Source organism: Pedobacter sp. MR2016-19 (assembly GCF_014947265.1).
In the GTDB taxonomy this organism is placed as follows: Bacteria; Bacteroidota; Bacteroidia; order Sphingobacteriales; family Sphingobacteriaceae; genus Pedobacter.
Map to the genome: position 1 here is coordinate 115,344 of NZ_JADCNK010000003.1, position 57,671 is coordinate 173,014.

At 37.4% G+C, this 57,671-nt stretch carries 57 protein-coding genes (1 of these 57 only partly in view); 21 read left to right on the forward strand and 36 right to left on the reverse strand.

Annotation, left to right across the window (positions count from 1 at the left end; genetic code table 11):
* Positions 1–444 carry the 5' portion of a hypothetical protein gene (locus IM793_RS05215; protein WP_193420051.1) on the reverse strand. The gene continues 423 nt to the left of window position 1, outside the view, so the window shows 444 of its 867 coding nt (coding positions 1–444); the start codon lies at positions 442–444; the stop codon falls past the left edge of the window.
* 406 nt (positions 445–850) lie between these two features.
* Here IM793_RS05215 and IM793_RS05220 point away from each other — a divergent pair, with 406 nt between their 5' ends.
* Positions 851–1,462 carry an NUDIX domain-containing protein gene (locus IM793_RS05220; protein WP_193420052.1) on the forward strand — a complete coding sequence of 204 codons (612 nt, stop codon included), beginning with the start codon at positions 851–853 and terminating at the stop codon, positions 1,460–1,462.
* 191 nt (positions 1,463–1,653) lie between these two features.
* On the opposite strand, the gene IM793_RS05225 is transcribed toward IM793_RS05220, so the two are convergent.
* The 5 genes from IM793_RS05225 to IM793_RS05245 form a co-directional block, all read right to left on the reverse strand.
* Entirely contained in the window at positions 1,654–2,259 is a 606-nt protein-coding gene (locus IM793_RS05225; RefSeq protein ID WP_193420053.1) for a hypothetical protein, read from the reverse strand.
* Positions 2,249–2,752, reverse strand: coding sequence for an RNA polymerase sigma factor (locus tag IM793_RS05230; protein WP_193420054.1), 504 nt, complete (start codon positions 2,750–2,752; stop codon positions 2,249–2,251). Before IM793_RS05230 ends, IM793_RS05225 begins: the two co-directional genes overlap by 11 nt.
* A gap of 317 nt (positions 2,753–3,069) precedes the next feature.
* Entirely contained in the window at positions 3,070–3,531 is a 462-nt protein-coding gene (coaD, locus tag IM793_RS05235; RefSeq protein ID WP_193420055.1) for a pantetheine-phosphate adenylyltransferase, read from the reverse strand.
* Positions 3,532–3,641: 110 nt separating this feature from the next.
* Positions 3,642–4,178, reverse strand: coding sequence for a 16S rRNA (guanine(966)-N(2))-methyltransferase RsmD (rsmD, locus tag IM793_RS05240; protein WP_193420056.1), 537 nt, complete (start codon positions 4,176–4,178; stop codon positions 3,642–3,644).
* Complete coding sequence (locus tag IM793_RS05245; RefSeq protein ID WP_193420057.1) at positions 4,169–4,975, reverse strand: DUF3822 family protein; 807 nt, start codon at positions 4,973–4,975, stop codon at positions 4,169–4,171. The genes rsmD and IM793_RS05245 overlap by 10 nt, the downstream gene beginning before the upstream one ends.
* 644 nt (positions 4,976–5,619) lie before the next feature.
* Here IM793_RS05245 and IM793_RS05250 point away from each other — a divergent pair.
* From IM793_RS05250 to IM793_RS05260, 3 genes are all read left to right on the forward strand, one after another.
* The gene (locus IM793_RS05250) at positions 5,620–6,759 is read left to right on the forward strand and encodes a putative sensor domain DACNV-containing protein (RefSeq protein ID WP_193420058.1); all 1,140 of its coding nucleotides are present in this window, start codon (positions 5,620–5,622) and stop codon (positions 6,757–6,759) included.
* 205 nt (positions 6,760–6,964) lie between these two features.
* Positions 6,965–8,398 carry an ATP-dependent RecD-like DNA helicase gene (locus IM793_RS05255; protein WP_193420059.1) on the forward strand — a complete coding sequence of 478 codons (1,434 nt, stop codon included), beginning with the start codon at positions 6,965–6,967 and terminating at the stop codon, positions 8,396–8,398.
* A gap of 183 nt (positions 8,399–8,581) precedes the next feature.
* On the forward strand, positions 8,582–9,256 hold the full coding sequence (locus tag IM793_RS05260; protein WP_227256139.1) for an MCP four helix bundle domain-containing protein: 675 nt from the start codon (positions 8,582–8,584) through the stop codon (positions 9,254–9,256).
* Positions 9,257–9,524: 268 nt separating this feature from the next.
* Here the strand turns inward: IM793_RS05260 and IM793_RS05265 are convergent, their stop codons facing one another.
* Positions 9,525–10,370: a S1 RNA-binding domain-containing protein gene (locus tag IM793_RS05265; protein ID WP_193420060.1), complete on the reverse strand. Its 846-nt coding sequence runs from the start codon at positions 10,368–10,370 to the stop codon at positions 9,525–9,527.
* 406 nt (positions 10,371–10,776) lie between these two features.
* On the opposite strand from IM793_RS05265, the gene IM793_RS05270 reads away from it, so the two are divergent.
* From IM793_RS05270 to IM793_RS05300, 7 genes are all read left to right on the forward strand, one after another.
* Complete coding sequence (locus tag IM793_RS05270; protein ID WP_193420061.1) at positions 10,777–11,379, forward strand: LURP-one-related/scramblase family protein; 603 nt, start codon at positions 10,777–10,779, stop codon at positions 11,377–11,379.
* Between the two features lie 220 nt (positions 11,380–11,599).
* Positions 11,600–13,336, forward strand: coding sequence for an ABC transporter ATP-binding protein (locus tag IM793_RS05275; RefSeq protein ID WP_193420062.1), 1,737 nt, complete (start codon positions 11,600–11,602; stop codon positions 13,334–13,336).
* Complete coding sequence (locus IM793_RS05280) at positions 13,320–15,080, forward strand: ABC transporter ATP-binding protein (protein ID WP_193420063.1); 1,761 nt, start codon at positions 13,320–13,322, stop codon at positions 15,078–15,080. Before IM793_RS05275 ends, IM793_RS05280 begins: the two co-directional genes overlap by 17 nt.
* 64 nt (positions 15,081–15,144) lie before the next feature.
* Complete coding sequence (locus tag IM793_RS05285; protein WP_193420064.1) at positions 15,145–16,035, forward strand: SMP-30/gluconolactonase/LRE family protein; 891 nt, start codon at positions 15,145–15,147, stop codon at positions 16,033–16,035.
* Positions 16,036–16,329: 294 nt separating this feature from the next.
* The gene (locus tag IM793_RS05290; protein WP_193420065.1) at positions 16,330–16,620 is read left to right on the forward strand and encodes a hypothetical protein; all 291 of its coding nucleotides are present in this window, start codon (positions 16,330–16,332) and stop codon (positions 16,618–16,620) included.
* A 162-nt stretch (positions 16,621–16,782) separates the two neighbouring features.
* Positions 16,783–16,971, forward strand: coding sequence for a cold-shock protein (locus tag IM793_RS05295; RefSeq protein ID WP_090503206.1), 189 nt, complete (start codon positions 16,783–16,785; stop codon positions 16,969–16,971).
* A gap of 313 nt (positions 16,972–17,284) precedes the next feature.
* On the forward strand, positions 17,285–17,887 hold the full coding sequence (locus IM793_RS05300) for a hypothetical protein (protein WP_193420066.1): 603 nt from the start codon (positions 17,285–17,287) through the stop codon (positions 17,885–17,887).
* Between the two features lies 1 nt (position 17,888).
* On the opposite strand, the gene IM793_RS05305 is transcribed toward IM793_RS05300, so the two are convergent.
* The 10 genes from IM793_RS05305 to IM793_RS05350 form a co-directional block, all read right to left on the reverse strand.
* The gene (locus IM793_RS05305; protein WP_121283006.1) at positions 17,889–18,230 is read right to left on the reverse strand and encodes a hypothetical protein; all 342 of its coding nucleotides are present in this window, start codon (positions 18,228–18,230) and stop codon (positions 17,889–17,891) included.
* A 273-nt stretch (positions 18,231–18,503) separates the two neighbouring features.
* Positions 18,504–19,412 carry a bifunctional molybdenum cofactor biosynthesis protein MoaC/MoaB gene (gene moaCB / locus IM793_RS05310; RefSeq protein WP_193420067.1) on the reverse strand — a complete coding sequence of 303 codons (909 nt, stop codon included), beginning with the start codon at positions 19,410–19,412 and terminating at the stop codon, positions 18,504–18,506.
* A 1-nt stretch (position 19,413) separates the two neighbouring features.
* Entirely contained in the window at positions 19,414–19,842 is a 429-nt protein-coding gene (locus IM793_RS05315; protein WP_227256140.1) for a molybdenum cofactor biosynthesis protein MoaE, read from the reverse strand.
* A 16-nt stretch (positions 19,843–19,858) separates the two neighbouring features.
* Positions 19,859–20,965, reverse strand: a complete 1,107-nt coding sequence (locus tag IM793_RS05320; RefSeq protein ID WP_193420069.1) for a ThiF family adenylyltransferase — start codon at positions 20,963–20,965, stop codon at positions 19,859–19,861.
* A gap of 5 nt (positions 20,966–20,970) precedes the next feature.
* Positions 20,971–21,204 (reverse strand): MoaD/ThiS family protein, encoded by a 234-nt coding sequence (locus IM793_RS05325; protein ID WP_193420070.1) that lies wholly within the window; start codon positions 21,202–21,204, stop codon positions 20,971–20,973.
* Between the two features lie 4 nt (positions 21,205–21,208).
* On the reverse strand, positions 21,209–21,706 hold the full coding sequence (locus tag IM793_RS24960) for a molybdopterin-binding protein (protein ID WP_255511883.1): 498 nt from the start codon (positions 21,704–21,706) through the stop codon (positions 21,209–21,211).
* Between the two features lies 1 nt (position 21,707).
* Positions 21,708–22,448, reverse strand: a complete 741-nt coding sequence (locus tag IM793_RS05335; RefSeq protein ID WP_193420071.1) for a sulfite exporter TauE/SafE family protein — start codon at positions 22,446–22,448, stop codon at positions 21,708–21,710.
* A gap of 3 nt (positions 22,449–22,451) precedes the next feature.
* Positions 22,452–23,630 (reverse strand): gephyrin-like molybdotransferase Glp, encoded by a 1,179-nt coding sequence (gene glp, locus IM793_RS05340; RefSeq protein ID WP_193420072.1) that lies wholly within the window; start codon positions 23,628–23,630, stop codon positions 22,452–22,454.
* A 7-nt stretch (positions 23,631–23,637) separates the two neighbouring features.
* Entirely contained in the window at positions 23,638–24,618 is a 981-nt protein-coding gene (moaA, locus tag IM793_RS05345) for a GTP 3',8-cyclase MoaA (protein WP_193420073.1), read from the reverse strand.
* A 359-nt stretch (positions 24,619–24,977) separates the two neighbouring features.
* Positions 24,978–25,208 carry a hypothetical protein gene (locus tag IM793_RS05350; protein WP_193420074.1) on the reverse strand — a complete coding sequence of 77 codons (231 nt, stop codon included), beginning with the start codon at positions 25,206–25,208 and terminating at the stop codon, positions 24,978–24,980.
* 199 nt (positions 25,209–25,407) lie between these two features.
* Here IM793_RS05350 and IM793_RS05355 point away from each other — a divergent pair, with 199 nt between their 5' ends.
* Genes IM793_RS05355 through IM793_RS05365 form a run of 3 tightly spaced genes read left to right on the forward strand, consistent with a single transcriptional unit; the run spans position 25,408 to position 26,907 of the window.
* The gene (locus IM793_RS05355) at positions 25,408–25,998 is read left to right on the forward strand and encodes a sigma-70 family RNA polymerase sigma factor (RefSeq protein ID WP_193420075.1); all 591 of its coding nucleotides are present in this window, start codon (positions 25,408–25,410) and stop codon (positions 25,996–25,998) included.
* A 1-nt stretch (position 25,999) separates the two neighbouring features.
* Positions 26,000–26,266, forward strand: coding sequence for a zf-HC2 domain-containing protein (locus tag IM793_RS05360; RefSeq protein ID WP_193420076.1), 267 nt, complete (start codon positions 26,000–26,002; stop codon positions 26,264–26,266).
* Positions 26,267–26,325: 59 nt separating this feature from the next.
* Positions 26,326–26,907, forward strand: coding sequence for a peroxiredoxin family protein (locus IM793_RS05365; RefSeq protein ID WP_193420077.1), 582 nt, complete (start codon positions 26,326–26,328; stop codon positions 26,905–26,907).
* Between the two features lie 656 nt (positions 26,908–27,563).
* On the opposite strand, the gene IM793_RS05370 is transcribed toward IM793_RS05365, so the two are convergent.
* Both IM793_RS05370 and IM793_RS05375 read right to left on the reverse strand, forming a co-directional pair.
* On the reverse strand, positions 27,564–27,710 hold the full coding sequence (locus IM793_RS05370) for a hypothetical protein (protein WP_193420078.1): 147 nt from the start codon (positions 27,708–27,710) through the stop codon (positions 27,564–27,566).
* A 4-nt stretch (positions 27,711–27,714) separates the two neighbouring features.
* Positions 27,715–29,457 carry an ABC transporter ATP-binding protein gene (locus tag IM793_RS05375; protein ID WP_193420079.1) on the reverse strand — a complete coding sequence of 581 codons (1,743 nt, stop codon included), beginning with the start codon at positions 29,455–29,457 and terminating at the stop codon, positions 27,715–27,717.
* Positions 29,458–29,586: 129 nt separating this feature from the next.
* Between IM793_RS05375 and IM793_RS05380 the strand changes: the two genes are divergently transcribed.
* Together IM793_RS05380 and IM793_RS05385 are read left to right on the forward strand one after the other, a co-directional pair.
* Positions 29,587–30,168 carry a Crp/Fnr family transcriptional regulator gene (locus IM793_RS05380; RefSeq protein ID WP_193420080.1) on the forward strand — a complete coding sequence of 194 codons (582 nt, stop codon included), beginning with the start codon at positions 29,587–29,589 and terminating at the stop codon, positions 30,166–30,168.
* A 61-nt stretch (positions 30,169–30,229) separates the two neighbouring features.
* Positions 30,230–31,201 carry a zinc-binding alcohol dehydrogenase family protein gene (locus tag IM793_RS05385; protein ID WP_193420081.1) on the forward strand — a complete coding sequence of 324 codons (972 nt, stop codon included), beginning with the start codon at positions 30,230–30,232 and terminating at the stop codon, positions 31,199–31,201.
* 140 nt (positions 31,202–31,341) lie between these two features.
* Here IM793_RS05385 and IM793_RS05390 read toward each other — a convergent pair whose 3' ends face one another.
* A complete protein-coding gene (locus IM793_RS05390; protein ID WP_193420082.1) occupies positions 31,342–32,316 on the reverse strand; it encodes a Gfo/Idh/MocA family protein in 975 nt (324 codons plus the stop codon).
* A 274-nt stretch (positions 32,317–32,590) separates the two neighbouring features.
* On the opposite strand from IM793_RS05390, the gene IM793_RS05395 reads away from it, so the two are divergent.
* The gene (locus IM793_RS05395) at positions 32,591–32,788 is read left to right on the forward strand and encodes a hypothetical protein (protein ID WP_193420083.1); all 198 of its coding nucleotides are present in this window, start codon (positions 32,591–32,593) and stop codon (positions 32,786–32,788) included.
* A gap of 148 nt (positions 32,789–32,936) precedes the next feature.
* Here IM793_RS05395 and IM793_RS05400 read toward each other — a convergent pair whose 3' ends face one another.
* The 3 genes from IM793_RS05400 to IM793_RS05410 all read right to left on the reverse strand — a co-directional run bounded on the left by IM793_RS05400 (position 32,937) and on the right by IM793_RS05410 (position 36,243).
* Positions 32,937–33,887 (reverse strand): alpha/beta hydrolase, encoded by a 951-nt coding sequence (locus tag IM793_RS05400; RefSeq protein ID WP_193420084.1) that lies wholly within the window; start codon positions 33,885–33,887, stop codon positions 32,937–32,939.
* A gap of 142 nt (positions 33,888–34,029) precedes the next feature.
* Positions 34,030–35,559: a glycosyltransferase family 39 protein gene (locus IM793_RS05405; RefSeq protein WP_193420085.1), complete on the reverse strand. Its 1,530-nt coding sequence runs from the start codon at positions 35,557–35,559 to the stop codon at positions 34,030–34,032.
* A complete protein-coding gene (locus IM793_RS05410) occupies positions 35,560–36,243 on the reverse strand; it encodes a phosphatase PAP2 family protein (RefSeq protein ID WP_193420086.1) in 684 nt (227 codons plus the stop codon).
* A gap of 254 nt (positions 36,244–36,497) precedes the next feature.
* Here IM793_RS05410 and IM793_RS05415 point away from each other — a divergent pair, with 254 nt between their 5' ends.
* Positions 36,498–36,728, forward strand: a complete 231-nt coding sequence (locus tag IM793_RS05415) for a hypothetical protein (protein WP_132401341.1) — start codon at positions 36,498–36,500, stop codon at positions 36,726–36,728.
* A 115-nt stretch (positions 36,729–36,843) separates the two neighbouring features.
* Here IM793_RS05415 and IM793_RS05420 read toward each other — a convergent pair whose 3' ends face one another.
* The 3 genes from IM793_RS05420 to IM793_RS05430 form a co-directional block, all read right to left on the reverse strand.
* Positions 36,844–37,914, reverse strand: coding sequence for a sensor histidine kinase (locus IM793_RS05420; RefSeq protein ID WP_193420087.1), 1,071 nt, complete (start codon positions 37,912–37,914; stop codon positions 36,844–36,846).
* A gap of 247 nt (positions 37,915–38,161) precedes the next feature.
* On the reverse strand, positions 38,162–38,908 hold the full coding sequence (locus tag IM793_RS05425) for a LytTR family DNA-binding domain-containing protein (RefSeq protein ID WP_193420088.1): 747 nt from the start codon (positions 38,906–38,908) through the stop codon (positions 38,162–38,164).
* Between the two features lie 717 nt (positions 38,909–39,625).
* Positions 39,626–39,883, reverse strand: coding sequence for a helix-turn-helix domain-containing protein (locus tag IM793_RS05430; protein WP_193420089.1), 258 nt, complete (start codon positions 39,881–39,883; stop codon positions 39,626–39,628).
* A gap of 919 nt (positions 39,884–40,802) precedes the next feature.
* Here IM793_RS05430 and IM793_RS05435 point away from each other — a divergent pair.
* Positions 40,803–41,033, forward strand: coding sequence for a hypothetical protein (locus IM793_RS05435; protein ID WP_193420090.1), 231 nt, complete (start codon positions 40,803–40,805; stop codon positions 41,031–41,033).
* On the opposite strand, the gene IM793_RS05440 is transcribed toward IM793_RS05435, so the two are convergent.
* The 4 genes from IM793_RS05440 to IM793_RS05455 all read right to left on the reverse strand — a co-directional run bounded on the left by IM793_RS05440 (position 41,030) and on the right by IM793_RS05455 (position 44,770).
* On the reverse strand, positions 41,030–42,235 hold the full coding sequence (locus tag IM793_RS05440) for a hypothetical protein (protein WP_193420091.1): 1,206 nt from the start codon (positions 42,233–42,235) through the stop codon (positions 41,030–41,032). The two genes, IM793_RS05435 and IM793_RS05440, sit on opposite strands and share 4 nt — an antisense overlap.
* Positions 42,236–42,594: 359 nt before the next feature.
* Positions 42,595–42,864: a hypothetical protein gene (locus IM793_RS05445; protein ID WP_193420092.1), complete on the reverse strand. Its 270-nt coding sequence runs from the start codon at positions 42,862–42,864 to the stop codon at positions 42,595–42,597.
* 251 nt (positions 42,865–43,115) lie between these two features.
* Positions 43,116–44,315 (reverse strand): pyridoxal phosphate-dependent aminotransferase, encoded by a 1,200-nt coding sequence (locus IM793_RS05450; protein WP_193420093.1) that lies wholly within the window; start codon positions 44,313–44,315, stop codon positions 43,116–43,118.
* 62 nt (positions 44,316–44,377) lie between these two features.
* Positions 44,378–44,770: a DUF1573 domain-containing protein gene (locus tag IM793_RS05455; protein WP_121286611.1), complete on the reverse strand. Its 393-nt coding sequence runs from the start codon at positions 44,768–44,770 to the stop codon at positions 44,378–44,380.
* Between the two features lie 171 nt (positions 44,771–44,941).
* Here IM793_RS05455 and IM793_RS05460 point away from each other — a divergent pair, with 171 nt between their 5' ends.
* The gene (locus tag IM793_RS05460; protein WP_193420094.1) at positions 44,942–47,362 is read left to right on the forward strand and encodes a thiamine pyrophosphate-dependent enzyme; all 2,421 of its coding nucleotides are present in this window, start codon (positions 44,942–44,944) and stop codon (positions 47,360–47,362) included.
* 303 nt (positions 47,363–47,665) lie between these two features.
* Positions 47,666–49,921, forward strand: a complete 2,256-nt coding sequence (locus IM793_RS05465) for a tetratricopeptide repeat protein (RefSeq protein ID WP_193420095.1) — start codon at positions 47,666–47,668, stop codon at positions 49,919–49,921.
* Position 49,922: 1 nt separating this feature from the next.
* Here the strand turns inward: IM793_RS05465 and IM793_RS05470 are convergent, their stop codons facing one another.
* From IM793_RS05470 to IM793_RS05495, 6 genes are all read right to left on the reverse strand, one after another.
* Positions 49,923–50,678, reverse strand: a complete 756-nt coding sequence (locus IM793_RS05470; RefSeq protein WP_193420096.1) for a LytTR family DNA-binding domain-containing protein — start codon at positions 50,676–50,678, stop codon at positions 49,923–49,925.
* Between the two features lie 107 nt (positions 50,679–50,785).
* Positions 50,786–51,388 (reverse strand): DUF1684 domain-containing protein, encoded by a 603-nt coding sequence (locus IM793_RS05475; RefSeq protein ID WP_193420097.1) that lies wholly within the window; start codon positions 51,386–51,388, stop codon positions 50,786–50,788.
* 9 nt (positions 51,389–51,397) lie between these two features.
* Entirely contained in the window at positions 51,398–52,495 is a 1,098-nt protein-coding gene (aroC, locus tag IM793_RS05480) for a chorismate synthase (RefSeq protein ID WP_193420098.1), read from the reverse strand.
* An 85-nt stretch (positions 52,496–52,580) separates the two neighbouring features.
* On the reverse strand, positions 52,581–53,849 hold the full coding sequence (gene aroA / locus IM793_RS05485) for a 3-phosphoshikimate 1-carboxyvinyltransferase (protein WP_193420099.1): 1,269 nt from the start codon (positions 53,847–53,849) through the stop codon (positions 52,581–52,583).
* A 177-nt stretch (positions 53,850–54,026) separates the two neighbouring features.
* Entirely contained in the window at positions 54,027–55,166 is a 1,140-nt protein-coding gene (locus tag IM793_RS05490) for a chorismate mutase (RefSeq protein WP_055907066.1), read from the reverse strand.
* A 120-nt stretch (positions 55,167–55,286) separates the two neighbouring features.
* A complete protein-coding gene (locus IM793_RS05495) occupies positions 55,287–56,120 on the reverse strand; it encodes a prephenate dehydratase (protein ID WP_132401299.1) in 834 nt (277 codons plus the stop codon).
* Between the last annotated feature and the right edge of the window lie 1,551 nt (positions 56,121–57,671).

The following is a 57,671-nucleotide window of genomic DNA, read 5'->3' on the forward strand; positions in this document are numbered from 1 at the left end:
TTCCAGCTTCTGGAGGTCTTTTCCATGTGCTATGTCTATCTTTCTAACCTGCTCTATGATAGATGATTCGGCATTGTTAAGCTTTTCCTGATCCTCAACGATAGATTCTTGCTCAGCTATAATTTTATCCATTACCATCAAATCGTCGGGGATACCATGACGAAGCTTTTGTTCTGCTGCAACAATACGGTTATCTAATTGTTTAAACTGCCTTTTAAGTTCAGTAATTTCTTTATTATAATGATCTTTTTTCGAAGCGTAACTATTTTCCAGACTTTGCAGTTCAGCTGCGTACTCGAAACTAGCCAACAGCTGTTCATTGTTGGCAAAGCGGTGGTAAAGCCCTGTTAATGTGATAAAGAGTTCTCCCGTTGATTTTTCCGGGTTAGAAAGATCAATTCGGTATGCTTCCAGATCTGTTTCTGATAATGAAGGTATGGGCATGGCAGATTAAAAGGTTAAAATTATGAAAAATATTATCGTTGTGGGAATTATTCACCGTTGTTTTCTAACTGAATGTTCGAATATATGTTACTAACCATTTTTTTTACATTCTAGTGTGTATGGCCTTAGCTGTTTAGGCTTATTATCGAATTAAATATTTATTTTTTTTAACTCTTTAATAAATTGTTCTATATTTGTAGCAAGCAAGGGGTGAGAGCCTTGCATCAATCTTTGATTGAGAGCGTTAATTTAGATAAGGTTACAACATTAATTGTTGTAACCTTTTTTTATATCCTATAAATAACCCAACAATTTTTCTACTTTTAGCGCATTGCAAAATATATAGGTTTCGCAAAAAGAAATCTTAAAAAAGGAACTTCGCTATTTTAAAGTGTGTTAAAAATATATGCCAAGAAATTATAGAATTTACATCAACGATAACACTTTGTTTATCTCAGATTTTTTGCCTGAGCAAAAAGAAAAAATTCAACAACTGGAATTTCAGGATTTTAATCTCGAAACATTCTACAAAAAACTAAAAAATGGTTCCAGAAAGAGTTATATTTTTTTAACGAAAAATCCTCAGGAAACCTTTAAAAAGTTAAAGAAAGATTGTACGATTATAAAGGCTGCCGGTGGTTTGGTAGAGAGTGCAAACGGTAATTTTTTGTTTATTTTTAGAAATAAAAAATGGGATCTTCCAAAAGGAAAGCTTGAAGAAGGCGAAAAAATGAAGGAAGCGGCTGTTCGTGAGGTAGAAGAGGAATGTGGAATCAGGATTTTTAAACGCGAGGAAAAGCTTTGTAAAACCTATCATGTTTATCCGATCGGCAATAAAATGGTGATCAAGAAAACCAACTGGTACAAAATGAAAGTTAAAGGCGAACCAAAATTGGTCCCTCAAAAAGAAGAAGGCATTGATGAAGCAGTTTGGCTGGATAAAAACCATATTTCTCCAGTAGTTAAAAATACATTTCCATCTATTATGGATGTGTTGAGGTTCGGAGGAATATTGTAGTGTGGATCAGAAATTTTAACCGCAGATCGTTTTTTTTGCCGCGGTGTCAGATATTACTATCTGACACAGATTAAAATAAAAAATCGGCGGATTAATATAGCTGGCTGTCAGATGGTAACACCTGACAGCACCAAGGCCATCTAAATTTTAACCACAGATAAGAAGGGTTAACACATATCTAATTGCACAAATTATTCGTTATCCAGTTCATCAACTACTTTTTTAACCTGTTTTAGGTATTTTCCGTAATAAAACCATGCCCATAGTTCGGTAATGGCACCGATAATCAGGATGGTAATGAAACAGTTAAGCAGGATATATACTGGCGACAGCTTGCCTAAAATGCTTGTAAAAAACCAAGCTTTTTCTATAAATAAGTAGGCAGCAAGAAACCCTACTGAAATAAAGGCAACAATGTAAGTTAAAGCTTTGTACAGCTCAATGTTCAGTTTCATTTCGTAATAAAACCAGAGGATGTTTTTGCGGGTGTCTATACTCATATCGTAAGAGTTTTTATAGAATACATAAAATTTAAAGAAATAGTAAGCCGTAAAACCACAGGTAATGGCATAAGTGATTAGGTATACCCGATTAACAGTAGTTGAAAAACCAAAAAAATAAGGTATTAAGGCCATAAACCCCAAAAAAAACAGTTGATAGAAAAATTCATGTTTCATTTTTGCCCTGATTTTATCGATAGGGGTGTGCGCCTGTTTTATTTTAAGCATATCGGTAGAAATGTTGCTTCCCTCAGGATTTTCAGCATTCCATTCGTTTTTTAAATCGTCAAAATTCATAACCGTTTTTCTTTATGATGAATTGTAATTTTTCTTTGGTTCTGTTGAGTTTAACCCGTGCATTTACCTCGCTGATTCCCAGGTTTTCGGCGATATCGCGATGGGATTGGTTTTCGAGAAAAAGGAAGATCAATGCTTTTTCAATTGCGTTTAATTCTTGAACGGCAGCGTATAAATAGACCAGCTTTTCTTCTTTTCCTTCATTTTCGTTTACATCTATTATATCGATGTTCTCATCCAATGGTGCTTTATCGACTTTTCTATTGTCTTTTTTAAAATAGATTAAGGCTGTATTGAGGCACACCCGGTACATCCATGTGGTAAACTTGCTGTTTCCTTTAAAAGTAGGATAGGCTTTCCATAGTTGCAGTACAATTTCCTGAAACAGATCACGTTGTTCTTCGGCATCTTTCATATACATTTTGGAAATCTTATGTATAATCCCTTTATGCTGATTGATCAGGTTGAGAAATATGTTTTCTGTTTCTTTCATTGTATACCCAATAGGTAACCGATTTTTGAAAACGTTACAGGTTAAGTTAAAAATAATATTTAACTACAGATAAAGGGGATACAGATAAGATTCCATTAGATTGGTCGTCTTTCTCTAGCATGCGGGAATCTTAATACAAATAGCTTTACGTATAAAAAATCGTATTCTAGCGAGACACTAAGACTAGTTGCTGCTAAGACCAGTTGTTAAAACACCCCGTCCTGCGGATACCCCCTCTGAAAGAGGGAATAATGTATCTAAGATAAACCTGGATTTAAATCTGTGTTTATCTGTGCGTATCAGTGATTTAACAAAAGCTATAGAAAGTCAAGTGCTTCTTTGGGTACAAATGGGCTCACATCGCCGTGGTTTCTCAAAATATCGCGGACAATGGTTGAACTGATGGCTGAGTATTCTGGTTTGCTTAAAAGCAGGATGGTTTCTACTTCAGGCATCATGGTCTGATTGATCTGTGCAATAGCCCGTTCATATTCAAAATCAGCAGCTGAACGGATGCCCCGGACCATGTATTTGGCGTTTATTTTTCGGCAGAAATCTACGGTTAAGCCTTCGTAAGTTTGGATTTCGATGTTTTGATAGCCTTTAAAAACAGTCTGTAAAATCTGAAGGCGCTGCTCGGCACTTAAGAAATTCTGTTTAGAACTGTTTAGCCCGATACCCACTACAATTTTATCGAAAAGTGGGGTAGCACGTTGTAATATGTTTACGTGCGCAATAGTGATCGGATCAAATGAGCCTGGAAATAGCGCTATCTTCATGATTCAAATATAGATTATTCTAGTTAAAACAGGAATAGTTTGTGGCCGAGCGTTTGGCGTATAGCGTGGATCAATCTAATGAACAGACGAGTCAATCACCAATGAACAATTTAACTAAATTCGAAAAAACTAAAAGAAGAATTTCCATATTTCCTTGTTTCGGTATAACCCGGCTGACTGTTTAGTTTCATGTTACTTTGGTGTTCTACAATTAACAAGCCATCGGGTTTAAGTAGTTGTTGTTCTTTAACCATCACCGGTATCTGCGGAATGTTAGGCATATTGTAGGGCGGATCCGCAAAGATTAGATCGTATGCGCCGGTCATTTGTTTTAATAACTTGAAAACATCGCCTTTACGCACATCGATCTGATCGAACTGATGTTGCTTAGCGGTATTTTTCACCCAGTTTACACAACCATAATCCATGTCAACCGCTAAAATACTTTCTGCACCGCGTGAGGCAAATTCGAAAGTTAAATTTCCGGTACCACAAAATAAATCTAATACGGTGCAGGTTTCGAAATCATATTTGTTATTCAGGATATTAAAGAGGGCTTCTTTGGCCATATCCGTTGTTGGGCGTACCGGTAAATTTGCAGGGGGCTGCAAACGGATGCCCTTTAATTTGCCACCAATTATTCGCATAAATCTAAAGCAAGGAGACCGCTGAAATAGTGTTTAGGCATATCGGCCAGTAATTCGCTATTTTGTTTTCCAGCAGGGAAGAAGAAATAAAGTTGGTTAAAGTATTTTAATAAGCAATTATAATGCTCATCATCTTCGTTTATAATGCCTTGTAAATAAACAGGGATGGTATCAGTTAAACCCAGTTGTTCAATCATTAACAAAAGGAAGTAATTAAACTCTTCCCCATTTTCTGATTCGTAATGGTTCTGAAAAACAACCTTTTTATCTTTGGTATACAATACGTTGAATGATACTGCAGTAAAATCGATCAGTAAAGATTCGTCTGCTAAATGGCTAAATAAAGCTACCAGCGGTTCTGATTGTGGAAATAAATCGGTTTCTTGTGGTAAATTTGCTTTTACTTCATCATTTAAACAAAAAACGGTGTTAAAACCAAGTTCTTTGTTGTGTTTGGTATAAACTTTAGTATCCGAACCGAGGTATTGGGCATAAACAGCTAAATTTTCATCATCAAACCACTCATCAGGAATAAAAATGAAATTGGAGGTATGTATTGCTGCTTTAACCGTTTTGTAATTTAAAGAAAGGTAGTGATCTGTTTCAAAAGCCAATTTGAGGTCTTTCTCAACATCTTCACAGCCCTGTTTATCAAAAATGAGGTTAATCTCCTCAGTATCCTTATTTACTACGGCATAAGAAAAGCTGTCATTCGTTATTTTTAACAATAAATGGCAGTTTGCAGATGCATTTGTGTTAAAGTTTGGGTCGACCAATAAGAGACTATTGTTACTCATTGAAACAAAAATAGAGTTTTTTAAGGATTAACGGTAAGATGAGGTTAAATTTTTGATTTTGCCCCTTAACGCTTTAGTTTTTTGCCACGGAAACACGGAGTTCACGGAAACAGTTCCTAGCCATTTGCTTTCTAATTGCCCAATGAACCTTTTTACCACCTGAGACACCTTAGTTCACTTTAGTGAATTCATATTCTCCAAAAAATATACAATTAACTTTATGTGCTTTGTGCCTTTGTGGTTAAAAGAACATCAAAAATATCTGTGAAAATCTGTGGTGAAAATGTCTGTGGTTTTTAAGGATTAACGGTAAGATGAGGTTAAATTTTTGATTTTGCCCCTTAACGCTTTAGTTTTTTGCCACGGAAACACGGAGTTCACGGAAACAGTTCCTAGCCATTTGCTTTCTAATTGCCCAATGAACCTTTTTACCACCTGAGACACCTTAGTTCACTTTAGTGAATTCATATTCTCCAAAAAATATACAATTAACTTTATGTGCTTTGTGCCTTTGTGGTTAAAAGAACATCAAAAATATCTGTGTTTATCTGTGAAGATATGTGGTGAAAATGTCTGTGGTTTTTTTACCAAAATCAAACCTTTCAACTATTCAAAAATCAAAATATTCGGCTTAAATTCGGAACATGAGTTATAAGCCTACCTATAAAGCGGCAAACACGATTGCAGCAACGATAGAACAACATTTTGTTAAACTGCATAAAAATGCAATTGCACAGGGTGAGATAGATTTGGCTACTCAACCAGATCAAAAAATAATTGAAGCGATAATTGATGTTGCTTTTTGGAGTAGTCTGCGTAAGGAGGAGGGGCATTCACCGCGGATTTCGATTGCTTTTTTACCACCGGAGCAAACCTCGAAACCATTACGGTTTGCGAAAAAACTAGCGTTAAATGCAAATACCTTAACCAAAATAGCACCTGGGATTGAACGTTCCGGGATCCACTTAGGAGTATGGGAAGAGGATGGAGAACTTTATATCTGGGGTACAACCCTTAATATTCCGAACTTTTGCTTTGTAGTTGATGTTTCCGAACCCGGATTAATCGTGATTAAACACCGTCGTATTTATGGCATTGGCAAGTTTACCAACGTTGCTGTGCTAAAAGGGGAGCAGATCCGTATTGTTGACGATAGAAGCTGTACAAATAGAGATTGTCCACCTATTTTGCAGGCTTTATTAGATCTGACTGTTCTGGCCAGCTGGAATGATCCGATTAATATTTTGATCCAGTTTTCGGTTTCCATGCGTGCACATGGCAGGGGTGGGGCATTATTGATTATACCTAAAGGAGATACAAAATGGGAGGAATCCATTATCCACCCGATACAGTATTTGGTAGAACCTCCATTCTGTGGCCTGTCTAACCTGGCAAAACAGAACGGAAATCAGAGTGAAATTTTCTCGCAGGGCGCTGTTCGCCGTGAGGTTGAGCATTTGGCGGGTTTAACCGCGGTTGATGGTGCAACGATCATCAACGAAGAATTTGATCTGATTGCATTTGGTGCCAAAATCGGTCGCGCAAAGGGGAAACCTACGGTAGAGCAGATTGCTTTTTCAGAGCCGATTGTTGGTGGAGAAGACAAAATTCTTTATCCCGGACAACTTGGTGGTACCCGCCATTTTTCTGTTGCCCAGTTTGTGAACGATCAGCCTCAATCTATTGGTTTGGTAGCTTCTCAGGATGGCCATTTTACCATTTTCAGCTACAGTAAAAAGCAAAATATGGTAATGGCACATCGCATTGAAACACTACTTCTATAATTTAAATTGCTTAATTGTTACATTGTTTTATTGTTGGGGTAAGGAGCACTTAGAAAAGAGCATTACCTTTGCCACCTAAACCGTATTGCAGCGGCATCCCCCGATTTTTTCATCGGGGATATAGCGGAAAGACGGACTGCCGGAACAAATTAGCATAGCAACTGCTTTTCAAAAACAATTTATCAATAAAACCATTTAACAATACATGTTAACCGATAAAAGCCAGCTCATTGCCTCAGCATATGAACATACACCTACCAAAGAACAATTGCTTTTTTGCGAGCGGATGTCGGTGTTTTTGCAACAGGAGGATGAGTACCGCTGTTTTGTGCTAAAAGGTTATGCCGGTACGGGTAAAACTACTTCCGTAGCAGCTTTGGTAAAGGTTTTGAAACAATTTAACCTGCGCAGTGAGTTGCTGGCACCAACAGGAAGGGCAGCGAAAGTTATGAGCCAGTATTCGTACCGGAAAGCTTTAACCATACATAAACGGATTTACCGGAAGCGTTCTGCCGCATCGCCAGAAATGCAATTTCAGCTGGCACCTAATCTCTCCGAGAATACGCTTTTTATCATTGATGAGGCCTCGATGATTGCCGATGAATTTAATGAAACAGGTTCTTCCATATTGAGAGATTTGCTGGAGTTTGTGTACAATACCAAAAACTGCTTTTTACTTTTTGTGGGCGATACCGCACAGTTGCCTCCTGTGGGGAGCTTAGATAGTCCGGCGTTGAACGAACAATACCTTAAAGATAAATTTGCCTTAACAATTTCGTCGGTTGAATTAAAAGAAGTGGTTAGGCAGGGAAAAAAATCGGGTATTTTGGCCAATGCCACGATGCTACGGAATCAGATTGCCAAAAATCCTGAAAATCCGATGCCTAAATTCCTGACTAAAAACTACACCGATATTTACAACATGGCCGGGGCACGTTTGGTAGAAGGACTGGAGTATGCTTACCGAAAATTCGGTATGGAAAATACCCTGGTGGTTTGCCGTTCCAATAAATCGGCCAATGTGTATAACCAGCAGATTAGAGCAAGGTTGCTGTACCGCGAGGAAGAGTTAACGGGCGGAGATCAGATTATGGTGGTGCGGAATAATTATTTCTGGCTGCCTGAGAACGAGGATACTGCTTTTATTGCCAATGGAGATATGGCGAAAGTAATTCGTGTGAGGGGAGAAGAAGAACGTTATGGGTTCCGTTTTGCCGATGCTACTTTAGAGTTTATGGATTTCCCTGCTGCCGGGCAGATTAGCTGTAAAGTAATGCTGGATACACTCAATTTAGAAAGTGCAAATCTGCCTTACGAACAAAATAAGAAACTTTTTGACGGGCTTAATGAAGATTATGAGCACATTGCCAATAAACGGCAACGGATGCTGGCCATCAAAGCGGATCCTTTTTATAACGCCCTGCAAATTAAGTTTGCTTATGCAGTAACCTGCCATAAAGCACAGGGTGGGCAGTGGGATGCTGTTTTTGCTGACCAGGGTTACCTGACTGAAGAAATGATTGATCTTGATTTTCTCCGCTGGTTATACACTGCTGTAACGCGAGCAAAAAAAGAGTTATATTTAGTCAATTTTGCACCTCAACTTTTCGCGAAGACGGCGCAAGAGGATTACTTTTAGAGAAGATGATTACACAGATTTATTAATAGATAACTACGAAGACATTAAGGCACAATTTTTTTTGTCCTCGTGCTTTACAAATTAAATAAGTTAGCCATAAAGTTATTTCTTTGTGTTTTCGTGCCTTTGTGGTGCATAAGCAAAATGAGATAATCATTATGATCGAACATACTAACCAATTATATGATGAAATTTGCCTTTAGTCTTAAAAATAAGTTAAAAATTGCCTTCTTGCTTTTCTGCATCATGTGCTGTACTTTGCTGATCCGTTTTTTAGAGGATAAAAGTGTAGAGAAGATTAATGAATCTTTTATTTCAATGTACAATGACCGGCTTGTACCGGCAACAGACTTATATTTTATTGCGGAAAATCTGCATTATAAAAATGAGATCCTTCAAGAAATATTATTGGACAACGGTGCTGTTCATCCTGCGACTGGTATGGTGAAAATGAATAAGCACAACCGTAAAATAGATTCGGTAATTAATAAATACGAACTTACTTTATTGGTAAAGCAGGAGAAAAGTTTTCTAAACGACCTTAAAAAGGCATTAACTGTTCAGCAAGGATTGGAGGCTAAAATTTTGAACATGGCTAGCACAGAGGGTAAGGTAGTTTATGAGTCGATGGGTAGGAATGCAGCAAAACAGACTTTAGCTAAACTTTCCGCGCTCATTAAAATACAATCTAAAGTTGGGAACGAGCTGATTAAAGGATCAGAAATTTTTGTTTCAGGAACCAAGGTTTACTCTACTTTACAGGTTATTTTGGCGATAGTAATCGGAATTATGATCGTGGCCATTGTTTCGGCCTCTAATGCAGTGAAAATTCAGAGTGAGAAGTTCAATTTGAATTAAATTTTACCACAAAGGCACGAAGACACAAAGCAACTCTTTTTATCTCAACTGGAACGCGTAGGTCCTTCGACTCCGTTCAGGATGACAAAGCGAGTAAAGTAACTGATTGGAGATCTATCCAGTGTTAATCTGTGTTTCCGTGGCTATAAACAAGTTTCGTCATCTCGACCATAGTGGAGAGATGTATGAGCAGATTTCTCTATTCCGTTTTACTTCATCCGATAGCTATCGGGTCGAAATGACGATTTATGTAGGGTTGATTTTATTACTATTCAGCGTCTTCGTCTGTTAGTAACCTGATCGAATCGTCAGAAAGTATGATTAAACGTTCTTTATACAATGAGCCAATGGTTTTTTTGAAAGCACTTTTACTGATCTGAAAACGGTGATAAATATCTTCAGGAGAACTTTTATCGCCCAGTTCAATTACACCACCACTCTTTTTTAGCTCTCTTAACATCATCTCTTTGGAATCAAGGATATGTCCATAACCACTTGGCTGCAAGGTTAAATCAATCTTGCCTTCTACACGGATTTTCTTAATCCAGCCCTTGCGCATTTCGCCTGGTTGAATGTTGTCGAAAACCTCGTTATTGTAAAGCAAACCGATATAAGTATTATTGATAATGGCGTTGAAACCAAGATCGGTTTCTTCGGTAATCAATAAGCTTACTTCATCGCCCTCTTCAAAATCGAAGCCGTCTTCCTCAACAAAATCATATAGTTTTGAAGAAGCCAACAAGCGGTCGTTGCTTTCGTCTAAATACAGGTAAACCACATATTTATAGCCTTTTTGCATTGGCCTTTTTTGCTCGCGATCCGGAACATATACATCTTTATCAATACCAAGGTCCATAAAAACGCCATCATCACCATCGGAAACCACTTTTAAAAAGGCAAAATCGCCTACTTCAGCATAAGCTTTCTGGGTAGTTCCGGTTAAGCGGCCATCTTTCTGTACAAATACAAAAACATTAATGTTATCGCCAATTTCTACACCATTCGGAACGTATTGGTAAGGCAGGATGACCAGTTTATCGCCGTCAGTTAAGTTTAATCCGGCTTCTGTTTTGCTTAAAATCCTTAACTCGTTGTATTTTCCTATTTCAATCATTTGTTTTGGGTTTAACCATTTTCTTCAATGGCTTTTATTGCAAAGGTAGCAATGTTTAGGCGCAAATTGATATTTTAAATCTGTTGGAGTAATCTTAACCATAGATAAAAAGGATGCACACAGATATTAATATCTATGCATTTGTGATGAAAAAACTAACCTAATATTTGTTCTTCGCCAGGCTTACCATCGATAGATTCCAAAAGGATTGTCGTCATTGCGAGAAGGAACGACGAAGCAATCTATCATGCTAGTGATCTTTGGTATAAAGATTGCTTCGTCGGCTGAAGAAGCCTTCTCGCAATGACGATCCTTCGTGACCCATGCGCTATGGAGTGCAGCTACTTCAAATAGGAATGAAAAAAAATATATATTTTAGCAAATTATCTAACATTAAATCTACAACATGAACAAGCAGATTCCTCCATTTTTTTTGAGCGACGAATATTTTATTGATGAGAAAGTAAACTTTTTAAAGTTTGCGAACGAGTATAAAGTTTATAACGATCAGGGCACTCAGATCGGGATTATTAAACAGCGTATTTCTGGCTGGCACAAGGTTCTAACCTTATTGGTTGACAAACGAATGATGCCTTTTAAATTAGAAATTACTGATATAAACGATCAGTTACAGGCTACCATTACCAGAGGCTGGACATTCTGGATGTCGAAAATTATCGTTACTGATCCGATTGGTGTTGAAGTGGGGATTATTAAACAAAAATTTAAATTATTTAAACCAACTTTTACCATTTCAAGCCCAACTTCGGGAGATGAGATTGCAAAAATATCTGGCGATTGGAAAGCCTGGAATTTTACCATCACTAACAATGCAGGTGTCGAAATGGGCAAAATAAGCAAAAAATGGGCTGGTGCTTTGAAAGAGGTTTTTACAACAGCCGATAAATACAATGTTTCTATCGATCCCAGTTATGCAGAAAGTAATCAAAAAGTTGCGATTGTGGCCACTGCCATTACCATCGATATGGTTTTGAAGGAGAGTAAATAAATGGGATAATTGTTTAAACGGTTAACCGTTGAATGATAAAATGAGAGAATGATTGAATGATAAAATGAGTGGATGATTGAATGTTAGGAAGAATGATTTAATAAAAATCACCAAACATTCACTCACTCAAAATTCAATCATTCTCCAATTAATTATTTTCTCATTTAATCATTTCTTTGGGCTAAATTTGGAACCTACAATTTAAGGTATCTTCATTGATATGGAAAAAACCAAAGAAGCCAAAAAGCCGAGTATTTTCAGTTTACTTGGAAACTACAAGGGCTTAATTTTTATGTTAATCCTATTTGCGCTGCTCAGTAACGGTATCAACTTACTTTTACCAAAGATTATTGCCAGTGGTATCGATTCGTACACCAATAAAACTTTCAATCTTCAATCCATACTGCTTCAGTTTTCGCTGGCCATTGTTCTGGTTTTTATTTTTACTTATTTGCAGAGTATTGTGCAAACCTATGCTTCTGAACGTGTAGCAAGAGATTTAAGAACCAGGCTATCTGATCAGATTTCGAGACAAAGCCATGCCTACATTATTCAGGCTAATCCCTCAAAACTGCTAACCAACCTTACTGCCGATGCCGATTCGATTAAAATGTTTGTTTCGCAGGCTATCGTTTCTATCTGTTCGTCTATATTTTTAATTGTTGGCGCAAGCATCCTGCTCTTAATGATTAACTGGAAACTGGCACTTTGCGTAATTGCGATTGTGCCAATTATTGGCGGCGCGTTTTTTTATGTGTTAAGTAAGGTAAAAGTACTTTTCAAAAAGAGCAGAGAAGTGATCGATTGGTTAAACAAAGTAATCAGCGAAAGTATTTTAGGTTCGGCTCTGATACGGGTAATAAATTCTCAAACTTTAGAATACCATAAATTTTTAGATGCAAATGCCAAAGCGAGAGATTTAGGGATATCCATCCTGCGAATGTTTGCGGCCCTGATCCCGGTTATCGTTTTTATAGCCAATTTATCTGGTTTGTGCATTTTAGTGCTGGGGGGGCATTTTGTAATTACCAATTCTATGACTCTGGGAGAGTTTACCGCTTTTAGCAGTTACCTCACACTCATTATATTTCCCATTTTGGTAATCGGTTTTATGAGCAATGTTATTGCACAGGCTACTGCATCTTATCAAAGAATAGAAAGTGTGCTCAATGCGGCGGAGATCAATCATCCCGGTACATTAACTTCACAGTTAAAGGGCGATGTGGAAGTGAAGAACATTAACATGAATTTTGGCCAGAAACCAATTTTAAAATCAGTTTCATTTTCTGCCAAAGCGGGTTCTAAAACGGCCATTATTGGGCCTACAGCTGCAGGAAAAACGCAATTGCTTTATATTTTAACAGGTTTGATTGATGCTGATTCGGGAGTGGTATTGTTTGATGGAGAAGAGATTAAACAGTACAAGCAAGAGAATTTTCATCAACAGGTTGGTTTTGTATTTCAGGATAGCATCATGTTTAACATGAGCATTCGGGAAAATATTGCCTTTAGCGATACTGTTACAGACGAATCGTTGGCGAAAGCCATTGCTACTGCCGAACTTAAGGATTTTGTTGATGCTTTGCCTGACCAATTAAATACGATTGTTTCAGAACGGGGGAACAGTCTTTCGGGTGGACAAAAACAGCGGATTATGTTAGCAAGAGCCCTGGCTGTAAATCCGAAGATTTTATTACTGGATGATTTTACTGCCCGTGTTGATACCAATACCGAGAAAAGGATTTTAGCGAATATCCAGCAGAATTATCCGGGTTTAACTTTACTTTCTATTACCCAAAAAATAGCTTCTGTTGAACATTACGACAAAGTGATCTTGCTGATGCAGGGCGAAATCATTGCAGAAGGAACCCATCAGGAATTGTTGAAAAGCAGTCCTGAGTATGTTCAGATTTACAATTCACAACAGAGCACCAGTAATTATGAACTACAATCTTAACCAGCTTAGTGCCAGGCAGGAAAAGCAATCGACTTATAAAGCGCTGAAAAGCCTGCTTAAACTCATTTCAGCCGAACGTAAAAACCTGTGGTTGGCGCTGATTGCCATTTTAGTAAATTCAGGCTTATTGCTTTTAGGACCGTTATTGGTTGGACATACAGTTGATACCTATATTCGCACCAAACAATTTCATGGTGTGCTTATTTTTGGCGGCATCTTGTTGGTGATGTACATGATGGCCATGGTTACCGGTTACACCCAAACCAGGTTAATGGGCGGAATAGGCCAGCGGATGTTATACACTTTACGCAATTCCATTTTTAATAAATTACAGGAATTACCCGTTTCGTTTTTTAACGAGAACAAAGCGGGTGATCTGATTTCAAGGGTAAATAATGATACAGATAAGCTGAACCAGTTTTTCTCGCAATCGCTAATGCAGTTTATCAGTAGTATCGTAACTATGATCGGTGCCGGTATTTTCCTGCTTTCGATTAACCCGGAGCTTGGCGCGGCAACACTTTCACCAGCGGTTATCATTGTTCTTTTTACAGCCGTTTTATCGCCTTTGGTGAAGAGAAAAAATGCTAAAAATTTAAAAAGTGTTGGCGGAATGAGCGCTGAAATACAGGAAAGCCTGAACAACTTTAAAGTCATTATCGCCTTTAACCGCAGGGATTATTTTAGGAAACGTTTTAACGAAGTTAATACCGAAAACTATAAAACAGCGATCGGGGCGGGTTTAGCCAACAATATTTTTGTCCCTGTTTACGGGCTATTATCCAGTATTGCGCAATTAATTACCTTACTATTTGGTATTTATTTAATTTCTACGGGCAATTTCACCTTTGGTTTATTGGTGAGTTATATTGCTTATACGACCAATTTTTATAATCCGCTGAGGCAGTTGGCGGCTCTTTGGACTAGTTTCCAGGTCGCTATGGCTGGTTGGGACAGGATATCGCAAATCCTTTCGTTAGAGAGCGACTTACAACAGGTTAAAACCGACGAAAATATTACTTCTGATGCTTTGCTTGAGTTTAAAAATGTTCATTTTTCTTATGATGATAGCAAAGAAATCCTGCATAATATCAATTTAAGATTCGAAAAGGGTAAAACTTATGCTTTAATTGGACCAACAGGAGGTGGAAAAACCACAACTGCTTCATTAATTTCACGATTATACGATGCTACAAAAGGTACGATTTTATTAAATGGTAAGGATATCAGGTCATTTTCTGCAGAAGAACGAACACAAAAAATTGGTTTTATATTGCAAGAGCCATTTTTATTTACCGGAACCGTAAAAGAGAATATTTTATATGGTAATAGTCAATATAAAGGGGTTAGTGATGAAAAGCTGGAGAAAATAATTGAAGAAGCAAACCTGAATGCACTTTTAGCCATATTTGATGAAGGGCTAAATACGCAGATTACTTCAGGATCAGACAGTATCAGTTTGGGCCAGAAACAGCTGATTGCTTTTATGCGTGCGGTGCTAAGAAATCCTGAATTATTGATTCTTGATGAAGCTACAGCAAATATCGATACGATAACCGAACAACTTTTGGGCAGTATTTTAAATAAACTTTCGAAAGGAACAACATTGGTAATTATAGCCCACCGTTTAAATACCATCGAAAATGCTGATGAAATTTATTTTGTAAATGAAGGTGAAGTGCAAAAAGCGGGAACGCTGAACGATGCGTTGAATATGTTACTTAAAGGGAAAAGGGTAAGTTAATATCTTTACTGTATAAACCTATCAGGTTTTTGAAACCTGATAGGTTTTTTAAAAAAAAATACAAATGAAAAAATATTTCTTCTCACTGGTCTTTTCGGCCCTAAGCTTAGCTTCTTTTGCACAAAGTGCAGAACAAAACATTTTTGTGCAGGACAGTTTAAAATTGATTTCTGCACAGTTTAAGTTTACCGAGGGTGCTTCGGTTGATAAACAAGGAAACGTTTTTTTTACTGATCAGCCCAATGATAAAATCTGGAAATATGATATTGAAGGCAAACTGAGCCTATATATGGATAAATCAGGGAGGGCAAATGGAACTTATTTTGATAAGAAAGGGAACTTAATTGTATGTGCTGACGAAAATAACCAGATCTGGTCTATTGATAAAAACAAGAAAATAAAAGTGCTCTTCAGTGATTATGAAGGCAAAAAAGTAAATGGTCCAAACGATATCTGGTTAGATGCTAAAGGCGGGATATATTTTACCGACCCTTATTACCAACGTGATTACTGGACAAGGAAATCGCCCGAAATTCAGGGTCAAAAGGTCTATTATCTGCCGAAAGGAAAAAAAGAAGCAATCATTGTCGCTGATGATGTAATTAAGCCAAACGGTATTGTGGGTACGCCAGATGGTAAATTTCTGTACATTGCTGATATGGGGAACAATAAGACCTACCGTTATGCCATTGGCGCAGATGCCAAATTATCTGACAGACAGCTGATCGTTAACCAGCATTCTGACGGGATGACTTTAGATAACAAAGGAAATATCTATTTAACTGGAAAAGGAGTGGATATTTACAAACCTACAGGCGAAAAAATTGCTCATATTAATGTACCTGAAGAGTGGTGTGGTAATATATGTTTCGGTGGAAAAGATAAAAACCTGCTATTTATTACGGCCTCAAAATCATTGTATGTTATTCCGACTAGTGTAAGAGGAGTGGAGTAATATTTTATTAAGGCCGTTTAACTTGTATAAAGCCCAAATAATAACGATGAACTGAACTGAAAAAAAAATCTGTTCAGTTTATTCAACCCCTAAAAATATAAATCGCATTAATTAGTTTTGAAATTCCTACTTATAGGGATAGACGACTATGAAAAAGCCCTCTCAGGATTGAAGGGCTTTTCTACTTTTTTATCTATATCATTTTCATTTCTAAATTGTATAGGTCCTGTTACAATCAATCTAACATGAAATAATTTTTTAAATTAGCATATATTAAAAAAACCTGATAAGCTTATGGAAAATCTAAAAGAAGAAACCAAAATCAAAGCTTTCCTCACCAGGATAAAAACAGAGTGGCCAGGAGTGGTAGAACGCTTTGAGTTTAAAACAGGCAGTGTAATTTATGTCCATTTAAAGGAGGGTATATCGAGCATGGATTTTCTTGGCAAACTTTCCAGAAAGATAGAACGTTTTGTAGATTTCAGCATGCCTATTATCTTGTATCATATTGAAAGTGATGGCATGAATTTAAGGTCGCATCCGATAAATTGGTACTCTTCCATTACACAGAGAAAAACTTTTTAATGCGTTAAAACATGTTTTGTTAATACCTTAAACTGTAAAATGGCAAACATAATCTTTGCCATTTTAATCTTTTTTTGCATAATTAACAATTTTGTTGGTCAGTAATTTTGGTTTTTGGGTTTTAATCCTATTTTTGGTTTTTAATTTAAAACATCCAGTATAATGAAAAACGGAACAGTAAAATTTTTTAACTCAGAAAAAGGCTTTGGTTTTATCAAAGAAGAAAACGGATCTGAGATTTTTGTGCATGCATCAGGCCTGATTGACGAAATCAGAGAAAATGATACAGTTGAATATGAAGTTCAAGAAGGCAAAAAAGGCCTTAATGCAGTGAAAGTAAGAGTTGTTTAATTCTTCCCCAAAAGATTTTGAGCAGGATTTAGTCCTGCTTTTTTTTTGGTTCAAAATTCGGTATCCAACTATTTAATTCAGTGATTTATTTATTGAACAAAATGTCTAAAAAATTTCTTTCTCATTTCTAGCCAATTACCTTTTTAAAATATTTTAACCACACTTTACATAGTTGTTTTGTGGATTGGATTTTTATTTTTGCTATGGTCGATCTATCCGGCCCGAACCAAACAAATTAAATTTTTTGCAACTCTCTATTTTTTCAATTCAGGAACCTGTTAGCAGCAACAAAACTCTAGACCGGGGCACATTTATGGCCGCAGCACAATTTGTAACGGCACTTAACTTTGCTGACGAATTTGAGCTTTTAAGTTTATCGGCTATAAACACTCAGTCGCGTAATGCCAAAAAAGGCGGGTTGGTATTTGTACGTAATGGCAAACTGAGAATGCATCCCGAAATTTATGATCATTTAGCACTGATATCGATATCTTCTATCTGTGCAGGAAGTATTTATTTCCATGGCCGTGATAAAATTGCGGAAGAAATTATAAACCTCCCTTATAGTGATGGCCTTTTAAATGTGGAGGGTGCAGAAGAGGATTATATGGCTTTTAAACGTTTGTGCAGCCCTGTATCGCGGTTTTTTTTGCTACAGGCTAAGAAAGTGCAATGGTCTGCAATCCTATCTGCCTTTCGGTTTTTTATGATGGAAGGCATTTGGGATGTGGTTAGTTTTATTGCTCATGCGCTCCACCAGTCTGATGCCGATGTACTTGCCTGTGCACAATTATTAGAAAATATGCAAAAAGAAAAATGGTATCCAGGTTTTTATCAGTCGCTTCAGAATTTTAGAGCCTCACGTTATCCTTTAAGTAAAGCTGGTTTAGCATCGGAACTGCCGGAGAAGTTTTAAATTATTTCAGATAATTTTCTAATAAAGCACCTATGTCTTCTCCAAGAGCTCTATTGCCCATGTTATTGAGTTTTTGTTGAGAAGAATTGTGCTTTTCAATATAGGTAGCCTCTGTTTTATTAAATTTAAGATAACCCTGTTCAAAATAACGTTCTTCAATTTCGGTAGAAGAATCCATCGATCTGAACCATAATTTAATTAACGATCCTGTAATTTTATCAAAGTATAGCCAGTGGTAAATCGCCTCTGCATCTGCACCATCAGGCAGGCCAAGACGCTGAATTTCCACGATAGCAGTATCAGAATTTTGGAAAAAGTATAAAATCTTGTATTTAGACGACATGCGGCAAAAATAGAACTTAATTTTTTATCGCAAAAAAGATTTTGCTGTTTAGATTTAATATTATTGAATTTGTGCTGGTCAGGTTCTGTGACCGATCGTTGGTCAGGATCTATGATCTTGACCTTTGACCTCCGGATTTGTAATCCGGTGTATAGGTTCAAGGCATTGCTGCAAGAATTTGAAATCCTGTTTAGCTTAAAGATTCTTCACTGCGTTCAGAATGACAGATCAGTAGAGGATTGCAAATCCAGATTAACTCATCCGCCAATTTATTTAATGTTTTTCGCCTTTAATCACCTTAAATAAATGCAAAACCTGTGGGAATAGGGCATCCATACTTTCTTCTACACCACTTTTTGAGCCTGGGAAGGTAAGTACCAATGTTTCTCCTATAAAGCCTGCCACACCACGCGAAAGCATGGCATAAGGCATGCGCTCCTGTCCGTAACGACGAGCTGTTTCCATGATCCCTTGGATATTCCTATCGATTAAAGGTGCAATGGCTTCCGGAGTTACATCACGTGGCGAAAGTCCGGTACCTCCGGTAAAAATGATCAGATGATAGCCACTTTTACTTAATTTACTGGCTTTATCGCGGATAATATTGATTTCATCGGGAATGATTTCATATTTCTCCGTATTGATATCCCATTGAGTGAGTCTCGAAATAATTGCTTTGCCAGAGCTATCCTGCGCTTTATTTTCGAAAACAGAATCCGAACAAACTACAACAGCAGCTTTTAGTTCAGGGAATCTGGCATTTTTAAGGTCAGATTTCCCTCCCGATTTTTTTAATAACCTGATGTTTTCTATTTCAACCCCTTTGTCAATTGGTTTTAACATATCGTACATGGTTAAAGCCGTAACCGATGCGCCATGCATGGCTTCAACTTCTACACCTGTTTTGTAAATGGTATGTACTTCAACATTAATGATGATAGTTAAACCCACAATTTCGTAAGTAATGGCCGTATATTCAATCGGAAGCGGGTGGCAATCCGGAATTACATCACTCGTTTTCTTTACGCCGAATAAGCCGGCTGCACGGGCGAATTCAAATACATCGCCTTTGGGGATTTTGCGCTGTTCAATGGCATCAATGGTTTCCTGCTTCGATACTTTTACCGTAGCGGTCGCAATAGCAATCCTTAAAGTGTTGGACTTTTTTGTGATGTTTACCATGTTAAATATTTTCTTTCCACTGATGGGTTTCGTCTTCGAATATTTCTTTTCCCCAGATCGGTAATTCTGCTTTTAACCGGTCTACAACTTCGCTACAGGCGGCCATTGCCGGTTTACGGTGCGCAGACGAGGTAAAAACAAAAAGGCAGATTTCGCCTGTTTTAACTCTGCCTAAGCTGTGGTAAATATGCATGCAATGGAGTGGGTATTTTTCGAAAATTTCTTCTCTGATCTGATGCATTTTTTCCAGGACTAGGTCCTCGTATGCGGTATATGCTATCGCGGCAACACATTTGCCATTAATTTCATCTTTTCTCACCTGGCCCATAAAAATACTATGGCCACCAATAGCTATTTTGCTGTTGTGCCTGGCAATGCTATCTGCTATAAAAGCGGGTGCTATCGGGCCATTAACAAATATGTTCTTCATTATTTTTTCGCTCATGTCAGGGTTTGAGAAAATGATCTCTCCATTTTACAATACCACCTTTTAAACTGTAAATCTTTTTGGTATGACCATATTTTTCCTGCATGGCCTCTGCTGCGGCTACACTTCTAATTCCATGCTGGCAGATTAAAATCACATGTTTTTGGTAAAACTCTTTACTCATAAAAGCGCCAAACTCCGACATTGGTACTTGTGTAAAAATCTGTTTGTCCAATATCGGTACTTCGTGTCTTTCGCGTACATCAATTAAAATTGTCGAGTCTAACTGCTGAAGTTTCACCAGTTCGCTGGCATCAATTTCTATATATCCCTGTGGTCCTTCGCTGGTATCCTGATAATCCATATTTAAAAATTCATCAACAGTTTTGGGAAGGATATAATCGCCTCCGTGGCTAATGTTGATGGTATATTGTTCTTGTGTAAGTAAGTTGTAACTTAAAATTTTATTGGTTAATGGCTGTCCGATTTTCGCAATCAATTTAATGGTTTCTGCGGCTGCCATAGTACCCAATATGCCGGGTAATACACCTAAAACCCCATTTTCAGCACAATTGGTTACTTCTCCTTTATCGGGTGGAATAGGGAAAAGATCACGGTAATTGGTACTGGCTGCTAAATGATCGGGCGTGTTAAATATGGCCAGTTGACCTTCAAAGCCGGAAACTGCCGCAAATATAAGTGGTTTGTTCAATAGCGCACAGGCATCATTAATCAGGTATCTGGATTCAAAATTGTCTGTACCATCCAATATGTAATCGTATCTGGATAGAATATCAAGGATATTATTTTTCTGTAAACGGATGGGGTGACGGATGATCCCGATCTGAGTATTCATTTCCTGCAGGCGTTTTGCCGCAACCTCTACTTTCAGCTTTCCAATATCAGCCGTAGTGAAAAGAATCTGTCTATGTAAATTAGATAATGAAATGGTATCATCATCAACAATTCCAATGTGGCCAATGCCGGCAGCAGCCAGGTATTGCAACGCAGGACAGCCCAAGCCACCTACGCCAATAACAAGGATTTTAGCCCTTAAAAGCTTTTGTTGTGCTTCCTCCCCAAATCCTTTAAGGATAATCTGTCTGTTGTATCGCTCTGCACTCATATTGCTTAACCACCAGAAAAAGGCGGCATTATGGCTATTGTAGCCTGGTTTGTAATTTGGGTATTCTGTTGAACAATATTTTTGTTTAGTGCAAGTTTGTATTTTGTGCCTTTCAAGGCCGGAAATCGATCTTCGAGGTATTGTTTCAAGGTATCGGTATCAGCAATGCCATCAATTTCAATTTTTTGATGATTGATGAATTCGGTAATTTGTCCAAAACTGATGATTTCAATTTCCATGCTGCTAATTTACCTGTAAGATGCTGATTTTACTTAATCCTTTTACAAATCTTCTTCCTGTTGCGAAATCACTGGGTGTAATAACGGCTATATCTCCTTTTTTAGCCTTTGCAGGATTAGCTTCATAACCTGTTAAAACCATCAGTTGATTTCCTGTAGGTGAATTAAAAATTTCGTTCCAGGAGTAGACCACTTTATAGTTATCAGTTGCGGTAAAAACGAGATAATATTCGCTCAATGTTTTTGGTGAAGCAGCATCTATTTCTACTTTGGCCAAAATATCTTTCAAAAGTACACCTTTAATGTTTTTTATACTACTTTTTCGCTGCATCAAGTGGTTAAAAATCGTCATACTATCCAGATTAACGGATTTATAAGTACTTAAATTGTCTAAAGTAACTGTTAATTGAGCTTTAATCTTTCCTTCGATTGTAAATTGCTTGCTCTCTTGTGCATTTACAGCAAAACTTAAAAATAATAAGCCGATGATCAGGAATTTCATATTATGCATGTGTAAAGAGTAATTTATAGGCGGCCAGTGCCAATACACAGGCCAGCACGTTTTTTAAAACAGTTTGCGGGAATTTTAGCGCACCAAAATAAGCCCCACAAAGGCCACCAACGAAAGCCACGCCAACATAAGTGAGCATGTGGCTATTAAATTCGAAGCCTTTAATGAGTTGACCACCTAAGCCAGCAACTGAATTAACAAAGATGAATGCTGCGCTAATGGCTGCGGTCTGTTTTTGATCTGTCCATTTTAAAAGCAATAGGATAGGAGAAAGGATAATCCCTCCGCCGATACCGATCATTCCCGAAAGTAAGCCAATAATACCACCAATGGCAAGCGATAGTGGAATATTTGATGATTTGAAATCTTTTGAATCGGTATTTTTAAAGAAGAAAAAACGGATGACCGGGATGAGTAAAAGCAGTCCTAAAATCCTTTTATAAATGGAACTTTCGATCATCATCATACCACCCGCAAAAGAGAGTGGGATAGAAGCAAGTGCAAAAGGCCAAAAGGTTTTCCACTTAAAATGACCTCCACGGTAAAACTGGATAAATGAAGTGGAAGAAACAAACAGATTTAATAATAATGCTGTTGGCTTCATAATGGCTGGCGAAATGGCAAAAATAGCCATCAGAGCAAGGTAGCCGCTTGCCCCGCCATGCCCAACCGAAGCATATAAAAAAGCAACAATAAAAAGTAAACAGTAAAAGAGGATGAAGCTTTCTTGCATGGTTTAGTTTGGTAAAATCATTACGGTTAGGATGTCACCTTGTTTAAAATGTTCTTTTGTTTCATCCAGGCAGATCAGGCAATTGGCCTGTGCAAAGGAGCTTAACCGGTAAGATTCCTGTGCGCGGAGTGGAGTAACTTTTCCATTTTCATATTTGCCTTTCAGGAAATGTGTAAGCTCTGCAGCTTTGGAATACGCATGGGTGAGTTTTGCCTGGACCTCAATTACACTATTATTTTTATGAGATAATGCTTTAATAGCTGGCAGCACATAATTATAGTAACAACTCAATACAGAGGAAGGGTTACCTGGAAGCCCGAATATTAATTTTTGATCTTTTGTGCCAAAAAATAAAGGTTTACCCGGTTTCTGTTTCACCTTATGGAAAACCTGTCTGATGCCACAATGTAAGGCTGCTTCAATTACGAAATCATAATCACCTACACTTACACCTCCCGTTAGCAGGACAACATCACTGTTTTCTACTGCATTTTGTAATACGTTTTTAAGGATTTCCAGATCATCATCTGCTTCGTAAACAACAATCTGTTCAATGCCTTCATGTTTTAAAGCAGCAGATAGAGAATAGGAATTCGATTCATATACCTGTCCAAATTCGAGGGCTTTTCCCGGTTGCTGTAATTCTTTCCCCGTTACAATAACCGAAATCTTTGGCATGGGGTAAACACTAACTTCGTTAACACCAATCCCGGCCAGAAAGCCAATAGCAGCAGGACTAAGCAGATTTCCACGTTCCATCGCCAATGCGCCAGCCGTAATTTCTGAACCTTTATCCCGTACGTTTAAGCCAATTTTTAAATTGGGATCTTGCAAAGTGATTTTCCCATCTGTACGTGTGATTTTTTCCTGCATCACCACAGTATCGGCACCTTTAGGTAGCGGAGCTCCTGTAAATATTCTACTGGTTTCGCCGTTTTGGATGGCAATCTTATTTGCCGTTCCAGCCGCCATTTCGCCGATTAAGGCGAGCTCTTGTTCGTGATCTGCAAACTTGATCGCATAACCATCCATGGATGACTGGCTAAATGCAGGAATATCGTATTTCGCATAAATATCGACTGCAAGAATGTGTCCTGATGCCTTAGCCAAATCAATTGAAATGGGGTTTAATGCTGTGATGTGTTGAGAAATGAGATCTTTTGCTTCTTTAACGCTGATCATGAAAATTTTATCCTCCAATGGTAATCATACTTCTGTTTTGAATCGTCGTGGCATCAATTTTTTCAAAATCGCTTACCAATTGCCCACCCAACGCTTTCTTTTTGCTCCATATCGCCGATTGAATTAGTGGAAGCACGTTTTCATTTTTCCGCAATGCGGTAAGCAGATCGGTTTCACTATCCGAAAAAAGGCAGTTTTTGAGTTTGCCATCTGCAGTTAAACGCATGCGGTTACAGGTATCGCAAAAAGGACTGGTCATGGTGCTGATAATGGCAAAGGAACCTTCGTGACCAGGGATCATAAAACTTTTAGCCGTATCGTGTGGTTCTCCTTTAACAGGTAATATTGTGAAATCTTTTTCGACCACCGATAGGATTTCATCTAAAGAAAACATCTTATTGCTCGTCCATCTGTTACCACTGAAAGGCATGAATTCAATAAACCTGATCTGAATGGGATTGTGTATGGTCCAACTGATGAAATCGCAGATCTCATCGTCGTTAAGCCCCTTCATCACCACCATATTTAATTTCACTTTTATTTTATGCTGCAAAAGCAATTCGATATTACTTCGTACCTGATGGAAAACATCCCTTCGGGTAATCATAAAGAATTTCTCAGGTTGCAAGGTATCCAGACTGATGTTAATGGTTTTAATACCTGCCTCTTGTAATACAGGCAACATTTCTGCAATGCGGGTACCATTTGTAGTAATAAAGAGCTCAACCGGAAGTTTACCCAATGCAGCAATAATTTGTGCTGCATCTTTTCTCACCAAAGGCTCTCCACCGGTAAGCCTGATTTTTTTTACGCCATTGGCCACAAAAACTTCTGCAAGCTTAATAATTTCGTCTGTTTGCATAAGCCGGGAGGCAGGAGTAAAGTCGTATTCTTCTTCTGGCATGCAATAAAAGCAGCGAAAGTTGCAGTTATCGGTAAGCGATATCCGCAGGTAATCGTGTATTCTTCCAAAAGAATCTGCTATCATTGCTGGTAATTAAATTGTTATAATCTGTTTCTGTGTCAATTCCTCCGCGTTCGAAAACTACTGTTTCTATATCCTGTGGATACTTTTCCTTTTGATATGCCTTTATGATACCGGTAATTTCTTTCAATAGGGATTAATGCAATAGAGGATGCAATTTAATGATAATCTATTTAAAAATGGCCACACGAAAGTGGTAAGATATGCTTTAATGCAGCAGTTCCTATTATTTGTACAGTCAAATGTTGCCACTGACTGATAAAGTTATTATCTCTGGGAACGAGATTAAGTATCAGATAATAATATCTGACACCACAAGAATATGGTATCCATAATAATTACAGGAAATTTCAATGTTAGGCTTAAAAAGGCTCTGAATGAAAGATTTCCAGGTTAATGCAACGTAAACCAATACTGTTAAAGAGTTCGGTAATTTCTTTCGTCCAATCTCTTGGCGAATCTACCCTGAGGATTTTATCAGAATCCCATAAATCAATGTTCCATTTAATTTCTTTGAACTGGCTGTTCAGCAATGGGCTGATTACGTTTAACTCGTTATCCGAGGATACATTTGTTTTGAAAACGGCTATCATATAGAAAATTTTTTAGGTTTGTTGGAACTGTAGACGTACAACTTTAGAAATTACTTTAAGTAGGAGTGATTTTTTATTTTTTTTATTTAGCTCAATTAACTAAACAAGCATTTCTAAAAACATTAAATAATTTGTAAGGATCTTTCCCTTCGTACGACTAACAGTTTAAACATTATATTTATATAAGATATTACCAAACATGCAAAACGAAACGGACAAAGGCCTTACAGCCAAAAGTCTTCACTCAGATCCGATTAGCTGGGTGGAAAAATATGCCGATTATCTCTATGGTTTTGCGATGTCGAGATTAAGAGATGAGGATGTGGCCAAAGATTTGGTTCAGGATACCTTTTTGGCAGGATTGCAAAGACTAGATGGTTTTGAGGGGAATAGTAAAGAGAAAACCTGGTTAACGGCCATTCTTAAAAACAAGATAGCCGATTTTTATAGAAAACGTTCTGCTAACAGTTTTAATGTAACGGTCTCGGGAGACGAATTGCAGGGTTTTTTTGATGCGAAATCAGGGCATTGGACAGAAAAAGATTATCCAAGGGCATTTGGTTTGGATGCAGACAATCCTTTGATGATGAAAGAAATAGGCAGTATATTAAATGAATGTTTAGCTAAACTCCCCGGATTATGGTTTTCAGTATTCTCGATGAAACATATGGATGATCTGGCTTCAGAACTGATCTGTACCGAACTTAAACTTACCGCGGCTAATTTCTGGGTAATTATGCACCGCACAAAACTTAACCTGAGGGCCTGCCTTCAAAAAAACTGGAACTGATATGACGAGCGCGCTAAAAAATATAATCTATAATTGTAAACAGGCTACTTTTTTGATCGAAAAAAGAATCGCCGGAAAAATTACGGCTGCCGAAAAACTACAATTGCATGTACATTTGAAAGGTTGTTCGGTATGCAAAATTTATCAGCAGCAGAGTATATTGATTAATAAGGTGTTTGTAGGCTTTGAAAACAGCGATTTTAAACTTGATGAAACCTTTAAAAAAACATTAAAAGATAAGATTGAAAAAGAAATCAATAAAAATTAATTTTCGCTGTAAGGTTAATGCTGCTGGTTCGACTAAGAGAAAAAAAACATAAAAACAAAATGAAAAGAATTATCTTATTTACAGCGTTAGCTGTTGCATTATCGCTGCAAACAAAAGCACAAAAGGGTTTAAAAGAAGGTGATAAAGCACCTATGTTCAGTGGAGTGGATCAGAACGGCAAAACTGTGAGTTTGAAAAGTGCACTTAAAGCACACCGTTCTGTGGTATTATTTTTTTATCGTGGCCAATGGTGCCCTTATTGTAACAAACACATTAAAGAACTTCAAGATTCTCTGAGCTTGTTAAGTGGGAAAGATGCTTATGTAATCGGAGTTACACCTGAAACGAAAGAAAACATTGATAAAACCATCAAAAAAACCAGCGCAGGCTTTTCTATTCTCCAGGATAAAGATGATGCGATTATGAAAGCCTATAACGTTAACTTCGTGATGGACGATGCTACCTTTACGAAATACAAGGGCTATGGGATAAATTTAGAGGATAATAACGGTAATACACGTCATACTTTACCCGTTCCTGCAACCTATATTATCGATCGTTCTGGTAAAATTAAATATGTTCATTTCGATCCCAACTATCAAAAAAGAGCCTCGGTAAAACTTTTACTTTCGAAACTTTAGGTAGCGTATAGTAATTTTATATAGTTACTAGGAAGCATTTTAAACAAAATTTAAATGATTGATGGGCTACATCCATTTTAGTCTGGAAATGAAAGGGTCGTAATTCGTGGTGGGCTGCAGCCCCAAAAATGAAATGCTGTTTTAGCCATTTAGCCCCGGGTGAAGTGTTACCCTGCAGGCTGAGGTACGAGGCCGAAGCGTAAAAGCGTAACGCGGGACATAAGTTGGTTTGATGCAGAGGCCCTGCGCTCCATAAAGAAAAGCTGCTTTATAAAGAAAATTAGCCGGATGAATAATAGGAATAATTTTTTTATTTATTTGGAAATGGAAGGGTAGTTATTCTTGGCGGACAGCAGTCCTGCTTTTGGTACAAGGCCCGATGCTAATTTAGTGCCGATTTATCGGTGAAGAATCGGGCGCTTTCCCCGTCAATCAGGTTTATGGTGAACGTTTTGTACCTCGCAATCTCAAAACTTAAATGTTGTTTAACCATTTTGACCCGGGTGAAGTGTTACCCCAATGTCATTAAGTTAAGTCATACGACACAAGCGAAAATAATTTAACCACAGATAGAAAGGATACACACAAATATGAAAATCCGTGTTTATCTGTGTGCATCTGTGGTTAAAAGCTCTTAACTTAATGGACATTGAGTGTTATCCTGCAGGCTGGAGCGTAAAAGGATAAAGCGTAACACGGTAACCAATCTGCTTAACTGTACAGATATTGCGCTCCAAAAAATGGCTATTGGTTTGTTTAATTAGTTGAACGACATGGTTATAATGAATGTATAATAATCTCATCAAGTTACCTCCGTTCCCCAATCTGCTGCCGCCACATGGAATAATACAGGCCTTTCTTTTCGAGAAGTTCTAAGTGGCTGCCCGTTTCAGATACCTTTCCTTTTTCCAGCACGTAGATTTTATCGGCATGCATAATGGTCGATAGTCTGTGGGCAATGAGGATGGTCATTTGTTCTCTTCTATCAGAGATTTCTCGAATGGTTGCCGATATTTCTTCTTCGGTAAGCGAATCTAGTGCTGAGGTGGCCTCATCAAAGATCAACAACCTTGGTTTTCTCAATAAGGCCCTTGCGATAGAGATCCGCTGTTTTTCGCCCCCAGATAACTTCATCCCATTTTCACCCAATACGGTATCAATTCCCTGTGCAGCTTTAGCAATAAGTGCTGTAGCTGAGGCTTTTCGTAATGCTTCCACAATCTCTTCTTCGCTGGCTGTAGGATTAACAAAACGCATGTTTTCCCTAATTGAACCTGCATAAAGCTGGGTATCCTGTGTAACGAAACCGATCTGTCTCCTTAATGGATTGTAACGTATGCGTTTGGAACTGGTTTCGTTGAAGAGTATTTCACCATCAACTGGAAGGTAGAGTCCAACTAATAATTTAACAAGGGTAGATTTACCAGAACCCGAAGGACCTACAAATGCCACAGTCTCACCATTTTGGATTTCGAAGGAAATATCATCAATAGCATTGTAACCAGCAGTTTTATGTCTGAAAACTACATTTTTGAATTCGAGCCTGTTAAGTGCATCAAGCTCAACGGCATTATCCGGACGGGTTTCTATCGGTTTTTGCATCAGGTTGTCGAATGTTTTAAGCGAGGCATCTGCTTCCCGGTACAGAATGATCATGTTGCCCAGATCCTGAAGCGGCGTAAAGATTGCTGTGGAGATAAATTGCATTGCAATCAGTTCTCCTGTACTCAATATTTTTCTGAAAATCAGCCATAACAGGATAAAAAGCACCGATTGCTTTAGCAAGTTGAGCAGATTGCCCTGTAAAAAAGAGAGCGTGCTCACTTTCCGGGCTTTTAGCATTTCGAGATCAAAAATTTTCAGGGTCTGTACATTCAGTCTTCTGATCTCGGCAAAGGTTAAGCCCAAACTTTTTACCAATTCAATGTTGCGCAGGCTTTCGGTAATTACGCCGGCCTGTTTATCAGCCTGTCGGTTAATAGACCTTTGGATCGCTTTTATTTTTTTAGAGAGCAGACCGGTTAGAGAGCCCAATACCAATACCCCAATAAAAAATACAGGTACCAAAAGCCAGTTCTTGTTCAGGCTGTACCACAATAAGAAACCAATTCCCACCAGCGATGAAAAAAGGATATTGATAAATGCATTGATAAAACGTTCTGCATCTGTTTTTACTTTTTGAAGCACTGACAAGGTTGTTCCGCTGCGGCTTTCTTCAAATTCCTGAAACGAAAGGCGCAGCGTTTGTTTGAGGCCATCATTAAAAATATTCATTCCAAAACGAGCCACAGCCTTCCTGGTCGTAAATTCCTGTATGGAGCGGCAAAGCCTGGCCACCAGTGCAATGGCTAGCGCAATGAGCAGCCAGTAGAAAACTTCACTAATAAGCTGGTGTTCGCTTAAATGATGTTTGTTGGTAGAATAATCGTCTATAATCTTTCCAAAGATAATGGGATCGAGCAGGCTTAAAAGCTGTGCTGCAGCGGCCAGTAACAGCGATAGTATAATGAGATTCCGGTGAGGCCTCAGGTATTTTAAAAGTATTTTCATCTTTAGCAGGAATACAGATAGGGTTAGGCAATTAATAAACGCTAATGGCTTGCAATAGTTTCAATAAGATCGGCTTTAGGATGCTGTTTTCTCTCAGGAATAAATTAAATTTGTAAGAATACCCAACAGATGCTTTTCCATTTTAAAGATAAATTCCCTCAGTTAAACCCTTATTGGGATAAATATCTGGAATTTCAGGAGCGTATGGAGGTTCCGGCGAAAACCATTTTATTGGAAGAGGGTAAAATATCCCATCATTATTTTTATGTAGAAAAAGGTTGTGTACGTGCCGCGTTAAATAAACAGGGAGATGATAAAACTGTTCAGTTTTTCTTTGAAAAAGAAGGTTTAACTTCCTTGGAAAGTTTTCTGAAAAATACACCCAGTCTGTTCACCATCGAAACGATCGAGCCTTCGGTTATTTATTTGCTGCATAAAACAAAAATAAAAGCTTTAATGACTGAACTGCATGAAGTGCCAGGATTTGCGGATATTATCTTAAATATTCTGGCTGGGAGGCAGATGCATTATATGAATGAATTTGTATCCTTCATCAGAGATACGCCAGAAGAACGTTATCAAAAGCTCTTACAGGAAAGGCCTCATATTGTACAGCGTGTTCCTCAACACTATATTGCCTCTTATCTGGGGGTAACACGTGTACACTTAAGCCGTATAAAAAGCGCGCTGCTTAAAAAAGGCAATCGGTAACATATGTTATCGTTCGGCACTGCAGCAGAATCTAACTTTGTATCAACAAAATACAAAAAAGATGAAAGCAGCAGTAATGTATAAAAAAGGGGAATTACCCCAATATGTAGATTTTGAAGAACCAGTAGCCCAAAACGATCAGGAAATATTGGTGCGTGTAAAGGCCGTTGCCATTAAACATTTCGATAGAGGCAAAGCAGCTGGCACGCATTATTCCAGCGATGCAATAAAAGCAACAGGCCGTGTAATCGGTGGAGATGGCGTATGCCTGCTCGAAGATGGAACACGGGTTTATGGGATGGGCGTAAGTGGAATGCTGGCAGAAAAAGCAACTATAGAAAAGCGCAGGATGGTAAAATTGCCTGAAGGCTTAAGTGATGCAACAGCCGCTGCATTGGCCAATGCCGTTATTGGCTCGGCCATGGCCTTAAGGTTTAAAGCGGCTATCCAGCCTGGAGATGTGGTGTTGATTAATGGTGCAACTGGTTTTACTGGAATGGTAGCCGTGCAGATTGCGAAACATTATGGCGCTGCAAAAGTAATTGCAACAGGCAGGAATGTACAATCGCTTCAAAATTTATTAAAACTTGGTGCAGACGAAATCATTGCGATTACCCCCGATAATTCAGCATTTTTATCGCAGGTGAAACAGCGTCATCAAGAAAAACCAATAGACGTGATTATTGATTACCTCTGGGGCTGTACCGCTGAACTGTTGTTATCCAGTTTAATGGGGCAGGGGGCATTTACCAATAAGGTGAGGTTTGTTTCTGTAGGCAGTATGGCCGGCGATCTGATCCAGCTGTCGGCTGCTAACTTAAGAAGTGTAGATCTGCAGCTCACAGGCTCCGGCCTGGGTAGCTGGAGGAAAGAACAGGTTGGACTGTTATTTACTGAAATATTGCCTCAAATGTTTCAGCTAGCAGCAGATGGTAAATTGAAGGTAGAAACTATCGAGGTTAAGCTAGCAGATATTTCTGGTCTTTGGAACCTTGAGGTTGCGGACGGTAAACGTTTAGTGGTAATGATATAGGAACAAAATAGTTATGAACGATCTTGGATTTTTAAGATGATGAAGCCTGGAAGGGTCGTCAGCAATGACGACTTTTCTTTGGATCTCCTATTTCACTGCGCTTCAGGAAATGACAATACTTCCAATATAAGCTTCTCAGCTTACTTCAGTGTAAAATCATCCATTAACTTCATGGTAATCAATGCATCTTCGCCACTACATGGGTTTTGTCCTTTGCCTAAAAAGTAATCGACTACTTTTTCAATCATGGGTTGTTGAACATGCTGTAAAGGCTCAAATACATATTCTTGAGTTGATTGATCAGTAGTAACGGTTATTTTATTCCCAAACATTGGGAAACTGATATTGCCTTTCGAACCATAAATCATGCAAATATCGGCTTGATCTTTTGAAGCAACAGAGAAACACCAGGTACCGCTGAAAACAATACCATTTTCGAAAAGGATATTTCCTGCAACCAAATCATCAACTTCGGTGTTTTTCTGTTGCTTAGTAGCAATACCCATGGCGTTTTTTACAGCGCCGAAATAATAAGTCATGAGATCTAATTGATGCGGAGCCAGGTCATGAAATAAACCACCACCAGAAATAACTGGATTGATCCGCCAATTGTCTGCTGTTTTGGCAATTAGTACAGGGTTAGGCGATTGGAGCATTTTTAACCGGACTAAACGAACATCGCCAATGGTATGTGCAGCCAATAGTTCTTTAACTTTTAAGAACATTGGTTGGGCACGGCGATAATGGGCCACACAAAGTTTAACCTTTAAATTGTTGGCTGCATCAGTCATGCGCTGAGCAGCATTGGCATCTAAAGTCATGGGTTTTTCTACATATACCGGCTTGCCGGCTTTTAAGGCTTCAATGGTATAAGCTTCGTGCTGTAGCGGTGGCGTAGCAATGTAAATGGCATTAACCTCCGGATCGTTGATCAGTTGAGAAGCATTATCATACCATTTAGGAACCTGATGCCGTTTGGCATAATCGGCAGCTTTAGCACCGTCGCGACGCATTACTGCAACAAGTTTGGAGTTGTTTACCTTATTAAAAGCTGGCCCACTTTTTACTTCAGTCACATCGCCACAGCCAATAATGCCCCATCTGATTTCTTGCATTGTATAATCGATTTGAAAAGATGAATTTAGAAAATATTGTCTTGAAAATTGCTCAATTGATAGAAAGCTTTGTAAAAAAGAAAAGGGATTCACTTTGGGAGTGATCCCTAATCAACTAACCAAACAAACTATTCCGGAAACCACGCCGGAATCAATTTATAAACGAAATAACCGGGAGATTGTTTTAATGGATGTGTTTATTTGTTATTTTTTTTAAAAAAAGAAAATAAGACCATTTATCCGAAATTAGTCTCGCTTTTTTTAGCTTTGTATTATGCAAAATCTTTCCAAGAAGCTTCAGATTGATCTTATAGAACTTAAGGCAAAATATGCTTTTATTATGGATGAACTGGAAGTAACATTTGCCGATGCTTACCTTTCTAAATTACAAGCTAAACAACGCCTGGCAGAGCAGATGATGATAGAAATGGAAAGGATCCTGACCGGCGAGTCTGGAGAACATGAAAACTAATTGGTCAAGATTAAGAGATAGTTTTTGATATAACCTTAAGGTAAAGAAGCACTATATTATTAATCTGGAACTGTCATACATGCGTGCCCCAATTTCAATCGTAACTTTGCCCGAATTGAAAAAAATAATGGAAACCATACGATTTAGGCTATCGCTTTTTTAAAGCTGGGGGTATGCTAAAGGTTGGTTTTTTGTCGGCGTCTTTAAAGTCTACTTCCATAAAATAGTGTTTTTGTTTAATGATGTAATTTTCTATAAACCACAGAATATCAGGCAGGTTTTCAGTCATTGGTGATCCGGCTATTTCGTGCCCCATATTTTGTACATACTGAAAATAATACGGATATCCGTTTTTTTTAAAAGTGCGAGCAAGATATTTAGAACCAAAAAATCCTCTGTTCAGTAATCTTACTTTGTTATAGGGTACAAGGTTATCGGCTGTACCATGGAAAAGCATGGTAGGTGCTGGTGGTATAGCATATTTTGGCGCACCATGATAACTTAGTATTGCCCCGGCGAAAGAAATTACACCTTTGTATTGAAAATGCTGTGGTAATTTAGCCGATAATGTGGTGGCATTCCGCTTGTTATAGTCGGCATGTAGCGCGGTAATAGCACCTGCACTTGATCCTGATAAGATGATCATAGCTGTATCGATACCAAGTTCTTTCGCATTTTTGATCAGATAGGCTGTTGCATCGAAAACATCTGTAGTAGCGGTATCAATAGCAGCTTTTAAGTTGGCGGTATTGAAAGGACTAGGGAATTTCTTTCCCTTAAGACCAAGTCGATAGTCAACTGAAACTACCTTATAGTGATGTGCTAATAAAGTGTTAAAATATTGATCAAATAATTTGCTATCTCTGCGGCCCATTACAAAGCCGCCACCAAATATAAAAAGTACTGTTGGCTTAGTTTCTGTTATTTTACCACTGTAGTAAATATCTAACTTTAGAGTGCCTGAATCAGTTTGTGAGAATATTTTAGTGTCTACATGAAACTTTTTATCCTGGAGTACAATCTGCCCTATTGAAGATAGAGAACTAAATAAAAGCGTTAGGAACAGCAGGCTTAGCGGATATATTTTGTTATTGGGCATCATCTATTTTTTAAGAAAGGGGTTAGCTATCAGCAATTTTACCGGCTTTGTTTTAAGCTAATTTATTGCTTTTTTAGCTTAGGTGCAATTAAATACACAAGATTTTGAACCAGAGAATTAACCAGTTATAATTGCAATTGCACTATCTTTTATAGCCAGTTAACCTATATATTAAAATGTTTTTACAAATAACACCGTTTCTAAAAATAGGTGCAATAATTGGTGCTGTACAATTTCTAAATTGGGATTTGATAAAGTTTATACTGTTTTCATCGTAAAGGTTAGAAGGTACAATATAATATGCATTTTCGCCAACAGTTAATTTCTGTTTGGTTTGATTCGACCAATAATACTGGTGAAGATCGAATATTTCTCCTATGCCATAAGTATTCAAACCAGTTTTAGCGCAAGCATAAAAATCTAAATGAGCTGCAGGAAACCACTTTGTAATCACAATGGTATGGACTGTTTTATTCTTTATTGATGATTTATCTAAGCGGTAAATAGAATCAATTATTCTTCCTGTTTCTTTCCAACCGTATAAATCTAAGGTGGGATCGCCTGCGCCCAAATTCATAGAGCCTTTTTGTGGCGAAAATGTGCCCTTGTAAAAGTTAATTGTAATGAGACCTGCACTTACCACGAACAAGAAGAACAGCATACTTGCACCAATAATGGCTTTTACTTTTGATAGGTGAATAGATTCCAGTTTCAATGCAGAAAGAAATATTAAACAGCTATATGCCGGGCCAGACCAATGCGGTAATGTATCTCTAAAAATTGAAAGAAAAATTAGCGTAGCAATAAGAGGAACTGCACAATATAATAATAGTTGTATTTCGCTTTTAAGAAAATGATGTTTGATTTTGATGAAACTAAAAATTGCTATCCAGGCCAGAAAAAAAACAATCGGATTGTTATAGAATATTTGTCCGCTAATTTCTCTTGCGAAGGCTAATGGGTTTATGCCTGCGTGGAACAGGCTAACCCGATTGCTATGGTAGTTATAGGTAATAAAATGATGCTGGATATTCCAGATGATAAAAGGAGATACGATAATCAAACTAATTAACATAGAAACATACATGCCCTTTTGCACCATTAATTTTCTATTGCTAAACAGGGCGAACATGATAACACCCACCCATAAGTAGATGCCATGAATCTTACACATCATACAAAGACCTGCAGCCACACCGAACCAGCACCATAGACATAATGTGGGTAAACCCAGCTGAATAGATCTGGTGATTTTAAGTAACAAAAAGATGCTCCAAAGCCAGAAAATCATTTGAGGGCTATCTGGCAAAATAAATGTTCCGGCAATAATACTGCAATAAAAGGACGAAGAATAAAGTAAAACAGCAAACCAGCCTACGCGGTTATTTAGGAGTAATTTACCTGTTTTGTACACGATAATAGTGCCTAATGTAGATGATATTATTGCGCCAAGCCGAACGGCTAATTCGTTGTGAATATATAAATTTGCTGTTGTTGCTCTGATCAACCACGCTACAAATGGAGGATGATCAAAATAATTCCATTGTAAATTTAAAGCATATGTCCAGTAATATACCTCATCGTTTCCGAGCGCTGTTGTTGAGGCTATGATCAGTTTGACCACAGTCATCGCTATTATATAAAGCCAAAGTTTAACTGGAATTTCTTTCACTTAAATGGGATTAACCTGATTAGTAATTTTAAGCTGTTTATATCTTCTGTTTAGCTTAGCTGATCTGAAAAGTTTAAGATCGTATACCTGATGATAGCTTAAGATTGCACAAGTTATACCGGTTATTGCACCAAAAATTACATCAATCAGAAAATGTTGTGCCAGATATATACGTGAATAGCCAATTAAAAAAGCAAAAAATAAACAATAAGGAGAGATTTTCTTTTTTTTGAAAACTAACACCAATACTGTGGCCAAGGCAAAAGCAGATGCAGTATGGCCAGAGGGAAAAGAATTATGATTATGCATACTTATTCCTTCAACAAAATGAGTATAATGAAATAAAGTCTGCTCAAAATAATATTTAGGCCTTGGCATGTGGAATATCCTTTTTGCGATTTGAATAAGCAGTCCTGAATAAATATAAGCAAGAGCCACGGTCATTGCTTTTTTCTTTTTTCGAATTGCAAGCAGGACGGTTGCGGCCAGAATACTGATTAAACCATCTCCAAGATTAGTGATATACTTAAAAAAAATATCTAGCCATGCTGAATGAAACCAGTTAAAAATGAGGAATCCATCTGTTTTAGAAAAGCTAAAATTAAAAATGAGTGCCAGCAGCAGTATTGATATCGCAGTAAAGAAATAATAATGGAGTTTAGTCAGTCTTTTTATTGTACGCATATCTAATTCTTTAACGCAAAACTATTAGCTATACATCATCTGAAAGTTAAGCAAATATCATGTTTATGTCATGCTGATTGATTAAGAAGTTTTACAGATCAAGGTGTTGATTGAATTAGCATTGATTATCAGCTCATAGTGGGTAATTCTTTTGAAGAAAGCCCTTAATTAACATTTCTTAATAAGTTAATATGAAACTACTGATAAGTTAAAATGCTTTGTGTTGCTTTGCGGCTATAGAACTAAAATTAATTATGCAAAACAATCAAATAAAGGTGAGTCCAGATTTACAGCAGTTTATTGATAAGTTTGAACCCAGCAAATTTAAACTTATGTCGGGTGGGATTGAAATCAGGGGAATAAACGATATACATAGAAATGTTGCTCAAGCCAGAGAAATTATAGAAAGATTAAAACTTCGCTTAATCGTTTCGCATAATGCCGAAATGCTTAGTTATCGTGGTTTTGAAGTAAATAACCTTTAAGTTAAAAAAGCGAAGCGTGTGAAAGTAGAATTTCGGTTATTGATGAATACTTAATACCTGTTTCATATACTTATTGCATCAAAAGAAAGAAAAATATGCAATAATCTATATGAAATTATTGCGTATCTGCCAGGTTGATTGTGATTAACACTTCAAAATACTTGCCTTTTGTGCCGGAAGAGAGTTCTGCCTTTTCTGCATAGGTATGAAGCAACCTTTGCCGGATGTTTTCAAGGCCTGTATGAAACCCGGTATCATTAAGGCCCGTGTTAATCAGGTTACTTGTTTGAATGCTAAACAGTCCTTGCTGCAGTTTTACTATAATTTTTCCCGGATCTTCAGGTTGGCTGAGATTACCGTGTTTAACCATATTTTCGGTTAAACTAAGTAAAAGTAGCGGAATTATCTCTGTCGATTCGGTTTTCTGATCATAATTAAAATCTATAAATAAGTCGGGCTGCTTTATTCTGCTAAGCAGAAGTAGGTTTTCGACTTGACGGATCTCTGCTTCCAGTGGCATAATTTCCGGACCATGTTCGCATTCTAATGCGTAACGCATCAGCTTTGAAAGGTACCTTACTGCTTCTGCAGCCCGGGGTTCACTTTTATGTGTACTGTTATATATATAGGTTAAGGTATTGAACAAGAAATGCGGGTTTATTTGAGCTTTGAGATAGGCATTTTTAGCATTAGCCAGTTCAAGTGTTGTTTGCTTTTGCTTCAACATTTCTTCAATTGCTTCTTTTTCTAACTCTACCGTTCGCTGTTTTTGGTGGATATAACTTTTGATAAAATAATAAGCAGTTGCGAATAGTAGAAAATAGATGCCCCGCCATATCGTTACAACAATATATTTCCAGTCTATAATTGTCAATTTACCAACAGAGATCGTTACTGTTTTTGAAAGAGAATGGTCTGCAAGGTATGCGATAACGGTATGCAAAAACACTTCAAGTACTGTGAATATAATTATGCTTAAATAAACAGGTTTTTGTGGTTTCAAACTTTTTCCTAATACCAATTCGGCATGAATATAGAAGAGTGTTATATTGATAATATAGTGAATGCCATAGTCTAATACTGGAGCATTTATTTTAAGAATCAATGAGACCAGTACATATTCATAAATAATGAAAGTAGCCCATGAAATAATATGCCAGCGATAATTTTTCAGCAAGTTTTTCATTTTGTTTTTAAGTTAAAATTTGGTTTCACAACAGTCAACAATTGCTTTGCGTAATGTAGTCTTTTAGGGGTTTTGGTGGGGCTAATTTTCGTTTATGAAAAGAATTACAGACTTAAAATCGACCCGGAAAACTGCGTTTGTTTTCCGTTCACAAAAAGCAGCTAATATGCGCTTTCAAAAGAGTGATCCAACAACTAGTACAATTACAGCGATTACAACATTTACAACTCAATCAAATTTGCAAATGTCAATCCCTTAAACGTTTTGAGACAAGGGTTTGGTTTTCGATATAGTCCATAAATGCCTCTTTGTACTGTGGAGTCATGAGTACTTCGTACTTTCCAAGGTCGATTTTGTGCCCATTAATTTCCTTTACAAAGTTGGTGTTAATCATGTATGATTTGTGAACGCGGTAGAAGTGCTCATTTTCCCGAAGCTTTTCCTCCATCTCCTTTATGGTCATGTATACTGAATAATCATTTGTTGGTGTATAAATGTGTACATGGTTATTTGAGCCCTGGAGATAGATGATGTCTTTTTTGAGTACTTTGGTAAGTTTGCCGCGTTCGCCATTTGTGCGTAAGAAAAATGCTTCTTCATTTTCTTGTATAAGGCGCTGTGTATCATAACACTCTGAAAGTACCTCGTTAACTACTTCTGCAAAATCTCCCATGTTGAAAGGTTTTAACAGGTAATGTTTTGCCCTAACCTTAAAAGCATCCAATGCAAATTCTGGATAGGATGTAGTAAAAATAATGTTATGTGATTTATGCTTTAGATTATCAGCGAGTCGCAGGCCAGACATTGCTGGCATGTCAATATCCAAAAAGATTAGCTGTTTATTGCTTTCAGTACTGATTTCGCTTAAGGCTTCTATTGGTTTTGTAAAGATCCGATGTACTTTTAACCTTGGCATTTCTGCTATATGGTCTTGCAAAATATTAATTGCGGTAGGATCATCATCAATGATGATACATGAGATAGGATTTTTCATTAAGATAGATTTAAGTAGATAAAGGCAATTTAATAAATTATTCTTAAATGGAGTAATTGTGAGATTAAGAATTTGATACTAAAAAATCTTAATATGAATCAATTGTTCAGGGATGTTTTCATATGGAGATATTAAATAAATCAATAACATTTCCTGATCTTAAATAGGTTTTTTTGTGAAAATGACCTTAAGCATTACTGCCGGAATATAATCAGCCATAAAAGATTCGTTGGGCTATATGATGGGGAGAGAGGGAAAAAGACAAGGAAATCGGGCAACACCCCTATCTTGTCTTGTTATAAAATTTTAATCCTAAAGGTGTTTGTTTTGTTAAGGATCATTTCAATTAGAAATGACGATTGTTTCTGTGATTATTTAGAATAGAATCCCTTGCATAAAAAGATTAGGTTCGACTCCTGGTGGTTCATCGAATGGTTTATTGAGCCATTTTTGGAGGCTTATTTAAACAAAAAACATTTAGTCTGATGAAAGCCACCAGATTTGATAGTTGCCGATCGATGGTAGTATATTTTCTTTCAGAGAATCATACCGAAGATTGTCTTTAAAACGGTCTTCTATAATGACGCGCCCTTTCCGGCACCTATGAGCATCTTTATTGTCCGCTGTTTTCCAATCTGTTATATTCACATATACAGACAGGCTGCTTCCTTCAGTTACTCCTGGTTCCAGATTTGACACTATATCATGAATTTTGTGCTATTCCAGCCCGGCGCTAAAGTCTATTCCAAAATCAAAATCAAGAAGTGCTGTTGGATGGATTTTTAAACCTATAGCCAATCTCATTATTGTAATGAAGCTTGGACTGGTTTCTCCATTTTCATATTTAATAATATCTCCTGTATTAACCCCACTTCTTTTGTAAAATTCACGATAAGAAAGTTTCTGTTTCTTTTTTAAAGATTTTAAATGCTGACCGAATCTTTTCAGAACTATTTTTTCTTTCTCACTAATCATTTCATTACTAATAAAAATATAATCAGCAATGTCTTTTATATTTTATTTAAAATCGTCATGCAATTACTTGACATCAAGTTTTTTTATTTATATTTACATAATAAAAAATAATACAAGTAAAAGGTAAAATTAAGAGTCTTGCAACCTCAAATCTCATGCCGTTGGAGCAGGACAGCAGATTTTATCCCATTTCTTATATTGGAATTGCTATCTTTAGCTTTCTAAAATAAGAGTGGGCTTCTGCTGTAATTCCATTTCAACGTAAGGCGTGAGAAACATTATGAGGTTATGGTTTGGGAAGCCCACTTTTCCTATCTTCACCAAGACTCATACGATTATGAGCAAATAAGAAATAAATTGGATTAACAGGTTAGTACTTCGCGAGGTGAGTGTGCCCCAATATGTTATTTTAATTGTTTATCATTTTCAAGTATCCCTATACCAGTTCCTGTTAAGTTGTTTTGTATTGCCTTTGGCCAGGTAACAAAAAGGCAAGGCTCCCAACTGTAAGAGAAATTTTTCAACAATAAATTAAGCCCTGAAACCGACCGAAAGTTTTTGATATGACGATAATTTGGAGAGGTACTGTTTTTTTACATAATCTGTTTTTAAGGCCAAAGAAATGCATATTTATAAGTTTGTCAAGTTGCTGATGGTGCAATCCCTTGCAAACCCTTTATTTTTTTGTTTTCGGGGAATAAAAGCTTCAGATCTGTTATATTTGAGCCATGAAATAAAAATTAATTACATATTTGATATTGTAGCAATAGCTATTTTACTGTTTTAGAAAACCGCAAAACTTCAAAAGACACAGGAAAAAATAGATGGTTGCCTACGCTACGCGTGGGTGCCTGTTTATCTTGTGTCTGGGCATTTTGCGGTGCCTCTAAAGCGGATATCGGGTTAACCCACGCTTTTTATGGACAGTTTTTCCCAGTCAAATCACTTTCTCCTCAATCTGCCAATCGCAGAACTTCCACTATCCGAGAATTTTAAGCTTAGAAGTAAACTAATGGGTTTTTTTACACTTCAGGATATTCTTGGAACCCAGCAAAAGGAATTACATGAACTGGATGACTATTCAGAGCACTGGTACTTTGAATTTGTTGATTTTTTACGCAGGAAAGATTTGTTAAATCTTCTTGGTTAGCATTTTTCTTGGGCAATGGCCAGCATGGCGACAATCTTATCGATCACTTTTTCAACATCCTTTCCAATATTCCCATAGTAAGCATTTTTAAAGCTTTTTTCTGATATAGTATCTTGTTCTACAGTACTATAATGTTTCGTAATGTATTGATGAAGTGACTTGGGGCTCTGTGTTTTGATGATGCCGGCCTCAACCTGTAGGTGGATGAATATTGCAAGTTGTCTTACCGTAAAGGTTACTTTAAAATTGCTATCTAAAATGCCTCCGCCACTCAGGTCTTCAGCTATGGTGTCTATTGATTTGAGGTAGCTGATTTCACTTTCAATATACCTTAGTAATGATTCGTCAATATTGGACAAATTTCTATTATATGGTATGCTTATGGTTTTAAAAACCTGCACAATGAGCTTTTTAAAGAAATGAATTAATCTATATTGCTCGCTAATGCTTTCGCATTTTTGAAGTTCTTGATTAAAATGGCTGCAGCAGGAATGATAAAAATATGGATGATTAAAATTTAAGGAGACGAGCAGTAGAATAATCCCTGGCATCGCTAAAGAAGGTACGAATTTATTCAATGCTATTTCAAGCGACTCAAAAAAATCATGTAAATATATAACCTGTTCAAAAGTGAAACGGCTTGGCCCGCTATTGAGGTGTTCAAAGATATACTTAAAAAAGATGATGGTTTCATTATCGGCATGCAGTTCTTCAAGGTTTTTCAGGATCTTGCTGGAATTTTCTGCAATATTTACTAACAGTTGTTTTTGGGTAGTTATGGAAACAGCGCAATCATAGTCAAAATAATAGGGCAAATACTGCTGAAGATCCAAAACCATTTTGTTAAGTAGATTTACTAAGCTACTAATTCCCTCATTTTTGTTTTTTTGACAGGCGTTAAGGTTATCCTCATCCACCATGGCTGCTAACTCATCCATTAATTGTATTAACCCGCGTTGATGTTGTCTGATATAGGCCTTTGATCTATCAGGCGCTATTTGTGTTACATTATGCTGAATGGAACTAATTATTCGTTTACTTTCCTTTAAAATTTCATTTTCAAGTTCCTTACTTGCGCATTGATATGCTGCTCCCACTTTAATGGCATCTAAAATTATTTCCCTGAAGCTGATAAGTTCGTACATCATTTTGCCTGGTAGCCAATTACTTAATTCTAGGTTTTTAATTTTTCCTTTTTGCATTAACGTGGTAAAACGAGGCGTTAACGTGGTGAAACTTGATTTTAGCAAGGTTTGACAGGTACTAGTATGTCATTGATTTTAGTCAGCTAGGCTATTCAATGATATTCATATAGATGCAGTGGGGCGAATTAATAAATCATTAATCTGGATATCGACGATCATCCACATGAAGACAAATATTATTTGCAAAGGAAAATGTTACCCATGCCGTAAGATTGATGAAAGCAAAAAGGCAATGTGAATTTGTGCTAAAATACCAACGCTGTTAAAAGGGTATTTAGGAAATAAAGAATGGAATAGTAGAAGATAGATGTCAATAACTCATTTTTTTGAGTGCATTTAATTCTATGTTGTTCTAACTATTTTAAGTGGTTTTCAATTGCGCCTGAGATCTGGTTGATCTCGGCCACAGCTAGAGAGAGATGATGACCTTTTTCTGTCAATTTAGATGGTACTAGTTCCCCAGGCTCGATCTCTTCTGCTTTTAGTAAGATCCAGTCAGATTCCTGTTTTTTTATTGCTCCTAAAAGATCTCCTAAATAAACAATCTTAAAATAATCAGCTTTTGGGGTAATGGTTAGGGTGATCGCTTGATCATTATGTTCTATTTCAATATTAAATGCTGTCATGATCTCAAAACCACTGCAGACCGCTTATTGTTTTGCTAAATGGAGTAGTTATCAGATTAACTCCAATGCAGAGAAGTGAGTGAATAGCCGGAATAAAACTCTTTTCATTCTGCTTTTGCTATTATTTAGGCTTATTGCGTATCAATTACATAGAATATACAACATTAACTGTATTCTTAAATGTTTAAACCGATTAATTGTTTAAATCGAACCTGTACTCGACAATTAATCGGTTTAAATAATTTATACAATTAACCTACTCTTCCCGGATATTGTTTCAATGCTACTTCCAGACAATCCATAGCTGCATTTAAATCATCGGTATTTAATACGTATGCCATACGAACTTCGTTTTTACCAGAACCAGGGGTAGAGTAGAAGCCCGTTGCAGGGGCCATCATTACCGTTTGGTCATTATGACTGAAATCTTCTAAAATCCACTGACAAAATTTATCAGCATCATCAATAGGAAATTTTGCCACTACGTAAAATGCTCCGCCCGGATTTGGACAGAAAACACCTTCAATATTATTTAACCGACCAACCAAAGTATCACGGCGTAAAGTATATTCGGTATTTACTTTTTCAAAATAACTATCTGGCGTATCTACTGCTGCTGCACCAGCAATCTGTTCAACCATGCCCGGACTTAATCTTGCCTGCGCAAATTTTAATCCTGATGAAATAACTTCTTTGTTTTTGGTAATTAAACAGCCTAAACGTGCGCCACAAGCACTGTAACGTTTAGATACCGTATCCATAATGACCACGTTTTCATCTAAACCATCTAAATGCATGGGCGAGATAAATTCCCTTCCATCGTAACAAAATTCGCGATAAGCTTCATCAGAGAATAAAAATAGATCGTATTTAACACAAAGTGTTTTTAAAGCCTCTAATTCTGCCCTTGAATATAAATAACCAGTTGGGTTATTAGGGTTACAGATAATAATCGCTTTGGTCTTTTCAGTGATCAATTTTTCAAATTCGGCAATCGGTGGTAATGCAAAACCATTTTCAATGTAAGAAAGGATTGGTTTTACGACCACGTTGCTCATACAGGCAAAGCCATTGTAATTGGCATAAAAAGGTTCTGGGATAATAATTTCATCACCCTCGTTTACGCAGGTTTGCATGGCAATGGTGATGGCTTCAGAGCCGCCAACTGTTACCAGTATATTTTCGGGAGTAATATTGTATCCCAGTTTATTGTAATATTCGGTAAGTTTTAAACGGTATGCAAGTGTACCTTCTGATGGAGTATAGGCCCAAACATTAAAATCAATGTTTTTGATGGCGTTTAACATTCCTTCAGGTGTTTCTATATCTGGCTGACCAATATTTAAATGGAAAACTTTTTTACCATCTTTTTTAGCTTGATCTGCAAATGGAGTTAACTTTCTGATTGGTGATGCAGGCATCTGCACACCCTTTTGTGAAATTTTTGGCATGGCACAAAAATAAAAAAGTCCCGATGAAAATCGGGACTTTTTAAATATTATCGTTTAAAAAATTATTTTGAACTTGCGGCAACTGTTTCACCTTTGATGTAAAGCACTTTAATTGGTGTTTTAGCATTTGAAGTAATGGTTACGGCTTTCGAAAAAGTAGAAGGACCGGCAGCAGCGTTAAACGTTACCGAGATCACACCGGTTTCACCTTTTTTTAATGGGGTAGAAGTGTATTTAGGTACTGTACATCCACAGCTGGCTTCAGCTTTGGTGATAATTAAAGGCGCTTCGCCAACGTTGGTATATTTAAAATCGTAAGTTACTGGTTTGTTCAAAACAATTTTACCGAAATCGTGAGTTTCCGATTCAAATTTAAACTCTGCAGGCTTGGTTTGTGCATTTACTGCAACACCAAAACCTAAAACAAAAGCGAATAATACTAAGATCTTTTTCATGTTATGTGGCTATAATTTATTTTTTAAAATTCTAAAACAAATTTAATGTTTTCCTATTAAAACAAAAACTATTCCAAATATATTTTACTAATCGATATATAATTTTACAATAGAGGATAAAGGCAAACTTTTAATTTTGTCTATATTTGCCGTAACCAATCTTTGATTACTATGCCGAATGAAAAATTGATGACCAACGCTATTGATGCTTCAGAACTCAGTTTTAACGATTTTAAATCGATCGTTATAAATGACTATAAAATAGCCTTTGAAAGTAGGCAGGCCAGTGTTTTAGGCCGTAGAGAAGTATTAACAGGGAAGGCTAAATTTGGCATTTTTGGCGATGGTAAAGAAGTTCCGCAGTTGGCTATGGCGAGAGCCTTTAAAAACGGCGATTGGCGCTCAGGTTATTACCGCGACCAAACTTTTGCCTTTGCAACCGGTATCTCTACCATCAAAGAATTTTTCGCACAGCTTTATGCCAATCCAACCGACGGTGCTGATCCGTTTTCGGGGGGAAGACAAATGAATTGTCATTTTGCAACAAAATCTATTAATGAAGATGGTAGCTGGAACGATTTAACGCAGATTAAAAACTGCTCATCTGATATTTCTCCAACCGGAGGCCAAATGGCCCGTTTGGTAGGTTTAGCTTATGCTTCTAAATTATTTAGACAAAATAAAGAACTCGATTACTTAAAACACTTTTCTGTAAGCGGAAATGAAGTTGCTTTTGGTACTATTGGTAATGCATCAACTTCGGAGGGAGTGTTTTTCGAAGCCATTAATGCGGCGGGTGTTTTACAGATACCGATGGCCGTTTCTATTTGGGATGATGCCTATGGTATCTCAGTTCCGGCAAAATATCAGACTACCAAAGAAGATATATCTGAAGTTTTAAAAGGTTTTCAGCGTAATGCTGATCAACCAGGTTATGAAATTTATAAGGTGAAAGGCTGGGATTATCCGGCTTTATGCGAGGTATATGAAAAAGCAATAAATGTTTGCAGAGAGGAACATGTACCTGTTTTAATTCACGTTACCGAACTTACTCAGCCTCAGGGGCATTCTACCTCTGGTTCGCATGAAAGGTACAAATCAAAAGACCGGTTATCCTGGGAAACAGAATACGATTGTATTCAGAAAATGCGAGCCTGGATGCTCGAATCGGCGGTAGCAACCGAAGAGGAAATTGCAGAGGTTGAAAAGAATGCAAAGGTTTTTGTACGTAATGCACAAAAGGAAGCCTGGAATGAGTTTTTGGATAGTATTAAACCAGAACAAAAACAAGTTGTTGATTTAATTAGCGGTATGGCTAAACATCAGCCTGAACTGGCTAAAATTGCTGCAAATCTGGCCTCAACTGCTGATGCACAACGTCGGGAAGTTTTTACTGCTGTACGAAAAGCTATACGTTTATCGGCTAGTTTTAACTCCCCTGAACGCAATGAACTTTTAGCCTGGTACAAGCAACAAGCCAAGTTTAATCACGACAGATACAATTCTAAACTGCATACCAATGGCAAAGAAAGCCCGGATATGATCGCAGTGGTTGATGCTGTTTATAATGAGCAATCGAAAATGGTTGACGGTAGGGAAGTGCTTAATGCCTGCTTTAACGAAAACTTTGCCCGCGATCCACGTTTGGTTGCTTTTGGAGAAGATCTGGGAAATATTGGTGATGTAAATCAAGGTTTTGCAGGTTTGCAGGCTAAATATGGCGAATTGCGAATCACCGATACCGGAATTAGAGAAATGACCATTATGGGGCAGGGTATTGGCTTAGCCATGAGGGGCCTAAAACCGATTGCCGAAATACAATATCTTGATTATTTAATTTTTGCATTAAATGTACTTAGCGACGATTTAGCATCGCTTTCTTACCGTACCAAAGGAATTCAAAAAGCACCTGTTATTGTACGTACCCGCGGTCATCGGCTGGAAGGAATCTGGCATTCGGGCTCGCCAATCAGCATGATTTTAGGCGCTTTAAGAGGGATGCATTTATGCGTACCAAGAAATATGACGCAAGCTGCCGGCATGTACAATACCCTTTTCAGGGCTGACGAACCTGCAGTAGTAATTGAGTGTTTAAACGGTTACCGGCTTAAAGAAAAACTACCAGGTAATGTAGGTAATTTTACTGTTCCGTTAGGTAAAGCAGAGGTTTTAGAAGAAGGAACCGATATTACCGTAATCTCTTACGGATCTTCATTAAGAATTGTTCAGGAAGCAGCAGAAGAATTAGGCTTACTAGGCATTTCGGTTGAAATTATTGATCCACAAACGCTTTTGCCTTTCGATACCACCCAGGTTTGTGTAAACTCGCTTGCCAAAACCAATAAATTATTGGTAGTAGATGAGGATGTTCCGGGAGGTGCATCTGCATATATCCTGCAAAAGGTTCTGGAAGAACAAAAAGGTTATTTCCATTTAGATGGCCAGCCAAAAACATTATCAGCCAAAGCACATCGTCCACCATTTGGATCAGACGGTGATTATTTCAGTAAACCATCAGTTGATGATGTTATTGAAACCATCTATCAGATGATGCACGATGCAAATCCAACTAAATATCCTTCAATTTTTTAATAAACTGATGGTTAGGTATAAATTTAAAGGGTTAAAAGTCTGTTTATTATCTTTTTATGCTTGAATGATTGTGATTTTTATCAAAAGGTAACAAAATGGGTGTCTTTTGACCACTTTTTTATTTACTTTTATAGCCTATCCCTATTTCAGAATGTTTTATCTCATCACGAACATGAAATGCTGTAATTTTCGAGATTTTTTGTGCTATTTTCCGATAAAACAAATTATTAGTTTGATCTGAAAATGAATCTCCATCTTGTACATGCTCAGTTTGTTAGCAAAGTATGTTTTTTGAAAAAAAGTATGCTGCTCCTACTTTTTTTGTTTTTATGTACGGCAGGTTTTGGTCAGATGAGTGCCCCGCAGAAAAAACTGGATAGCCTTTTAAGTTTAAATCAAAAGAATCTAAGAACAGATTCCACCAAAATCAAAATATTGACGGAAGTTTACCGCCAATACATGAGGATGAAAAGTGTAGATAAAGCGGAAGAGTATATTGATAAAACCATTCAGCTTTCACATGAGAGAAATCTAAAAAAATTCTCTGCAATGGCTTATTACCGTAGAGGTACAATGTATCATGGTAGGTCTAATTATCAAAAGGCAGAAGAGAATTATCACAATGCAGTCGCCGAATTTTCCTCAGTAGGTAACTTAGATATGGTTGCCGGAACTTACCTCAATTTAGGGGCTTTATATGGCAGCATTCCTGATTATGCAAAATCGTTAGAAGTTAACCAAAAGGCCATAGCGATCTTCGAAAAAATGGGCAACGAAGGCGACATGGCAAGTTGTTACACCAATATTTCTACTATTTACCAAAGTTTGGGTAATCAGAGTCAGGCCTTGGTTTATATGAACATGGCACTAAAAGTATTTGCTAAAGCGGGCGAAAATACAAGAGGCGTAGCGGTTGTTTATGGTTTGATTGGTACCAATTATTTTGAGGCCTCAGATCGCGAATTAAGGGAGATGAATGTATTGCCTAACCAGAAAATCAAACTGGCTTTAGCGTATTACAATAAATCGTTGCGGGTATCAGAAGCCATTGGAGATATAGGTTTAATAGCCACTGTTAAACGAGAACTTGCTGACTTATATAGTTCAATAGGACAAAAGGACGCAGCGTTAAAGTCGTATCAAAAATCAATTGAGTTAAATAAGTCGGGAGAAGATAAAGAAGCTTATGCCGCAAGTTTATATGCATTGGGGAACTTTTACCAAAAGGAAAATGATTTTGAAAATGCCATCCTATTACTCAATAATAGTTTAAAAATTGCCGAAGAAAACAGATTATTAGATATAGAAAAACAATCTAATTTGGGATTGAGTACGGTATATGAAAAACAAAAGGATTATAACAAATCATTAGCCTACTACAGGCAGTACATTGCAGTTAGGGATAAGATTTTCGATCAGGAAAAGGAAAAGGAAATTACCAGAAGGCAGATGCAGCTCGATTTTGGTGTTAAAGAACGCGATTATTTATTGAAGCAAAAACTTACAGATGGCGAGTTAAAAAGACAACAACAAGAACTTGAACTGAAAAGGCAACAATTAGTGTTGAGTGATAAAGAAAAAGCATTGGATCTCCTAACTTTTCAAAAGGCAAAAGCAGATCTCAACATTCAGCGTTTGGCTCAGGATAGTAAATTTGCTAATGCTAAGTTTGAGGCAAAGTTAGCCGCCGGGATAAAAGATAAGCAGATTAGTAAACAGGTACAACAGATTAAATTTGATGAACGTTTAAGATTATTCCTCATCATAGCTACCATACTGATTCTCATTATTGCTGTTGTTATATTTTTTAATCAGCGGAAAACAATGAGGCTGAATATCATTATCAATACCCAAAAACGGGAGTTAGAGCAGTTAAGTAAGGTTAAAGACCGTATTTTTAGTGTGGTAAGTCACGATATGCGTACCCCAGTAAATTCATTAATTTCCTTTATGCAGTTGTTAGAAGGAGGGGATATTGAGCAAGAGAAATTAAACAGATATGCTGCGGCACTAAAAAACAACCTCACCTATACCTCTACAATGATGGAGAATCTCCTTAATTGGGCGGCCAGCCAGATGCAGGGGTTTAACCCGTATTTAGAATCGCTAGATATTCATGAGCTGATTGACGAAGTTATTCTTTCATTGCAGGATAATGCCAACGAAAAAAGCCTGGCTATTCAGAATTTTGTGCCAGCCAAAACGTTTTGCAAAGCAGATTCGAATATGTTAACGCTGGTTATTCGAAACATCATCAGTAATGCCATAAAATTTACGCCAAACGGTGGTAAAATTACAACTTATGCTGATCATAACGGAAATGTGCTGGAGATTAAAATTTCAGATACAGGGATCGGTTTAACACCTGTACAGGTAGAGCATTTTAATATGCCAGGCTATCTAGGTGCGGGTGTGAGTACATCAGGTACCAATAAAGAAAAAGGTACAGGTTTAGGTTTATTGCTCTGCAGAACCTTTATTAGCTTGATGGATGGTAAAATTAGCGCTGATATTAATCCTACAGGTGGAAGTTATTTTAAAATAATCATGAAAAAATAACTTATTTTAAAAATCTCGACAGAATTTTCTTGTCAATTGATCTTTCTAATAATTCCTGCCTGTTAGAAGCACTTATTGGAACCAAAAAGTTATGATCTAAATGAACCTCATGATTGGTTAAGGTTACGATGTGGTTTATATTAATGATGTATTGTTTGTGTACCCTTGAGAAAATTTTCGAAGGGAGTTGTTTTTCCAGATTTTTTAGGCTTACTAAAATAACATGTTTATCGATACTGGTAAACAGCTTTGAAAAATCACCCATACTTTCAATATAAATTACATCATTATATTTAAGCTTGGTTATGCCTTTAGTCTCTCTAAAAAAGAAATAATCGTCGTCTTTTTTATCTTCGTTGTTTAAGTTTTCGAAAGGAAGTTTATTTACTTGTTTCCTTAACTCAATATACTCGATCGCTTTGTTGGTGGCTTTTAATATACGTTCGAACGTTGCGGGCTTTACAATAAAATCCAATGCATCCAGATTAAAACTTTCTGCCGCGTACTCACTAAATGAAGTAATAAATATAAATAACGGTTGTTTTTTAATACTCTTTAATAAATCCATACCGGAAAGCTCTGGCATATCAATATCAGAATAAACAATATCCACAGAAACGGTTGATAAAATTTGCGAAGCTTCTATACCATTACTACACACAGCGATAATATTTAATGACGGGATTTTTTTTAGATGCATTTCTATGGCATCTCTTTCAATTTCATTATCATCAACAATTAAACAGCTGTACGTCATTTAGGAATGGGTTATTTTTACTTAATGTCCGTAATTTACGTTAAAAAGCGGATTATAATACAATCCAGGAATCATTTTGCAGATAAACGTAACATTAACTTTTATTTCTAGTGTTTCTTTTCACCAGTATATAGTTTTTCGCCAGCTTTTACAGCCAATTGCAGGTTGTTGTCTTCTGGCGGCACAGGACAACGGTATCCGTCACTATAAGCACAGTAAGGATTGTAGGCTTTATTAAAATCGATTTCAATGTGGTTATCTACGATTTCTTTTGCATCCAGATCAATGTATCTGCCACCGCCATAAGTTTCCTTATTGTTGGTTTTATCAGTAAAGGGCAGAAAAAGGTGATCTTTATAAACTGGGTTGGTCGATAAAGAAACACTTTTATATAAAGTCATTTGGATTTTTTTGCTATTAAGAACAAAGTTTACATGTGCATATTTATAATAATCGCTGCTGGAGCCATCGAAAGTAGACATTTTGAAAACTTTTTCATTCTTCAGTGTTTCTACATCCGCTAAGATTTTGTAAGTACTATCTGCCTCATAAAAATGAAGGTTTTGCAGGTCGTTTTTCCTGAGCGGCGACCGTTCGTCTTTAATGAAATCCTGTTTATAGATCTCACGATGTTTGGCAATCTGTTCAGCATAACTTTGCGCAAAGCTATTCATACTGATCAATAGCAATAAGAAGGTGATGGTTCTCATTTGCGAAAATTAAATAATACTTACTTTGTTTCTTAAAAACTGATCGGCTAAAACGAGTGCAGCCATTGCCTCAACAATTACTACTGCCCTGGGTACCACACAAGGGTCATGCCGGCCTTTCCCTTTAATCTCCGAAGCTTCGCCAGCTGCATTTATGGTTTGTTGGTTATGCATAATGGTTGCAACAGGCTTAAAAGCTACTTTGAAGGTAATATCCATCCCGTTAGAGATGCCGCCCAAAATGCCACCGGCATAATTGGTCGTTGTTTTAAAAACTTTCGAATCAGCAACTTTTGGCTGAGGGATGTCATTGTGCTGAGATCCTCTTAATTCACTTCCGGCAAAGCCAGAGCCATATTCAAAACCATGAACAGCATTAATGCTGAGCATAGCTTTCCCTAAATCGGCATGCAATTTATCAAAAACTGGTTCACCTAAACCCGCAGGGCAGCCTTTTATTATACAGCCTATTTTTCCGCCAACGGTGTCGCCATCTTTTCTAACCGAATCGATAAACTCAATCATTTCGTTTGCCGTTGCCGGATCAGCGCAGCGCACAATATTTTCTTCTCTAATTTGCAATAAAGCTGATAGATCATTGCCTTCCAAATTAGGAGCTTCTATTGTTCCTACTGAAGTTACGTGTGCGAAAATTTCAATGCCCTGTTGCTTTAAAAACAGTTTGGCAATTGCTCCGGCTGCTACACGGGCAGCAGTTTCGCGCGCAGAAGAACGGCCTCCGCCACGGTGATCGCGGATACCATATTTCGCATCATAAACATAGTCAGCGTGGCTGGGACGGTAAACATCAACATTGTGGCCATAGTCTTTTGAGCGTTGATCTTCGTTTGGAATCAGCAAGGCAATTGGTGTTCCGGTACTTTTTCCTTCAAATACACCCGACAAAACCTGAACCGTATCACTTTCTTTTCTTTGCGTGGTGATTTTGGATTGACCAGGTTTACGTTTGTCAAGTTCTGATTGGATAAAATCCATATCGATATCCAATTGCGCCGGACAGCCATCAATAATTACCCCGATGGCTACGCCATGAGATTCTCCAAAAGTGGTTATGCGAAATAGTTGTCCGAATGAGTTGCCTGCCATTATTTTTGATTGAATTATAGATTGATTAAATTATTGAATGGATTTTCACATCCAATCTCGATACTTGGTTCTTAATACTTGGTACTTACTTTATGCTAACATCAAATCCCGCTTTTTTCAAATCTTCCCAATAATAAGGATAAGATTTTTCTACTACCTGCATTTCTTCAATTTCAACTTCGTTGATCAATAATGCAAGTGGTGCAAATGCCATTGCCATACGGTGGTCCTCGTAGGTTGCAAAAGTAACCTTATCAGGAAAATGAAGGTTGTCTGTATTTAAAGTATAAACCAGATTATCTTCTGTAAAAGTAACGCCCATTTTAGCCAATTCATTCTGAAGGGCCGCAATACGGTCAGTTTCTTTTATTTTTAAGGTTTCTAAGCCAGTAAATGACATATTTTTGCCCAAGGCAGCCGCAATAACTACAATAGTTTGTGCTAAATCAGGACAGCTTTTTAAGTCTAAGACCTCTTTTGTATCTAAAGAAAGGCCTAAGTTGTTAATGGTAATTCCGTTATCAGTTTTGCTGGTAGCGATGCCAAATATCTTCATGATATTTTTGATCTGGCTATCACCCTGCAAACTTTTCTCTTTTAATGCAGGTAAACTAATTTCTGCTTCGTCTGCTAAAGCTGCAATGCTATACCAATACGATGCCGCGCTCCAGTCTGGCTCAACAACCAAAGTACCAGGTTTAAAAACCTGTGGTTTAATGGTAATTGAATTTTCGTTCCAGCTATGTTCAATGCCAACTTCAGCCAACATATCTAAAGTCATATCTACATATGGTTTAGAAGTAAGTTCGCCTTCGATTTCTAACGTTAAACCCTGAGGCAGGATAGGGGCAATCATCAGCAAGGCCGAAATATACTGACTGCTGATATCGCCTTTTATTTTAACTTCAGCAGTTTTTTGATTTAAAGGGCCTGTAATATTTAATGGTGGAAAACCATCTGATTCTGCATACGAAATATCAGCTCCGATCGTTCTCAATGCCTCAGCCAAAATCCCGATCGGACGTTGCTTCATTCTTTCGGTTCCTGTTAAAAGGAAATTCCCATTTTTAGCAGAAAGATAAGCTGATAAAAAGCGCATGGCAGTTCCGGCAGGACCAACATCTACCGTTTTTGATTCCTCAATTTCAACTTCTAATTCTTCTTCCAGATTATTCAGAATTCCATTTAACGTTACAGTATCGGCAGCATTGGAAAGGTTTTCAACTTTAATCAGTTTCTTGCTTAAAGCGCTAATAATCAAAGCTCTGTTGCATTCGCTTTTAGAGCCTGTTAATTGGATTTCCGTATTGATATTCTTGGTTCCTTTAAAAGAAACTAAGGCGTTTTTCGACATTTTATTCTGTTTTTATTCTTAAATGTAAGTGTCAGATGGAAACACCTGACACCACATTATATTTGTTTTTATATCACATTGAGTTAGTCGAAAACTATCATAAGTCCTTCGACAGGCTCAGGATGACACCACTGTTAAACTTAGCTTTAAGCTTTAGTCTTTCAGTTTTTACCTCAACTACGCTTTAACCTCAGTATGTTGCTCAGCCGCAATGCCTTTTTCGGCTTTACCAGCATTCATAATTTCAGTTTGTTTACGGATCGATTCACCGTGCATCAATTCTAAGAATTTCTCAGTAAAGTTCAGGTCTAATTTTAAGGCTTTTGCAAAAGCGTGACCTTTTTTAATGATGGCATCCCAACGGTTCACCTGTAAAATAGTTACCTGGTTATCACGTTTAAACTCGCCGATTTTCTCAACGATGGCCATACGTTCGCCTAATTTCTGTAATAAAATATCATCAATTTTATCGATTGATTTACGTAAGTCGGCTAATTTATCAGCGAAAGCTTCGTTTGGTGCTTCTGGTTCACGTACCGTTAAACGGTCTACCAATTCAGCTAAAGCAGCCGGTGTAACTTGTTGTTTAGCATCTGTCCAGGCAACTGAAGGATCTACGTGAGATTCGATCATTAAACCTTGCATGTCTAAATCCAAAGCTTTTTGAGAGATGTAAGGGATTAATTCACGGTTACCGCAAATGTGACTTGGATCGTTGATGATTGGTAATTCAGGACAAAGTGTTTTTAACTGAATAGCAAGTTCCCACATTGGTTCGTTACGGAATGAGCTTTTCTCGAATGAAGAGAAACCGCGGTGAATGGCACCGATCTTAGTAATTCCAGCGCCGTTGATCCGCTCAATTGCACCAATCCATAATTGTAAATCAGGGTTTACAGGGTTTTTAATTAATACCGGAACATCATGACCTTTTAAAGCATCAGCAATTTCCTGAACTGTGAATGGGTTTACCGTAGAACGTGCACCAATCCAAAGGATATCTACACCAGCTGCTAAAGCCTCTTCAACATGTTTTGCATTGGCAACCTCAACAGCCGTTGGCAAACCGGTTTCTGCTTTAGCACGTTTTAACCACTCTAAACCGATACTTCCGATACCTTCGAATTCTCCCGGACGGGTACGTGGTTTCCAGATACCAGCTCTCAATACCGATACTTTGCCGGTAGCAGCCAATAAATGTGCTGTGGTTAATAATTGTTCTTCAGTTTCTGCACTACAAGGACCAGAAATGATTAATGGTTCGTTGTTTACGTTTAACCAGGTGTTTAAAGGCTGAATGTTTAAATTAAGTTTCATGATGACGGGTTTGTTTAAAGTCCAGAGTCCCTAATCGGAAGTCCGGTTTATATTTTATATTGTTTAATTGTTATATTGTTGGATTGAATTGCCAACTGAAAATTGTTTACTGCTAGCTGTTTATACTTTATCGTTCTTCTGGTACTCTCCCAGGATATTAAAGTTCGATGTATATTTTAATGCCTTTCTAATGGCCTTATCATACTTTTCGGTACTCGGCCATTCTAAATCAACGTAAAAGTAATACTCGTTTCTTTTACCTAAAACAGGCATAGATTGTATTTTTGTTAAGCTTACCTCTTGTTCAGCAAAAATATTTAATACAGTTGCCAATGAGCCTGCTTTGTGCCCAACCTGAAAACAGATTGATGCTTTGTTTATTTTCTTTCCTTCGTCTGTTTTATCCTTCTTAAGGATCAGGAAACGGGTATAGTTTTTCTTGTTCGATTCTACACGGCGTTCTAAAATATTTAAGCCGTAAAGTTCGGCAGCTAAGCTGTTTGCAATGGCCATGGTATCTGTTAATTGCTCTTCCTGGATCCGTTTTGCGCAGGCAGCAGTATCGTTGCTTTCTACAATTTTAATGTGAGGATAATCGTAAAAGAAATCGATACACTGGCGGATGGCGATAGGGTGTGAGGTAACCACTTTAATATCCTCGAACTTTACGCCCGGTAACGCCATTAAGTGCAATTGGATAGCTAAGTAAACTTCGCCCACAACTGAAAAGCCGTAATCGCGGATCAAGGTATAGTTTGGTAATAAGCTACCCGCAATAGAGTTTTCGATAGCCATCACTACGAAATCGGCGTCGTTTTTCTCTAGCTTGTCGCAGGTTTCTTTAAAAGAATTACACTCAACAGTTTCAATGTCTTTACCAAAGAATTTGTATGCCGCTTCTTCGTGGAAAGATGCTTTAATACCCTGAATTGCTACTCGTTTTGTCGTTTCCATTTTGCGTTAAAACAAAAAAGTCCCGGCTGTTTGCCGGGACTTTTTTATACATTTTAATATTGTTATATATCTTTTTGCATATTAGCCCCGGCTCTTACTAAAATAGTAAAAGTAACCAAAGTAATATGTGTTTGTAATTTGCATTTCTTTTTTTTGTTGAGCCAAATGTAATAACAAAATTTAATTTGTCAATAGGAAAACGAAAATATTTTTAATAAAATTTAATTTTGTCTAAAATGATCTGTATCCTGGATTAGTCTTTTTATTTTTTGAAACAACTTAAAAACGGATTTTTATATGGTTAAGGTATTATTAACAACAGATAAAGAGGATAAACACAGATAAGTTGTCATGCTAGGGTACGAAGCATCTACCATTGATAGAATCAATAAAACCGTCGTCATCTCGACCGGAGCAAAGCGAAGTGGAGTGATCTATTCTGGCAGACTTCGTTTCGCAGAGCCTTCGGGTTCTCGACTGCGCTACAATCCGATAGCTAGCTATAGTGTCCGCTCAAAATGACGGTATCCCCGTGTCTGTCTGTAGCGTTGCAAAGGGCGCTACGGATTAATAATAGAAAAAAGTCAGTGACTCATTTAATTGAGTTTATACACTCAATTTATTCTTGTATCCATAGAGATGCTATGCTTAACGCTACGAACAGGGCAGGATAAAAATCCGGGCAGCCATTTATTGTTTCTTTAACCGGGCTGCTCCGACACAGTTATACACCAACAATACCTTAAGATAACTTTCCCTTTACCTTTTATTTAGCTATTGTTAGCCCGCCGATCTCAAGCGAGTCAAATCTTTGGTCTATCTGATCTCCAATGGGGGCATCACTCAACCAAAGCTAGGGTTAAGCAGTGCGCAAGCAGGTGTAAGGCAAGCCTGGCCGGAAGGTGGCATAAACGTGGGGTAAATGTGGCGTAAAGGTGGACTTGGAATATTTTTTTAGGGGATCTTTAATCAGACGGATTGATTTGGGTTATCATCGCTTTTGATTAACCTAATATAAAAAATTATGGTGAAGCGGGCAAAAAAAGATCTTCGTAATTGGTACAGGCAACAGAAATGAAATTTGCTAGTTTCTGCCCGTAGTGTTTCGAGGGGCGCTACGGATTAATAGTAGAAAAGAGTCTGTGACTCTTTTTAATTGAGTCTATAAACTCAATTTATTTTTATACCTATAGAGATGCTATGCTTAACGCTACGGAAGGAGCGTTGTTAAAAGATTTTGCTTCGCAGAGCCTTCGGGTTCTCCACTGCGGTCGAAATGACGCCTCTTGTATAGCTGTCACAAGCCCTCCGATGTATTGGAAGAATTCTAACTCCTACCATTGACAGACTCAATAGAATCGTCGTCATCTCGACCGGAGCAACGCGAAGAGATCTATCCAGACAGATTTTGCTTCGAGAGGATTTTTACGCGTAGATTAATACTGTCATTTATATTGATTTTTATGAATTAATTAGCCCCCAGAATCACAAATTTTAGCATACAAAAACATCATCTGTGTTTATCTGTGTGCATCTGTGGTTAAAAAACAA

What these genes read in the sequence shown, in the direction of transcription:
- moaCB (WP_193420067.1), bottom strand. Translation starts at nt 19,412, where the DNA reads ATGGTAAACATCACAAAAAAGTCCAACACTTTAAGGATTGCTATTGCG.
- IM793_RS05395 (WP_193420083.1), top strand. Translation starts at nt 32,591, where the DNA reads ATGCAAAATCTTTCCAAGAAGCTTCAGATTGATCTTATAGAACTTAAG.
- IM793_RS05295 (WP_090503206.1), top strand. Translation starts at nt 16,783, where the DNA reads ATGAAAAACGGAACAGTAAAATTTTTTAACTCAGAAAAAGGCTTTGGT.
- IM793_RS05220 (WP_193420052.1), top strand. Translation starts at nt 851, where the DNA reads ATGCCAAGAAATTATAGAATTTACATCAACGATAACACTTTGTTTATC.
- IM793_RS05230 (WP_193420054.1), bottom strand. Translation starts at nt 2,752, where the DNA reads ATGAAAGAAACAGAAAACATATTTCTCAACCTGATCAATCAGCATAAA.
- IM793_RS05225 (WP_193420053.1), bottom strand. Translation starts at nt 2,259, where the DNA reads ATGAATTTTGACGATTTAAAAAACGAATGGAATGCTGAAAATCCTGAG.
- aroA (WP_193420099.1), bottom strand. Translation starts at nt 53,849, where the DNA reads ATGTCGAAAAACGCCTTAGTTTCTTTTAAAGGAACCAAGAATATCAAT.
- IM793_RS05280 (WP_193420063.1), top strand. Translation starts at nt 13,320, where the DNA reads ATGAACTACAATCTTAACCAGCTTAGTGCCAGGCAGGAAAAGCAATCG.
- IM793_RS05465 (WP_193420095.1), top strand. Translation starts at nt 47,666, where the DNA reads ATGCTGCTCCTACTTTTTTTGTTTTTATGTACGGCAGGTTTTGGTCAG.
- IM793_RS05460 (WP_193420094.1), top strand. Translation starts at nt 44,942, where the DNA reads ATGCCGAATGAAAAATTGATGACCAACGCTATTGATGCTTCAGAACTC.
- IM793_RS24960 (WP_255511883.1), bottom strand. Translation starts at nt 21,706, where the DNA reads ATGAAATTCCTGATCATCGGCTTATTATTTTTAAGTTTTGCTGTAAAT.
- IM793_RS05275 (WP_193420062.1), top strand. Translation starts at nt 11,600, where the DNA reads ATGGAAAAAACCAAAGAAGCCAAAAAGCCGAGTATTTTCAGTTTACTT.
- IM793_RS05255 (WP_193420059.1), top strand. Translation starts at nt 6,965, where the DNA reads ATGTTAACCGATAAAAGCCAGCTCATTGCCTCAGCATATGAACATACA.
- IM793_RS05440 (WP_193420091.1), bottom strand. Translation starts at nt 42,235, where the DNA reads ATGCAAAAAGGAAAAATTAAAAACCTAGAATTAAGTAATTGGCTACCA.
- IM793_RS05315 (WP_227256140.1), bottom strand. Translation starts at nt 19,842, where the DNA reads ATGAAGAACATATTTGTTAATGGCCCGATAGCACCCGCTTTTATAGCA.
- IM793_RS05425 (WP_193420088.1), bottom strand. Translation starts at nt 38,908, where the DNA reads ATGAAAAATCCTATCTCATGTATCATCATTGATGATGATCCTACCGCA.
- IM793_RS05470 (WP_193420096.1), bottom strand. Translation starts at nt 50,678, where the DNA reads ATGACGTACAGCTGTTTAATTGTTGATGATAATGAAATTGAAAGAGAT.
- IM793_RS05355 (WP_193420075.1), top strand. Translation starts at nt 25,408, where the DNA reads ATGCAAAACGAAACGGACAAAGGCCTTACAGCCAAAAGTCTTCACTCA.
- IM793_RS05350 (WP_193420074.1), bottom strand. Translation starts at nt 25,208, where the DNA reads ATGATAGCCGTTTTCAAAACAAATGTATCCTCGGATAACGAGTTAAAC.
- IM793_RS05290 (WP_193420065.1), top strand. Translation starts at nt 16,330, where the DNA reads ATGGAAAATCTAAAAGAAGAAACCAAAATCAAAGCTTTCCTCACCAGG.
- IM793_RS05410 (WP_193420086.1), bottom strand. Translation starts at nt 36,243, where the DNA reads ATGCGTACAATAAAAAGACTGACTAAACTCCATTATTATTTCTTTACT.
- IM793_RS05270 (WP_193420061.1), top strand. Translation starts at nt 10,777, where the DNA reads ATGAACAAGCAGATTCCTCCATTTTTTTTGAGCGACGAATATTTTATT.
- IM793_RS05365 (WP_193420077.1), top strand. Translation starts at nt 26,326, where the DNA reads ATGAAAAGAATTATCTTATTTACAGCGTTAGCTGTTGCATTATCGCTG.
- IM793_RS05375 (WP_193420079.1), bottom strand. Translation starts at nt 29,457, where the DNA reads ATGAAAATACTTTTAAAATACCTGAGGCCTCACCGGAATCTCATTATA.
- coaD (WP_193420055.1), bottom strand. Translation starts at nt 3,531, where the DNA reads ATGAAGATAGCGCTATTTCCAGGCTCATTTGATCCGATCACTATTGCG.
- IM793_RS05300 (WP_193420066.1), top strand. Translation starts at nt 17,285, where the DNA reads ATGGCCGCAGCACAATTTGTAACGGCACTTAACTTTGCTGACGAATTT.
- IM793_RS05320 (WP_193420069.1), bottom strand. Translation starts at nt 20,965, where the DNA reads ATGAGTGCAGAGCGATACAACAGACAGATTATCCTTAAAGGATTTGGG.
- IM793_RS05490 (WP_055907066.1), bottom strand. Translation starts at nt 55,166, where the DNA reads ATGAAACTTAATTTAAACATTCAGCCTTTAAACACCTGGTTAAACGTA.
- IM793_RS05400 (WP_193420084.1), bottom strand. Translation starts at nt 33,887, where the DNA reads ATGCCCAATAACAAAATATATCCGCTAAGCCTGCTGTTCCTAACGCTT.
- IM793_RS05415 (WP_132401341.1), top strand. Translation starts at nt 36,498, where the DNA reads ATGCAAAACAATCAAATAAAGGTGAGTCCAGATTTACAGCAGTTTATT.
- aroC (WP_193420098.1), bottom strand. Translation starts at nt 52,495, where the DNA reads ATGGCAGGCAACTCATTCGGACAACTATTTCGCATAACCACTTTTGGA.
- IM793_RS05380 (WP_193420080.1), top strand. Translation starts at nt 29,587, where the DNA reads ATGCTTTTCCATTTTAAAGATAAATTCCCTCAGTTAAACCCTTATTGG.
- IM793_RS05420 (WP_193420087.1), bottom strand. Translation starts at nt 37,914, where the DNA reads ATGAAAAACTTGCTGAAAAATTATCGCTGGCATATTATTTCATGGGCT.
- IM793_RS05445 (WP_193420092.1), bottom strand. Translation starts at nt 42,864, where the DNA reads ATGACAGCATTTAATATTGAAATAGAACATAATGATCAAGCGATCACC.
- IM793_RS05305 (WP_121283006.1), bottom strand. Translation starts at nt 18,230, where the DNA reads ATGTCGTCTAAATACAAGATTTTATACTTTTTCCAAAATTCTGATACT.
- IM793_RS05455 (WP_121286611.1), bottom strand. Translation starts at nt 44,770, where the DNA reads ATGAAAAAGATCTTAGTATTATTCGCTTTTGTTTTAGGTTTTGGTGTT.
- IM793_RS05285 (WP_193420064.1), top strand. Translation starts at nt 15,145, where the DNA reads ATGAAAAAATATTTCTTCTCACTGGTCTTTTCGGCCCTAAGCTTAGCT.
- IM793_RS05245 (WP_193420057.1), bottom strand. Translation starts at nt 4,975, where the DNA reads ATGAGTAACAATAGTCTCTTATTGGTCGACCCAAACTTTAACACAAAT.
- IM793_RS05370 (WP_193420078.1), bottom strand. Translation starts at nt 27,710, where the DNA reads ATGAGATTATTATACATTCATTATAACCATGTCGTTCAACTAATTAAA.
- IM793_RS05430 (WP_193420089.1), bottom strand. Translation starts at nt 39,883, where the DNA reads ATGATTAGTGAGAAAGAAAAAATAGTTCTGAAAAGATTCGGTCAGCAT.
- IM793_RS05360 (WP_193420076.1), top strand. Translation starts at nt 26,000, where the DNA reads ATGACGAGCGCGCTAAAAAATATAATCTATAATTGTAAACAGGCTACT.
- IM793_RS05335 (WP_193420071.1), bottom strand. Translation starts at nt 22,448, where the DNA reads ATGCAAGAAAGCTTCATCCTCTTTTACTGTTTACTTTTTATTGTTGCT.
- IM793_RS05435 (WP_193420090.1), top strand. Translation starts at nt 40,803, where the DNA reads ATGGACAGTTTTTCCCAGTCAAATCACTTTCTCCTCAATCTGCCAATC.
- IM793_RS05385 (WP_193420081.1), top strand. Translation starts at nt 30,230, where the DNA reads ATGAAAGCAGCAGTAATGTATAAAAAAGGGGAATTACCCCAATATGTA.
- moaA (WP_193420073.1), bottom strand. Translation starts at nt 24,618, where the DNA reads ATGATAGCAGATTCTTTTGGAAGAATACACGATTACCTGCGGATATCG.
- rsmD (WP_193420056.1), bottom strand. Translation starts at nt 4,178, where the DNA reads ATGCGAATAATTGGTGGCAAATTAAAGGGCATCCGTTTGCAGCCCCCT.
- IM793_RS05495 (WP_132401299.1), bottom strand. Translation starts at nt 56,120, where the DNA reads ATGGAAACGACAAAACGAGTAGCAATTCAGGGTATTAAAGCATCTTTC.
- IM793_RS05390 (WP_193420082.1), bottom strand. Translation starts at nt 32,316, where the DNA reads ATGCAAGAAATCAGATGGGGCATTATTGGCTGTGGCGATGTGACTGAA.
- IM793_RS05450 (WP_193420093.1), bottom strand. Translation starts at nt 44,315, where the DNA reads ATGCCAAAAATTTCACAAAAGGGTGTGCAGATGCCTGCATCACCAATC.
- IM793_RS05475 (WP_193420097.1), bottom strand. Translation starts at nt 51,388, where the DNA reads ATGAGAACCATCACCTTCTTATTGCTATTGATCAGTATGAATAGCTTT.
- IM793_RS05250 (WP_193420058.1), top strand. Translation starts at nt 5,620, where the DNA reads ATGAGTTATAAGCCTACCTATAAAGCGGCAAACACGATTGCAGCAACG.
- glp (WP_193420072.1), bottom strand. Translation starts at nt 23,630, where the DNA reads ATGATCAGCGTTAAAGAAGCAAAAGATCTCATTTCTCAACACATCACA.
- IM793_RS05260 (WP_227256139.1), top strand. Translation starts at nt 8,582, where the DNA reads ATGATGAAATTTGCCTTTAGTCTTAAAAATAAGTTAAAAATTGCCTTC.
- IM793_RS05265 (WP_193420060.1), bottom strand. Translation starts at nt 10,370, where the DNA reads ATGATTGAAATAGGAAAATACAACGAGTTAAGGATTTTAAGCAAAACA.
- IM793_RS05325 (WP_193420070.1), bottom strand. Translation starts at nt 21,204, where the DNA reads ATGGAAATTGAAATCATCAGTTTTGGACAAATTACCGAATTCATCAAT.